The sequence below is a fragment of the Klebsiella sp. 1SOBk10mer genome, assembly GCF_046602535.1.
In the GTDB taxonomy this organism is placed as follows: Bacteria; Pseudomonadota; Gammaproteobacteria; order Enterobacterales; family Enterobacteriaceae; genus Klebsiella; species Klebsiella quasipneumoniae.
In genome coordinates this window covers 337453-393986 of sequence record NZ_JBKIUP010000003.1, presented here as the reverse complement: position 1 = coordinate 393986, position 56534 = coordinate 337453, and the positions used below count along the sequence as shown (strand labels likewise).

53 protein-coding genes and 1 pseudogene (2 of these 54 only partly in view) are annotated in these 56534 nt (G+C 59.8%); 32 read left to right on the top strand and 22 right to left on the bottom strand.

The window, feature by feature from the left end:
* The 4 genes from topA to acnA all read left to right on the top strand — a co-directional run.
* On the top strand, positions 1-1094 hold the 3' portion of the coding sequence (gene topA, locus ACLH1I_RS11825) for a type I DNA topoisomerase (RefSeq protein ID WP_043521232.1). 1504 nt of this gene lie to the left of the window's left edge; the window shows 1094 of its 2598 coding nt (coding positions 1505-2598); the start codon falls outside the window, past its left edge; its stop codon occupies positions 1092-1094.
* Between the two features lie 343 nt (positions 1095-1437).
* Positions 1438-2412, top strand: coding sequence for an HTH-type transcriptional regulator CysB (gene cysB / locus ACLH1I_RS11820; protein WP_004203875.1), 975 nt, complete (start codon positions 1438-1440; stop codon positions 2410-2412).
* A gap of 245 nt (positions 2413-2657) precedes the next feature.
* The gene (locus ACLH1I_RS11815) at positions 2658-2825 is read left to right on the top strand and encodes a YmiA family putative membrane protein (RefSeq protein ID WP_017898677.1); all 168 of its coding nucleotides are present in this window, start codon (positions 2658-2660) and stop codon (positions 2823-2825) included.
* 389 nt (positions 2826-3214) lie between these two features.
* Positions 3215-5887: an aconitate hydratase AcnA gene (gene acnA / locus ACLH1I_RS11810; protein WP_151385415.1), complete on the top strand. Its 2673-nt coding sequence runs from the start codon at positions 3215-3217 to the stop codon at positions 5885-5887.
* A gap of 47 nt (positions 5888-5934) precedes the next feature.
* Here the strand turns inward: acnA and ribA are convergent, their stop codons facing one another.
* Positions 5935-6537 carry a GTP cyclohydrolase II gene (ribA, locus tag ACLH1I_RS11805; protein WP_004203877.1) on the bottom strand — a complete coding sequence of 201 codons (603 nt, stop codon included), beginning with the start codon at positions 6535-6537 and terminating at the stop codon, positions 5935-5937.
* Positions 6538-6700: 163 nt separating this feature from the next.
* On the opposite strand from ribA, the gene pgpB reads away from it, so the two are divergent.
* The 5 genes from pgpB (at position 6701) to yciH (ending at position 10342) form a co-directional block, all read left to right on the top strand.
* The gene (pgpB, locus tag ACLH1I_RS11800) at positions 6701-7468 is read left to right on the top strand and encodes a phosphatidylglycerophosphatase B (protein WP_004203878.1); all 768 of its coding nucleotides are present in this window, start codon (positions 6701-6703) and stop codon (positions 7466-7468) included.
* A gap of 135 nt (positions 7469-7603) precedes the next feature.
* Positions 7604-7912: a LapA family protein gene (locus ACLH1I_RS11795; RefSeq protein WP_002901780.1), complete on the top strand. Its 309-nt coding sequence runs from the start codon at positions 7604-7606 to the stop codon at positions 7910-7912.
* A 6-nt stretch (positions 7913-7918) separates the two neighbouring features.
* Positions 7919-9088: a lipopolysaccharide assembly protein LapB gene (lapB, locus tag ACLH1I_RS11790; protein ID WP_004203879.1), complete on the top strand. Its 1170-nt coding sequence runs from the start codon at positions 7919-7921 to the stop codon at positions 9086-9088.
* Between the two features lie 190 nt (positions 9089-9278).
* The gene (gene pyrF / locus ACLH1I_RS11785; RefSeq protein WP_198079775.1) at positions 9279-10016 is read left to right on the top strand and encodes an orotidine-5'-phosphate decarboxylase; all 738 of its coding nucleotides are present in this window, start codon (positions 9279-9281) and stop codon (positions 10014-10016) included.
* Entirely contained in the window at positions 10016-10342 is a 327-nt protein-coding gene (gene yciH / locus ACLH1I_RS11780; RefSeq protein ID WP_004203881.1) for a stress response translation initiation inhibitor YciH, read from the top strand. Before pyrF ends, yciH begins: the two co-directional genes overlap by 1 nt.
* 129 nt (positions 10343-10471) lie before the next feature.
* On the opposite strand, the gene osmB is transcribed toward yciH, so the two are convergent.
* From osmB to ACLH1I_RS11745, 7 genes are all read right to left on the bottom strand, one after another.
* Entirely contained in the window at positions 10472-10690 is a 219-nt protein-coding gene (gene osmB, locus ACLH1I_RS11775) for an osmotically-inducible lipoprotein OsmB (RefSeq protein ID WP_002901783.1), read from the bottom strand.
* Between the two features lie 275 nt (positions 10691-10965).
* A complete protein-coding gene (locus ACLH1I_RS11770; protein WP_004203882.1) occupies positions 10966-11715 on the bottom strand; it encodes a DNA-binding transcriptional regulator YciT in 750 nt (249 codons plus the stop codon).
* 73 nt (positions 11716-11788) lie between these two features.
* A complete protein-coding gene (locus ACLH1I_RS11765) occupies positions 11789-11968 on the bottom strand; it encodes a hypothetical protein (protein WP_004203883.1) in 180 nt (59 codons plus the stop codon).
* A gap of 158 nt (positions 11969-12126) precedes the next feature.
* Positions 12127-14061 carry an exoribonuclease II gene (locus tag ACLH1I_RS11760; protein WP_004203886.1) on the bottom strand — a complete coding sequence of 645 codons (1935 nt, stop codon included), beginning with the start codon at positions 14059-14061 and terminating at the stop codon, positions 12127-12129.
* 81 nt (positions 14062-14142) lie between these two features.
* Complete coding sequence (locus tag ACLH1I_RS11755; RefSeq protein WP_048323912.1) at positions 14143-15300, bottom strand: CMD domain-containing protein; 1158 nt, start codon at positions 15298-15300, stop codon at positions 14143-14145.
* A 188-nt stretch (positions 15301-15488) separates the two neighbouring features.
* The gene (fabI, locus tag ACLH1I_RS11750) at positions 15489-16277 is read right to left on the bottom strand and encodes an enoyl-ACP reductase FabI (RefSeq protein WP_048323914.1); all 789 of its coding nucleotides are present in this window, start codon (positions 16275-16277) and stop codon (positions 15489-15491) included.
* Positions 16278-16475: 198 nt separating this feature from the next.
* Positions 16476-17018, bottom strand: a complete 543-nt coding sequence (locus ACLH1I_RS11745) for a HutD family protein (protein ID WP_004203889.1) — start codon at positions 17016-17018, stop codon at positions 16476-16478.
* Positions 17019-17227: 209 nt separating this feature from the next.
* Between ACLH1I_RS11745 and ACLH1I_RS11740 the strand changes: the two genes are divergently transcribed.
* The 5 genes from ACLH1I_RS11740 to hutH are packed head-to-tail and all read left to right on the top strand — an operon-like array spanning position 17228 to position 21837.
* Entirely contained in the window at positions 17228-18073 is an 846-nt protein-coding gene (locus tag ACLH1I_RS11740; RefSeq protein WP_004203890.1) for a transporter substrate-binding domain-containing protein, read from the top strand.
* Positions 18074-18084: 11 nt separating this feature from the next.
* On the top strand, positions 18085-18804 hold the full coding sequence (locus ACLH1I_RS11735; protein WP_004203892.1) for an ABC transporter permease: 720 nt from the start codon (positions 18085-18087) through the stop codon (positions 18802-18804).
* A gap of 9 nt (positions 18805-18813) precedes the next feature.
* A complete protein-coding gene (locus ACLH1I_RS11730; RefSeq protein WP_004203893.1) occupies positions 18814-19545 on the top strand; it encodes an ABC transporter permease in 732 nt (243 codons plus the stop codon).
* A 1-nt stretch (position 19546) separates the two neighbouring features.
* Entirely contained in the window at positions 19547-20341 is a 795-nt protein-coding gene (locus tag ACLH1I_RS11725) for an ABC transporter ATP-binding protein (protein WP_017900863.1), read from the top strand.
* Complete coding sequence (hutH, locus tag ACLH1I_RS11720; RefSeq protein WP_023318042.1) at positions 20338-21837, top strand: histidine ammonia-lyase; 1500 nt, start codon at positions 20338-20340, stop codon at positions 21835-21837. The genes ACLH1I_RS11725 and hutH overlap by 4 nt, the downstream gene beginning before the upstream one ends.
* 29 nt (positions 21838-21866) lie before the next feature.
* Here hutH and sapF read toward each other — a convergent pair whose 3' ends face one another.
* The 6 genes from sapF to ACLH1I_RS11690 all read right to left on the bottom strand — a co-directional run bounded on the left by sapF (position 21867) and on the right by ACLH1I_RS11690 (position 28395).
* Positions 21867-22676: a putrescine export ABC transporter ATP-binding protein SapF gene (gene sapF / locus ACLH1I_RS11715; RefSeq protein WP_004203898.1), complete on the bottom strand. Its 810-nt coding sequence runs from the start codon at positions 22674-22676 to the stop codon at positions 21867-21869.
* A 1-nt stretch (position 22677) separates the two neighbouring features.
* Positions 22678-23670 carry a putrescine export ABC transporter ATP-binding protein SapD gene (sapD, locus tag ACLH1I_RS11710; RefSeq protein WP_004203899.1) on the bottom strand — a complete coding sequence of 331 codons (993 nt, stop codon included), beginning with the start codon at positions 23668-23670 and terminating at the stop codon, positions 22678-22680.
* Entirely contained in the window at positions 23670-24560 is an 891-nt protein-coding gene (gene sapC / locus ACLH1I_RS11705; protein ID WP_004151901.1) for a putrescine export ABC transporter permease SapC, read from the bottom strand. The genes sapD and sapC overlap by 1 nt, the downstream gene beginning before the upstream one ends.
* Entirely contained in the window at positions 24547-25512 is a 966-nt protein-coding gene (gene sapB / locus ACLH1I_RS11700) for a putrescine export ABC transporter permease SapB (protein WP_017900865.1), read from the bottom strand. The genes sapC and sapB overlap by 14 nt, the downstream gene beginning before the upstream one ends.
* Entirely contained in the window at positions 25509-27152 is a 1644-nt protein-coding gene (gene sapA / locus ACLH1I_RS11695) for an ABC transporter substrate-binding protein SapA (protein WP_032455881.1), read from the bottom strand. The genes sapB and sapA overlap by 4 nt, the downstream gene beginning before the upstream one ends.
* Positions 27153-27486: 334 nt before the next feature.
* A complete protein-coding gene (locus ACLH1I_RS11690; protein WP_074404055.1) occupies positions 27487-28395 on the bottom strand; it encodes an SDR family oxidoreductase in 909 nt (302 codons plus the stop codon).
* Positions 28396-28502: 107 nt separating this feature from the next.
* Between ACLH1I_RS11690 and ACLH1I_RS11685 the strand changes: the two genes are divergently transcribed.
* Positions 28503-29345 (top strand): helix-turn-helix transcriptional regulator, encoded by an 843-nt coding sequence (locus ACLH1I_RS11685; RefSeq protein WP_064187333.1) that lies wholly within the window; start codon positions 28503-28505, stop codon positions 29343-29345.
* Here the strand turns inward: ACLH1I_RS11685 and ACLH1I_RS11680 are convergent.
* Complete coding sequence (locus tag ACLH1I_RS11680) at positions 29312-31633, bottom strand: helix-turn-helix domain-containing protein (RefSeq protein ID WP_032455884.1); 2322 nt, start codon at positions 31631-31633, stop codon at positions 29312-29314. The genes ACLH1I_RS11685 and ACLH1I_RS11680 overlap by 34 nt on opposite strands.
* Before the next feature lie 171 nt (positions 31634-31804).
* Here ACLH1I_RS11680 and ACLH1I_RS11675 point away from each other — a divergent pair, with 171 nt between their 5' ends.
* Both ACLH1I_RS11675 and ACLH1I_RS11670 read left to right on the top strand, forming a co-directional pair.
* The gene (locus ACLH1I_RS11675) at positions 31805-32974 is read left to right on the top strand and encodes a M20 aminoacylase family protein (RefSeq protein WP_064794785.1); all 1170 of its coding nucleotides are present in this window, start codon (positions 31805-31807) and stop codon (positions 32972-32974) included.
* Between the two features lie 25 nt (positions 32975-32999).
* Positions 33000-34391 carry an MFS transporter gene (locus ACLH1I_RS11670; protein ID WP_064177923.1) on the top strand — a complete coding sequence of 464 codons (1392 nt, stop codon included), beginning with the start codon at positions 33000-33002 and terminating at the stop codon, positions 34389-34391.
* On the opposite strand, the gene pspF is transcribed toward ACLH1I_RS11670, so the two are convergent.
* The gene (gene pspF, locus ACLH1I_RS11665) at positions 34382-35371 is read right to left on the bottom strand and encodes a phage shock protein operon transcriptional activator (protein WP_074404056.1); all 990 of its coding nucleotides are present in this window, start codon (positions 35369-35371) and stop codon (positions 34382-34384) included. The two genes, ACLH1I_RS11670 and pspF, sit on opposite strands and share 10 nt — an antisense overlap.
* 152 nt (positions 35372-35523) lie before the next feature.
* Between pspF and pspA the strand changes: the two genes are divergently transcribed.
* The 6 genes from pspA (at position 35524) to ACLH1I_RS11635 (ending at position 39636) form a co-directional block, all read left to right on the top strand.
* Complete coding sequence (gene pspA, locus ACLH1I_RS11660) at positions 35524-36192, top strand: phage shock protein PspA (protein WP_004203910.1); 669 nt, start codon at positions 35524-35526, stop codon at positions 36190-36192.
* 55 nt (positions 36193-36247) lie between these two features.
* Positions 36248-36472 (top strand): envelope stress response membrane protein PspB, encoded by a 225-nt coding sequence (pspB, locus tag ACLH1I_RS11655; protein WP_002901911.1) that lies wholly within the window; start codon positions 36248-36250, stop codon positions 36470-36472.
* Positions 36472-36831, top strand: coding sequence for an envelope stress response membrane protein PspC (pspC, locus tag ACLH1I_RS11650; RefSeq protein ID WP_004203911.1), 360 nt, complete (start codon positions 36472-36474; stop codon positions 36829-36831). The genes pspB and pspC overlap by 1 nt, the downstream gene beginning before the upstream one ends.
* A gap of 28 nt (positions 36832-36859) precedes the next feature.
* On the top strand, positions 36860-37078 hold the full coding sequence (pspD, locus tag ACLH1I_RS11645; RefSeq protein ID WP_002901915.1) for a phage shock protein PspD: 219 nt from the start codon (positions 36860-36862) through the stop codon (positions 37076-37078).
* A gap of 102 nt (positions 37079-37180) precedes the next feature.
* Positions 37181-38578 (top strand): YcjX family protein, encoded by a 1398-nt coding sequence (locus tag ACLH1I_RS11640; protein ID WP_048323921.1) that lies wholly within the window; start codon positions 37181-37183, stop codon positions 38576-38578.
* Positions 38575-39636, top strand: a complete 1062-nt coding sequence (locus ACLH1I_RS11635) for a YcjF family protein (protein WP_017900790.1) — start codon at positions 38575-38577, stop codon at positions 39634-39636. Before ACLH1I_RS11640 ends, ACLH1I_RS11635 begins: the two co-directional genes overlap by 4 nt.
* 99 nt (positions 39637-39735) lie before the next feature.
* Here ACLH1I_RS11635 and ACLH1I_RS11630 read toward each other — a convergent pair whose 3' ends face one another.
* Positions 39736-40605, bottom strand: coding sequence for a LysR substrate-binding domain-containing protein (locus tag ACLH1I_RS11630; protein WP_223171674.1), 870 nt, complete (start codon positions 40603-40605; stop codon positions 39736-39738).
* Positions 40606-40748: 143 nt separating this feature from the next.
* Here ACLH1I_RS11630 and ACLH1I_RS11625 point away from each other — a divergent pair, with 143 nt between their 5' ends.
* From ACLH1I_RS11625 to ACLH1I_RS11615, 3 genes are all read left to right on the top strand, one after another.
* Positions 40749-42062: a 6-phospho-beta-glucosidase gene (locus ACLH1I_RS11625; RefSeq protein ID WP_017900788.1), complete on the top strand. Its 1314-nt coding sequence runs from the start codon at positions 40749-40751 to the stop codon at positions 42060-42062.
* A gap of 172 nt (positions 42063-42234) precedes the next feature.
* Positions 42235-43776 carry a transcriptional regulator TyrR gene (gene tyrR, locus ACLH1I_RS11620; protein ID WP_004203915.1) on the top strand — a complete coding sequence of 514 codons (1542 nt, stop codon included), beginning with the start codon at positions 42235-42237 and terminating at the stop codon, positions 43774-43776.
* A 100-nt stretch (positions 43777-43876) separates the two neighbouring features.
* Complete coding sequence (locus tag ACLH1I_RS11615) at positions 43877-44929, top strand: AbrB family transcriptional regulator (protein ID WP_048323924.1); 1053 nt, start codon at positions 43877-43879, stop codon at positions 44927-44929.
* A gap of 70 nt (positions 44930-44999) precedes the next feature.
* On the opposite strand, the gene tpx is transcribed toward ACLH1I_RS11615, so the two are convergent.
* A complete protein-coding gene (gene tpx, locus ACLH1I_RS11610) occupies positions 45000-45506 on the bottom strand; it encodes a thiol peroxidase (protein WP_004203917.1) in 507 nt (168 codons plus the stop codon).
* Between the two features lie 102 nt (positions 45507-45608).
* Between tpx and ycjG the strand changes: the two genes are divergently transcribed.
* Positions 45609-46574 (top strand): L-Ala-D/L-Glu epimerase, encoded by a 966-nt coding sequence (gene ycjG / locus ACLH1I_RS11605; RefSeq protein WP_043521190.1) that lies wholly within the window; start codon positions 45609-45611, stop codon positions 46572-46574.
* 2 nt (positions 46575-46576) lie between these two features.
* Here the strand turns inward: ycjG and mpaA are convergent, their stop codons facing one another.
* The gene (gene mpaA, locus ACLH1I_RS11600) at positions 46577-47284 is read right to left on the bottom strand and encodes a murein tripeptide amidase MpaA (RefSeq protein WP_004203919.1); all 708 of its coding nucleotides are present in this window, start codon (positions 47282-47284) and stop codon (positions 46577-46579) included.
* Between the two features lie 72 nt (positions 47285-47356).
* Here mpaA and ACLH1I_RS11595 point away from each other — a divergent pair.
* Together ACLH1I_RS11595 and ACLH1I_RS11590 are read left to right on the top strand one after the other, a co-directional pair.
* Positions 47357-47470 (top strand): annotated as a pseudogene (locus ACLH1I_RS11595) (hypothetical protein); the annotation flags it as partial.
* Positions 47471-49087: an ABC transporter substrate-binding protein gene (locus ACLH1I_RS11590; RefSeq protein ID WP_148390370.1), complete on the top strand. Its 1617-nt coding sequence runs from the start codon at positions 47471-47473 to the stop codon at positions 49085-49087. It abuts the pseudogene before it with no gap.
* A gap of 302 nt (positions 49088-49389) precedes the next feature.
* Here ACLH1I_RS11590 and ACLH1I_RS11585 read toward each other — a convergent pair whose 3' ends face one another.
* The gene (locus ACLH1I_RS11585) at positions 49390-50274 is read right to left on the bottom strand and encodes a LysR family transcriptional regulator (protein WP_004203922.1); all 885 of its coding nucleotides are present in this window, start codon (positions 50272-50274) and stop codon (positions 49390-49392) included.
* Positions 50275-50443: 169 nt separating this feature from the next.
* Here ACLH1I_RS11585 and ACLH1I_RS11580 point away from each other — a divergent pair, with 169 nt between their 5' ends.
* The 3 genes from ACLH1I_RS11580 (at position 50444) to ACLH1I_RS11570 (ending at position 53796) form a co-directional block, all read left to right on the top strand.
* Positions 50444-51577 (top strand): alpha/beta hydrolase, encoded by a 1134-nt coding sequence (locus ACLH1I_RS11580; RefSeq protein WP_043521183.1) that lies wholly within the window; start codon positions 50444-50446, stop codon positions 51575-51577.
* A 68-nt stretch (positions 51578-51645) separates the two neighbouring features.
* Positions 51646-52848 (top strand): MFS transporter, encoded by a 1203-nt coding sequence (locus ACLH1I_RS11575; RefSeq protein WP_043521181.1) that lies wholly within the window; start codon positions 51646-51648, stop codon positions 52846-52848.
* Between the two features lie 78 nt (positions 52849-52926).
* Positions 52927-53796, top strand: a complete 870-nt coding sequence (locus tag ACLH1I_RS11570) for an aldo/keto reductase (RefSeq protein WP_049116269.1) — start codon at positions 52927-52929, stop codon at positions 53794-53796.
* A 24-nt stretch (positions 53797-53820) separates the two neighbouring features.
* Here ACLH1I_RS11570 and ACLH1I_RS11565 read toward each other — a convergent pair whose 3' ends face one another.
* Complete coding sequence (locus ACLH1I_RS11565; protein ID WP_411302794.1) at positions 53821-56019, bottom strand: glycoside hydrolase family 2 protein; 2199 nt, start codon at positions 56017-56019, stop codon at positions 53821-53823.
* Positions 56009-56534 carry the 3' portion of a response regulator gene (locus ACLH1I_RS11560; RefSeq protein ID WP_151628548.1) on the bottom strand. The gene runs 2168 nt beyond the window's last position, so the window shows 526 of its 2694 coding nt (coding positions 2169-2694); its start codon lies beyond the right edge, outside the window; its stop codon occupies positions 56009-56011. Before ACLH1I_RS11560 ends, ACLH1I_RS11565 begins: the two co-directional genes overlap by 11 nt.

The following is a 56534-nucleotide window of genomic DNA, read 5'->3' as shown; positions in this document are numbered from 1 at the left end:
CCACCATTCAGGATCGTGGTTACGTGCGAGTGGAAAACCGTCGTTTCTACGCGGAGAAAATGGGCGAGATCGTCACCGACCGACTGGAAGAGAACTTCCGCGATTTAATGAACTACGACTTCACCGCGCAGATGGAAGATCGTCTCGATCAGGTGGCTAACCACCAGGCCGAGTGGAAAGAAGTGCTGAACCACTTCTTTGGCGATTTTACCGCCCAGCTGGAGACGGCGGAGAAAGATCCGGAAGAGGGCGGCATGCAGCCGAACCCGATGGTGCTCACCAGTATCGACTGTCCGACCTGCGGCCGTAAAATGGGCATCCGTACCGCCAGCACCGGCGTGTTCCTCGGCTGTTCGGGCTATGCCCTGTCGCCGAAAGAGCGCTGCAAAACCACCATTAACCTGGTGCCGGAAAACGAAGTCCTCAACGTGCTGGAAGGCGATGACGCCGAAACTAACGCGCTGCGCGCCAAACGCCGCTGCCAGAAGTGCGGTACGGCGATGGACAGCTACCTTATCGATCCCAAGCGTAAACTGCACGTCTGCGGTAACAACCCGACCTGCGATGGCTATGAGATTGAAGAGGGCGAGTTCCGCATCAAGGGCTATGACGGTCCGGTAGTGGAGTGCGAGAAGTGCGGCTCCGAGATGCACCTGAAGATGGGGCGTTTTGGGAAGTACATGGCTTGTACCAACGACGAGTGTAAGAATACGCGTAAGATCCTGCGCAATGGCGAAGTGGCGCCGCCGAAGGAAGATCCGGTGCCGCTCCCGGAGCTGCCGTGCGAGAAGTCTGACGCCTATTTCGTGCTGCGTGACGGGGCCGCGGGCGTCTTCCTGGCGGCAAACACCTTCCCGAAATCACGGGAAACGCGTGCGCCGCTGGTGGAAGAGCTGTACCGCTTCCGCGACCGTCTGCCGGAAAAACTGCGTTATCTCGCCGATGCGCCGCAGCAGGATCCGGAAGGCAATAAAACGCTGGTGCGCTTTAGCCGTAAAACGAAGCAGCAGTATGTGGCGTCCGAAAAAGAGGGCAAAGCGACCGGCTGGTCAGCCTTCTTTATCGACGGCAAATGGACGGAAGCTAAAAAGTAACTGACCATTATCAGGCAGGAAAAGGGCGCTTTTCCTGCTCTGGCGGCCGGCAGGGGCCATGGATGCCTCTGCCGTGTCGTTTTCCTTTCTCTCCGCGCTTTCCGCCCCCTTATAACCACCTATATTATTTTTCGTTACCGGCTATACACTGTTGGTATAAATGATATAGTGGTTATAGTTAATACCTTTTTTATTATTAAAACGTCTTATACATCATCGCTTTCAGGATGCGTTGCGGCGCCACTATGGCCAACTGCCGGGAGGCCTGGCCTTCACAGGCGACAAGTTGCCTGAACGTAAAGTGTATTAAGCGGCTTCATTTTACGCGCAAACGGATATCAGCATGAAACTACAACAGCTTCGCTACATCGTTGAGGTGGTTAACCATAACCTGAATGTTTCATCCACCGCCGAAGGGCTTTATACCTCCCAGCCAGGCATCAGTAAGCAGGTGCGTATGCTGGAAGATGAGCTCGGCATCCAGATCTTTGCCCGCAGCGGCAAGCATTTGACTCAGGTGACCCCTGCCGGGCAGGAGATCATCCGTATTGCCCGCGAGGTGTTGTCAAAAGTCGATGCCATCAAATCTGTCGCCGGGGAGCATACCTGGCCGGACAAGGGGTCGCTGTATGTGGCGACCACCCATACCCAAGCGCGCTATGCCTTGCCGGGGGTGATCAAGGGCTTTATTGAACGCTATCCGCGGGTGTCGCTGCATATGCATCAGGGTTCGCCAACCCAGATCGCTGAAGCCGTGTCGAAAGGCAACGCCGACTTCGCTATTGCTACTGAAGCGCTGCATCTGTATGACGATTTGGTGATGCTGCCATGCTATCACTGGAACCGGTCGATCGTGGTGACGCCGGAGCATCCTCTGGCCTCCAGGGGCTCGGTGTCAATAGAAGAGCTGGCGCAGTATCCGCTGGTAACCTATACCTTTGGCTTCACCGGCCGTTCGGAACTGGATACCGCGTTTAACCGTGCGGGCCTGACGCCGCGCATTGTCTTTACCGCCACCGATGCCGATGTCATCAAAACCTATGTTCGCCTGGGACTCGGGGTAGGGGTGATTGCCAGTATGGCGGTGGATCCGGTCTCCGATCCGGACCTGGTGAAGCTGGATGCGAACGGTATCTTCAGCCACAGCACCACTAAAATAGGCTTCCGCCGTAGCACTTTCTTACGAAGCTACATGTATGATTTTATTCAACGTTTTGCACCCCATTTGACCCGGGATGTGGTGGATACCGCGGTGGCCTTGCGGTCGAATGAAGATATTGAAGCGATGTTCAAAGATATAAAACTACCGGAAAAATAACCCTGTAAACAATAATGGCATTCCCTGTGGGGAGTGCCATTAACTAGCATGGTCTTTATTTAACAACTTAAACCTCGAACCAATCACAAAATTAATAATTTCTCGCAACACGTTTGTCATTATGCCCACCGCGATCAAATAACCGGTTAAATATATTCCATCAGACCTAATTTAGCTGGATTAATCTTTTATCCATAATTAAGATTTATCTGTACCTGATGATTTGAGCAATTGGTGGTGACAATATGATAAGTAATCTCGATTACATGAAACTGGCGATGTCATACGAAAATGACAAAACCGAAATCGATCCCGTTCTGCGTAGTCGCGTATGGGGCGTAGTGTTGGTAGGGCTGGCGATGTTCTGGAGTATCATCGCGCTCACCATCTGCAACATCTGGATTGTCAGCTAAAGCTGTAGGTCATCGTTGTAGATACATGTCATTTTTATGACAGTGAAAGGAAACTGTAATATAAAATCAGTGACCGGCAATACAGGGAGAATATATTTTGCCGTGGGATTCATCCAACCTGAAATCAATCACAAGAGCTAATCAGCCAACAGGCAATGATTAGCTCTTTTTTTGTCCTCGCGTACTAATACAATATCGCTTAAACGACTCCTCTGCACTATTTTGGTGCTATTTCCTCTGCGCTCTGATAATTGCCTTTTTATCCCTCTCCGTCCTATCGCATTTAGCAATTTGGGTTGTTATCAAAGTGTTATGCCCAGCATGTGTTATCTTTAATGGAGACCCTGAGGAGAATCGGGGTATGCCATCCCTGAGATAAAGGAGGAGCTATGTCGTCAACCCTACGAGAAGCCAGTAAGGACACGCTGCAGGTCAATGAGAAAACCTGGCATTACTACAGTCTGCCGCTGGCGGAGAAGCAGCTGGGCGATATCAGTCGACTGCCCAAGTCGCTGAAGGTGCTGATGGAGAACCTGTTGCGCTGGCAGGACGGTGACTCGGTAACTGAAGAAGATATTCGTGCCCTTGCCGGTTGGCTGAAAAAGGCCCATGCCGACCGGGAGATCGCCTACCGTCCGGCTCGCGTCCTGATGCAGGACTTTACCGGCGTGCCGGCGGTAGTGGATCTGGCCGCCATGCGCGAGGCGGTGAAACGCCTGGGCGGGGATACCGCGAAGGTGAACCCGCTTTCGCCGGTCGACCTGGTGATCGACCACTCGGTGACCGTCGACCGCTTCGGCGACGACGAGGCCTTCGAAGACAACGTCCGCCTGGAAATGGAGCGGAACCACGAACGCTACGCATTTTTGCGCTGGGGGCAGCAGGCCTTCAGCCGATTCAGCGTGGTGCCGCCGGGCACCGGGATTTGCCACCAGGTCAACCTGGAATATCTCGGACGGGCGGTGTGGAGCGAAGAGGTGAGCGGAAAGTGGATGGCGTGGCCGGATACCCTGGTGGGCACCGACTCCCATACCACCATGATTAACGGGCTCGGCGTGCTGGGCTGGGGCGTGGGCGGGATTGAAGCGGAAGCCGCCATGCTCGGCCAGCCGGTGTCGATGCTGATCCCGGACGTGGTCGGCTTTAAGCTCAGCGGCAAATTGCGCGAAGGTATTACCGCTACTGATCTGGTGCTGACGGTCACCCAGATGCTGCGCCAGCACGGCGTGGTCGGAAAATTTGTCGAGTTCTACGGTGACGGTCTGGATACTTTGCCCCTGGCCGATCGCGCCACCATCGCCAATATGGCGCCAGAGTATGGCGCCACCTGCGGTTTCTTCCCGATCGATGACGTGACGCTCAGCTATATGCGTCTCAGCGGACGTAGCGAAGAACAGGTAGCGCTGGTGGAAGCCTATGCCAAAGCGCAGGGCATGTGGCGCTACCCGGGCGATGAGCCGGTCTTTACCAGTACCCTGGCGCTGGATATGGGCAGCGTTGAAGCGAGCCTCGCCGGGCCGAAGCGGCCGCAGGATCGCGTGGCGCTCGGCGATGTGCCGAAAGCCTTTGCCGCCAGCGGCGAACTGGAGGTTAACCACCTTCAGCGTCAGCGCCAGCCGGTGGCGTATACGCTGAACGGGCATCACTATTCGCTGCCGGATGGCGCGGTGGCCATTGCGGCGATCACTTCCTGTACCAACACCTCCAACCCCAGCGTACTGATGGCCGCTGGCCTGCTGGCGAAAAAAGCCGTCGAACGCGGCCTGCAGCCGCAGCCGTGGGTGAAAGCTTCCCTGGCCCCTGGCTCGAAAGTGGTGTCAGATTATCTGGCCCATGCTGGCCTGACGCCTTACCTCGACCAGCTCGGCTTCAATCTGGTGGGGTATGGCTGTACCACCTGTATCGGTAACTCCGGTCCGCTGCCGGAACCGATTGAAGAAGCAATCAAAAAAGGCGACCTCACCGTCGGGGCGGTGCTCTCCGGTAACCGTAACTTCGAAGGGCGTATCCACCCGCTGGTGAAAACCAACTGGCTGGCCTCGCCGCCGCTGGTGGTCGCTTACGCGCTGGCGGGGAACATGAACATCGATCTCACCCGCGAGCCGCTGGGGCAGGGCAGCGACGGTGAGCCGGTCTATCTGAAAGATATCTGGCCGAGCGGGGAGGAGATTGCCCGGGCGGTGGAACAGGTCTCCACGGAGATGTTCCGCAAAGAGTACGCGGAAGTGTTTTCCGGCACTGAGGAGTGGAAGGCGATCAAGGTGGAGGCGTCAGATACCTACGACTGGCAGGAAGATTCGACCTACATTCGCCTGTCGCCGTTCTTTGACGAGATGGGCGTCGAGCCGCTGCTGGTGGAGGATATTCACGGCGCGCGGATCCTCGCCATGCTGGGCGATTCAGTGACCACTGACCACATTTCGCCGGCAGGAAGCATCAAAGCCGATAGTCCGGCAGGCCGCTATCTGCAGGAGCATGGGGTTGCCCGGCGCGACTTTAACTCCTACGGCTCCCGTCGCGGTAACCATGAGGTGATGATGCGCGGCACCTTCGCCAATATCCGCATCCGCAACGAAATGGTGCCGGGGGTGGAAGGGGGGATGACCCGCCATCTGCCGGACCGCGAACCGGTGGCGATATACGATGCGGCGATGCTGTATAAAGCCGAGGGGATACCGCTGGCGGTGATTGCCGGTAAGGAGTATGGCTCGGGTTCCAGCCGCGACTGGGCGGCGAAGGGGCCGCGCCTGCTGGGGATCCGGGTAGTGATCGCCGAGTCCTTCGAACGTATTCACCGCTCCAACCTGATCGGGATGGGTATTCTGCCGCTGGAGTTCCCGCAGGGCGTCACCCGTAAAACGCTACAGTTGACCGGTGAAGAGCGGATTGATGTCAGTAATCTGCAGTCGCTACAGCCTGGCGCCACGGTGCCGGTGACCCTCACCCGCGCTGACGGCTCGCAGGAGGTGATCGCCTGCCGGTGCCGTATCGACACGGCGACCGAGCTCACCTACTACCGCAACGACGGCATCTTGCACTACGTCATCCGCAATATGCTGTAAAACGAAGGGCCAGCATCGCTGGCCCTCTCTTTACTCTGTCGCCGGTATTATTCCGCCGGCTTGCTGTTGAGCAGGTGGCCCATCTTGGCGGCTTTAGTGTCGAGATAATGGGCGTTTTTCGGGTTGCGTCCGACGATCAGCGGCACGCGCTCCACAATGTTAATCCCGGCTTCGCTGAGGATTTCCACTTTTTTCGGGTTATTGGTTAACAGTCGCACCTGCTCTACGTTGAGCAGTTTGAACATATCGGCGCACAGGGTGAAGTCGCGCTCATCGGCGGCGAAGCCAAGCTGATGGTTCGCTTCGACAGTGTCATACCCCTGATCCTGCAGCGCGTAGGCGCGGATCTTATTCAATAAACCAATGTTGCGACCTTCCTGACGATGATAGAGCAGGATCCCCCGGCCTTCTTCGGCGATATGCGACAGGGCCGCCTCCAGCTGAAAGCCGCAATCACAGCGCAGGCTAAACAGGGCATCGCCCGTCAGACACTCTGAATGAACGCGGGCGAGCACCGGCGCCTGCCCTGAGATATCGCCGTACACCAGCGCGACATGATCCTGTCCGGTTGCCAGTTCTTCAAAACCCACCATCAGGAAATCGCCCCAGGGGGTTGGCAGTTTGGCTTCTGCCACACGTTTAAGCTGCATGTGATTCTCCAGATTCTGTCAGCACCTGAATGTGCTTTCTGTTTACCGCTATTTTGCCACAACGCCGGGACGTTCTCCTAATCGCGAACGGTTAGCCGCGCGGAAAGCGCACAAACGATCTACTTTCCGCTATGATGTTCATCTACAAGGAGAAGGAGAGAAAATGCTGTTGATTGCCCGACGAACCGCTCTTGCGGCGGCGCTGCTGCTGGTCATGCCCCTCACGGTCTGGCTGTCTGGTTGGCTGTGGCAGCCAGGACTACCGGTGGCATGGCTGAAAAGCCTCTGGTGGGTGACGGAAACGGTGACCCAGCCGTGGGGAATCATCACCCATGTTGTGCTGTGCGCCTGGTTTCTCTGGTGCCTGCGCTTTCGCCTGCGCGCGGCGCTGATCCTGTTCCTCATTCTTGCCGCCGCCATCCTGGTGGGACAGGGGGCCAAATCCTGGGTCAAGGCGCGGGTTCAGGAGCCGAGACCGTTTGTCATCTGGCTGGAAAACACAAGGCAGGTGCCGGTGACGCAATTCTACGCGTTAAAGCGCAAAGAACGCGCTAAACTGGTGCATGAGCAGCTGGCGCAGGCGCAGGACATCCCGCCGTTTTTACGCAAACACTGGCAGAAAGAGACCGGGTTTGCCTTCCCGTCAGGCCATACGATGTTCGCCGCCAGCTGGGCGCTGCTCGCTGCCGGGCTGTTGTGGCCGCGTCGGCGCTGGGGCACGATCGCGGTGCTGCTGGCGTGGGCGACGGCAGTGATGGGCAGTCGCCTGGCGCTCGGCATGCACTGGCCGCTGGATCTTATTGTCGCCACGCTGATTTCCTGGGTGCTGGTCACGGTGGCCTGCTGGCTGACGCAGCGTCTTTGCGGGCCGCTCTCGCCGCCGGGGGAAGAGGCGCAGGATATTAAAAAACGGATGCCTGAAGCGGAATAATGTTGATTTTAGCGGCATCCGACCGCATATCCTGTAGAGTTGCCGTGCTTTTTCGTTCCACCGCTGCGGCGAAAATGATACTTTATAGGGCTGAAAGCGGGCTTTTTTCGCGCAACCCACAGAACGGGAAGTCATGTGAAATATTTACTCATTTTCTTACTGGTGTTAGCAATCTTCGTCATTTCAGTGACGCTGGGGGCGCAGAATGACCAACAGGTCACTTTCAACTATTTGCTCGCTCAGGGTGAATTCCGCATTTCGACGCTGCTGGCGGTGCTGTTTGCCGCAGGCTTTGCCATCGGCTGGCTGATCTGCGGCCTGTTCTGGCTGCGGGTGCGCGTCTCGCTGGCGCGCGCGGAGCGGAAAATTAAGCGCCTTGAGCACCAGATTGCCCCTGTCAGCCCGGCGGCTGTCGACGCAGGCGTGCCTGCGGTGAAGGAATAACCTCTTATGCTGGAGTTGTTGTTTCTGCTTTTACCCGTTGCCGCCGCCTACGGCTGGTACATGGGGCGCAGAAGTGCACAACAGTCCAAACAGGACGACGCGAGCCGCCTGTCACGGGATTACGTGGCGGGGGTGAACTTCCTGCTTAGCAACCAGCAGGATAAAGCCGTCGATCTGTTCCTTGATATGCTGAAAGAGGATACCGGCACCGTTGAGGCCCACCTGACGCTCGGCAACCTGTTCCGCTCGCGCGGTGAGGTAGACCGCGCGATCCGTATCCACCAGAGTCTGATGGAAAGCGCATCGTTAACCTACGATCAGCGCCTGTTGGCCGTCCAGCAGCTGGGGCGCGACTATATGGCCGCCGGGCTGTATGACCGTGCGGAAGACATGTTCAAACAGCTGGTGGATGAGACTGATTTTCGCCTCGGCGCGCTGCAGCAACTGCTGCAGATCTACCAGGCGACCAGCGACTGGCAGTCGGCGATTGAGGTGGCTGAGCGGCTGGTGAAGCTTGGCAAAGAGAAGCATCGTGGCGAAATCGCCAACTTCTGGTGCGAACTGGCCCTGCAGCAGATGGCGGCCAACGATCTGGATAAGGCGATGGCGCTGTTGAAGAAAGGCGCCGCCGCGGACCGCAACAGCGCCCGGGTGTCGATCATGATGGGTCGGGTGTGGATGGAGAAGGGCGACTACGCCAAAGCGGTGGAAAGCCTCGAGCGGGTTATCGATCAGGATAAAGAGCTGGTGGGTGAGACGCTGGAGATGCTGCAGACCTGCTATCAGCAGCTCGGCAAAGCCGATGAATGGGAAGTTTTCCTGCGCCGCTGCGTGGAGGAGAACGCCGGGGCGACCGCCGAACTGATGCTGGCGCAGATCCTTGAGCAGCGGGAAGGGGTCGAAGCGGCGCAAAACTACGTCACCCGGCAGCTGGAACGCCATCCCACCATGCGCGTCTTCCATAAGCTGATGGACTACCATCTCAATGAAGCGGAAGAAGGACGGGCGAAAGAAAGTCTTGGGGTGCTGCGAAACATGGTCGGCGAACAGGTGCGTAGCAAACCGCGCTACCGTTGCCAGAAATGCGGCTTTACCGCTCATACTCTCTACTGGCATTGTCCGTCCTGCCGCTCCTGGGCGACCATCAAACCTATTCGCGGCCTCGACGGCCAGTAAGGTCAAAAAAACAGACGCTTTAGTTACAACATACTTATCATTTCTTTCCCGTCGCCGCCTGCAGCCCCGGCATCGCCGTCGTCCGCGCAGGGCAAAACAGCAGCCTGTTATTTTGTTAGCTTCACAGGTAGAATGCTGCCCGTTTACCTTTTTTGCGCCCTCTGGCGCCCATCAACACTAAGGTCTGGTCATGACGTCAACAGCTATCCCATCTTCCCGCGCTGTCACTTCCTCTCCCGTTGTGGTTGCGCTTGACTATGATAATCGCGATAAAGCGCTGGCATTTGTCGACCGCATCGACCCGCGCGACTGCCGCCTGAAGGTGGGCAAAGAGATGTTCACCCTGCTGGGACCGCAGTTTGTCCGCGATCTGCATCAGCGTGGGTTTGAGGTGTTCCTGGACCTTAAGTTTCACGATATTCCCAACACCACCGCCCGCGCGGTGGCGGCGGCGGCCGAGCTTGGCGTATGGATGGTGAATGTCCATGCCTCCGGCGGCGCGCGGATGATGACCGCGGCACGCGAAGCGCTGCTGCCTTTTGGTCAAGACGCGCCGCTGCTCATCGCCGTCACCGTCCTTACCAGCATGGAGTCCAGCGATCTGCAGGATCTGGGCATTACCTTATCTCCGGCTGATTACGCGGCGAAGCTGGCGGCGCTGACCCAACGCTGCGGCTTCGACGGGGTGGTGTGTTCAGCTCAGGAGGCGGTACGCTTTAAGCATGAGCTGGGACAGGCGTTTAAGCTGGTCACCCCGGGTATCCGTCCGCAGGGCAGCGACGCTGGCGATCAGCGGCGGATCATGACGCCTGAGCAGGCTCAGGCGTCAGGGGTGGACTATATGGTCATTGGCCGCCCGGTTACCCAGTCGATCGATCCTGCCGCGACGCTGCGGGCGATCAACGATTCTCTGCGCAAGGGGGCATAATGAGCGATTCCAACAGCCGCCTGGTCTACTCCACCGAAACCGGGCGTATCGACGAGGCGAAACCGGCGCCGGTGCGCCCGAAAGGCGACGGCATAGTGCGGATCCAGCGCCAGACCAGCGGCCGCAAGGGCAAGGGCGTCTGTCTGATTAGCGGGATTGATGCCGACGATGCGGCACTCACTGCCCTGGCGGCGGAGCTGAAGAAGAAATGCGGCTGCGGCGGCGCGGTGAAAGAGGGTGTGATTGAGATCCAGGGCGACAAACGGGATTTACTTAAGGCGCTGCTAGAGGCGAAAGGGATGAAAGTGAAGTTAGCCGGCGGCTAATCGTTTTTTCAACCCTAATTAATGGCCAGGTGAAATAACAAGGCCGCGGTGAATGCCGCGGCCTTGAATGATTTAACGTGCGTAAGTCAATTCGTATGAATTATTCTTTTATTTCGTCAGGTAATTATATTATTTGCCGACCTGGTGACCAATAATACCACCGACTGCTGCGCCACCCAGGGTACCGAGTGCGCTACCGTCAGTTAACACCGCACCGCCGATGGCGCCGGCGCCTGCACCGATTGCAGTGTTACGATCGCGTTTAGACATGTTAGAGCAAGCGCTCAGAGACATTGCTACAGTGACAGCCAGAACAACAGCAGCCATTTTTTTGCTCGTTGAAGTCATCATTTTTTTCTCCTGAATAATCTATTCATGGATTACAGCGCTCCTTTAAGCATAGCCTGATAAAGCAGCTTTAGGGCAATTCCATGAAGTTAGGGTGCGCAGGTATCACGAAAATCACGCAGGTGATAGTCACTTCCTGTTATATCGCTAATAATAATTCTACTTTTTTTTAAATTTATCGTCAGGTAAAAAATCTTAATTACCGGCTCGGAATACTCTCAGAGCGTAATTTCGCCCCGTTCGGCGCGGTGGCAGGGCACGGGGCGGGTGGAATATCAGATGTACGGCACAATATCGACGGTCAGGCCGCTGCGCAACAACTGCTCACGGCAGTCGTTCGGCAGACGATCGTCGGTGATAACGCGATTAAAGCGGCCGGCTGGGCCAAGCGGATAGGGGTGCACCGCGCTGAATTTTGAGCTGTCGCTGAGGATAATCGCTTCGCAGTGCTTCTCCAGAACGGCGTTAACCACGTCCGCACGCATCATATCGCGGCCGGTAAAGCCGGTTTCCGCCTGCCAGCCATCGATCCCGATGAAGGCCTTACTGAAATGCACCTGTTGAATGAACTGGCGGGTCAGTGGGCCAACCATACTTTCACTGCGTTTCTGGTAAATCCCGCCCAGCAGGATCACCTCTCCCGGCGTCTCTTTCAGCAGATGGGCGATATAGCTGCTGACGGTGATGATGGTGATATCGCCGCGTTCAGCCAGGGTGCGCGCCAGCAGGGCGTTGCTGCTGCCGTTTTCGATAAATACCGTTTCGCCGGCATTCACCAGCGCCGCGGCGCGGCTGGCCAGTTCACGCTTAATGGCGAAATGGGTCATCATGCGGGTTTCGACATCTTCACTGTCCAATGGGACGGCGTAGCCATGGGTGCGGCGCAGATAGCTCTGCTTCTCCAGCAGGTTTAGATCCTGACGGATGGTAACCTCTGAGACACCGGTCATTTTCGCCAGATCGGCGACGCTCATGCGGCCTTTATCGATGACCACTTGCAAAATACTTTGTTGTCGGGCGTTCATAGCAACATCACTGTTAGGGGGCTATACGGCGAGCAACCGGTCAGCATCGCCGGTTGCGGCATGTGGGCGATAATCAGATTTCCCAGGGCGCTTTGGGTGGTTTGTTTTGCTCGGCGTCGTCTGCCGCCAGCGCCAGCAGTTCCGCTTTGAGGATTTCCAGATTATGGATCGCAGAGTGGTAATCACCGGCAACCAGAATATCCAGCACGGTATCGATACGTTGGGCGAGCAGGTGGGCATTCACATCTGACATGGCATTATCCTGGTAACAAAAACGAATGAAATCAATGATGCTAAAAATGGGTGAAAAAGAGAAGCGAAAAAAACGCACAACCTTAATCGTTGCGACGGAAATGACGGGACAGGGAGGAAAGAAGGAGCGGTTCCCGAAGGAACCGCTGTGAAGAGACGTCAGGCTGCCGGACGAGCAATGATGCTACGCGTTTCCATGCGGACTTCAGCGATAGTGACATCGATAACATCGGTCACTTTGTAGACCACTTCTCCCTTGATCTGCACGGTGCCGTTTTCCTGGCTGCAGACCAGTTCGTCGCGCACGGCGTGGAGGAACGGGGCCGGAATAAAGGCGACCGCGCCATTGTCCACCAGACGTACGCGCATTCCACCGCGGCTGATGTCGATGATCTCCGCCGCAAAGCGGGTGTCGGTACCGGCTTTATCGTTGAGGAAACGGGCATACAGCCAGTCGGCGACATCGCGTTCGGCCATGCGGTTGAGACGACGGCGCTCCGCCATCTGCACGGTGGCTTCATCCTGTGGGCGCGCAATGGTTTCGCCTTTGATGATGGCCTTCAGCAGACGGTGGTTGATCATGTCGCCATACTTACGGATCGGCGAGGTCCAGGTGGCGTAGGCCTCAAGACCAAGACCAAAGTGGGGGCCCGGCTCGGTGCTGATTTCAGCAAACGACTGGAAACGACGTATGCGGCTGTCGAGGAAACCGGTCGGCTGAGCGTCCAGTTCGCGGCGCAGCTTGCAGAAACCTTCCAGGGTGAGCACTTCCGTCGGATCAACGTGTACGTCGTGGGTCTTCAGCAGGGCCGCCAGCTGTTCGGTATTCGCCGGGTCGAAGCCGGTGTGGACGTTATAAACGCCGAAGCCAAGCTTGTCGCGCAGCACGCGGGCGGCACAGATGTTGGCGGCGATCATCGACTCTTCGACAATACGGTTGGCAATACGACGCGGCTCCGCGACGATGTCCAGCACTTCGCCTTTTTCGCCGAGGACGAAACGGTAATCCGGGCGGTCTTTAAACACCAGCGCGTGGGTCTGACGCCATTCGCTGCGGCGCTGACACACGTCCTTCAGCAGCGTAATTTGCTGCGCGATCGCCTCGCTGCCCGGCTGCCAGCTGCCGCGGCCTTCCAGCCAGTCAGAGACATCGTCATAGGCCAGTTTGGCTTTTGATTCGATGGTAGCGGCAAAGAACTCGATATTGTCTTCGATGGTGCCATCGGCCGCCAGAGTCATCCGGCAGGCCAGCACCGGGCGCACTTCATTGGCACGCAGGGAACACAGGTCGTCTGACAGTTCGCGCGGCAGCATCGGGATGTTGAAGCCCGGCAGATAGTTGGTAAAGGCGCGTACTTTTGCGGCGTTATCCAGCTTGCTGCCTTCGGCAATCCACGCGGTCGGGTCAGCGATCGCCACCGTCAGCAACAGTTTGCCGTCGGCGCCAGATTCGACATACAGCGCATCGTCCATATCTTCGGTACTGGCGCTGTCAATGGTGACGAAGTCGAGGGCGGTCAAATCGCGGCGAGTCAGCCCTTCGTCAAGCATCTCGGTGGCGACGCCGTCCGGTGCCTCTTTCTCAAGATTATGGCGCGCCAGCGTCACCCACCACGGGACGAAGTGATCGTCGCTGAAGGTGATGAACTGGGTCAGCTCCGCGTAAAATCCGCGGTCGCCTTTTAATGGATGACGGCGCATTTCTGCGACGGCCCAGTCACCCTGTTTGAAATCATGCTCAACGCCACGGGCGGCGCGGCAGGGAATGGCGTCTTTCAGCAGCGGATGGTCAGGAACGATAGCGAGGCGATCGTCTTTCTTCTGGACTTTACCGACGAAACGGGTCAGGAAGGGCTCAACCAGCGATTCCGGTTCGGCGCTTTCGCGTTCTTTTTCAGAATGGATCACCGCAACGATACGGTCGCCATGCATCACTTTTTTCATCTGCGGCGGCGGAATGAAGTAGCTCTTCTGAGCGTCCACTTCGAGGAAGCCAAAGCCCTTTTCCGTGCCCTTAACGACCCCTTCCGCGCGCGGCGTCTGGGAATGCAGTTGCTGTTTAAGCTGCGCTAGCAGCGGGTTATCCTGAAACATAATTAGGTATTTTCGTGGCTAAAAGAGCGGCTGACATTTTTACGCGATTATGCCTGTCGCAGCAAGCGCTGTTTCAGCAATTTACGTCTGCTGACGCACATAGCCGAGGGCGATTTTCAGACGATTCATCCAGCCGCATAGTCCGCTCCAGGTTAACAGATCGATCGCCTGTTCCGCCGAGAGTCCATATTCGCCGAGGGGTGTTAACTGGGCGGCGCTAAACCGGTCCGGGGAGCGGGTTAACAACTGTACCGCGGTAACGAGCGCGCGCGACCGCGGATGCTGCCCAAGCCAGCGATGGAGAGCCTGATCGCCCTCGCGCAAATGGCTGCCGAACGCTTCATCACCGTGCCAGTGGGAGTGCCAGGCGTCAAAACAGGTGGCGCTGCCATTGGTGCGCGCGGTGAGTAAGGCGACCTGCGGGCCAAAGGTACCGTTGCCGCTGAGCTGGCGTAACAGCGTCTCCAGAGGCGCCATCAGCTGCGGGTCGCAGGCCAGCAACGGAGCCAGCGGGCCCAGGCCGGGCAGTGACTGCCAGCTGGCGATACGCCGCTGGCGCTCGTCATCGGCATACTGCAGATCGGGATCCTCAATGTCGGTTACCCACTCTCCAGGTGGGTTGACGAACAGGTCGGCGGGCGCCTCCTCTTGCTGCGGCATTCCGGGGATCCAGCGCACCGGGAAGCCCTGGGCCGCCTGCAGCACGGCAATCGCCCGCGCCTGGAAGCCGACGAAACCGATAATCTGGTTGATCAGGATAATATCCCGACTGGTCAGGCCCACTTCGTCCAGCTGGCTGCGGGAAAGGGCGTTAATGACGGAGGGTGAACCGGCGAGCTGACGAGCGTATTGGGTGATCTGCGCCAGACGACGGTTGCTCTCGCGCGAAGAGTCGGGCCCCGGCAGGGGCGCCAGGCGGGCGGCATAGTGGTTACACAGCCGCTGGACGCCGTAGACCTGGGCGACGGTGAGCGCAGTGCTCAGGCGATCGTAGGCGGTAAAGGTTTGCAGGCGGCTCACCGCCACCTGGTCGGGAAACAGCCGCTCGGCCAGCTGGCGCGCGGGGCGTAGCCAGCCTGCGTGGGCGTGTAGCCAGGCGTCCGGCAGCGTCAGGTCCAGCAAAAAGCGGTCTTCAACATGGGCGGCTTCAGGGACGAGCGGCAGGACATCCACCGGGCAGATTGTTGACTGGGTTTCGTGATACCAGTGGTTTTTGCCATTCACGCGGCGTGGCTCCATGGGCTTTCCTTGTTCGGTATGTGGCGAACCGCCGTTCCGCGGATCGTTTATGCAGAACTATCCTGGCGTAACCCGGAAGCAGGAGAAAATATTGATACGTGCTAACAAATAGCCGATTGGAATAACAGGGGGTGCACAAGGCCTCGGAAGGGAGAGCCCTCCTCACCGGGGCGAGGAGGGTAAGGAACTTATTTCAGTTCCAGCTCGTTCATGGCGGCGATGCTGAACCCGCCATCAACGTGAACGACTTCACCGGAGATACCCGCAGACAGGTTGGAGCACAGGAAGGCTGCGCTGTTACCCACGTCTTCAATGGTGACGGTGCGACGGATCGGGGTGACCGCTTCGCAGTGCGCCAGCATTTTACGGAAATCTTTGATACCGGACGCGGCCAGGGTACGGATCGGACCGGCGGAGATAGCGTTGACGCGAACGCCTTCCGGACCCATCGCGTTCGCCATATAGCGCACGTTAGCTTCCAGAGAGGCTTTCGCCAGACCCATGACGTTGTAGTTCGGGATCGCGCGCTCGGCGCCCAGGTAGGAGAGCGTCAGCAGAGCAGAGCCCGGGTTCAGCATTGTGCGGCAGGCTTTGGCCATCGCCACGAAGCTGTAGGCGCTGATGTCGTGCGCGATTTTGAAACCTTCGCGGGTGACCGCGTTGACGTAGTCGCCGTCTAACTGGTCAGCCGGGGCATAACCGATAGAGTGGACGAAACCATCGAATTTTGGCCAGACTTTTTCCAGCTCGGCGAACAGCGCGGTGATGCTCTCGTCTTCAGCAACGTCGCACGGCAGCACAATGTCAGAACCCAGCGCGGCAGCAAACTCTTCAACGCGACCTTTCAGTTTTTCATTCTGATAGGTGAATGCCAGTTCCGCGCCTTCGCGGTGCATTGCCTGCGCAATACCGTAGGCGATGGACAGTTTGCTGGCGACGCCAGTGATCAAAATGCGCTTACCGGAAAGAAAACCCATAGCTTTAATCCTTATCGTTATTGCTTATTTTTACTTTAACAATCATAACGTTAACATTGTTATTTCAAAATAACTCAAATTTAGCCAGGAATTATATCCCACTGACGACCCCTTGTGTCACGATATTTTTCAGCCGGCCCGCGCCGCGCGGGGCAAAAGCCGATCGTGATGGCTCAAGTATACCCTTTTCTCAGCTGATTATTTGAGCGCAATCGTTGCCAGCAGGAGGCGCCCATCGGCACCGAGAGGCCGCAGCTCGCCCGGGGCGTTGCCGCGCCAGCAGAGACCGCTGCCGGCGGCGCAGCGCCGCCCGGCCAGATCCCACTCCCCCTGCAGCACATAAGCGACGCCTTCGGTGGCCGCTCGCTGCCGGTCGCTCACCACTTCAACCTTCGCTGAGGCTCGACCCCGCTGGGTCATGACATTGAAGTCCAGTCCAGGCTCAACGATCCCGACGCTGGACAGCACGCACTCGCCGGGGAATGCCCACGGCTGCCAGAGCGCCAGCGGATGGTCGATCTCCTCCCCGCGCAGCCGTAGCGGTCGCCCCGCCAGCAAGACGATCGTCCGGTCGACCCCGGGGAAGGGGGAGAAAGGGCCATCGGCCTGCAGGGTGGCAATGCTCGCGCGCCAGAGAAAAGGGGCATCTACGGAAGGAACGGCGATAATTTCGCGCGTGGCGCCGGCACCGTTCTTCCACGGCGTGACGGGTAAAGTAGCGTAATCAAAATACGTGATCATAGTTTGCTCGGCGGAAATCTGGAGTGGATAGTATTTGTTACACGCTTGTCTCAATGTGCTTACAAATTATTTACAACAGGGCTCACAAATCCATCATTGAGCGCGTGTGCGGGTTTGTCAATGCTTGTATATACATGAGCAGTCATCTGCGAATTATCTTATCGCCGTGACCAGAGCCATCATGACAAAACGCGATCGGGAGAATGAAAATGCAACAGCGTATTACTTTCCGCCAGGCCTGCCTGGTCACCCTGTTTTCGGGGCTACTGCTGTCTGGTGGCTCAACATACGCTAAAGAGTGGAAATCGATCACCATCGCTACGGAAGGCGGCTATGAGCCCTGGAATCTGACGCTTCCCGGAGGGAAACTCAGCGGCTTCGAGCCCGAGCTAATGGCGAATTTATGCCAGCGAATGCAGATCGAATGCAAACTGGTGGTGCAGAACTGGGATGGCATGATTGCCGGACTTAACGCCGGAAAATATGACGTGATCATGGATGCTATCGTCGTCACCCCAGAGCGTTCGAAGGTAGTGGCCTTTACCCAGGCATACGCTGCCACGCCGGCCTCTTTCATTGCGGTAAAAGGGTCGCTGCTACCGCCGTCCCCGGCGGTCAAACTTCATGATGATGAGAAAGAGATTCAGGCGGCGATTGCGCCTCTGCGCGCGGCGTTGAAAGGGAAAACCATCGGCATCGCTTCCGGTACCGTCTACACCCCGTTTATTGATAAGTATTTCAAGGATATCGCTGACGTCCGGGAATATAACAACTCAGCGGATGCGATCCTCGACCTGCAGGCTGAGCGCATCGATGCGGTGTTTGATGATATTACCTTTGCCAACACCACCCTGTCGCGTCCGGAGAATAGCAATCTGGCATTGAGCGGTCCGCTGATGAGCGGCCCAATCTGGGGAGGCGGTGAGGCGATGGGTGTGCGCCTTACCGATACCGATCTCAAAGCGAAACTGGATAGCGCCATTCAGGCGGCGCTGGCCGATGGGACGGTAAAAAAACTGAGTGAGAAATGGTTTAAAAGCGACGTGACTCCCTGAGCGAGGCAACCATGTTAAATCTTCTGAGTTTGGGTGAAAACGGGTGGGGGACGCTGATCCTCAGCGCAACGCTGACCACGTTGCTGCTGTCGCTTGCAGCGCTGGCCGTCGGTGCGGGCGTGGGCGGCGTCATCGCCGCCGCGAAATTGTCCCGGCACGCGCCAGCGCGCTGGTTCGGCGCCGCCTGGTCGGTGGTATTCCGCGGTATCCCTGAATTACTGGTGATCTATCTGTTCTATTTTGGCGGCTCAGGGATGATTTCATGGCTGGGTCGCCTGTTTGGCGCAGACGGCTTTATTGAGGTGCCGCCATTTCTGATTGGCGCCCTGGCGATTGGTTTGATCTCCTCCTCGTATCAGGCGGAAGTCTACCGTGCTGCTCGCCTGGCGTTGATGCCCGGTGAAGTGGAGGCAGCTACCGCCATTGGCATGCCGCGCTGGCGGATCCTGCAGCGCATCCTGCTGCCGCAGATTGTCCGTTATTCGCTGCCGGGGTTGTCCAACGTCTGGCAGATGAGCCTCAAAGATTCGGCGCTGGTATCAGTGACCGGGATGGTTGAATTGATGCGCGCCAGCCAGATTGCCGCTGGCTCTACCCGCGATTATTTCCTGTTCTATCTCATCGGCGGCGGTTGCTATTTGATCCTGACGCTGCTCTCTAACCGCGCGTTTACCCGGGCGGAGAGCCATCTGAACCGCGCCTGGCTGCGTCGCAGCGCCGCGCAGGCGTAAGGAGCCCGTATGATTATCGATTTTGCCTTCCTCGGTGAGACGTTGTTGAAACTCGGCGCGGCGCTGCCGGTGACGCTGGGGCTCTTTATCTGCTCTTTTATGCTTGGCGGCGTGCTGGCCCTTGGCGTTCTGGCGCTGCGAATGAGCCGCTGGCCGCTGGCAAGCGGCTTCGCCAAAGGCTATATCCTGATCTTTCGCGGCTCGCCATTGCTGATCCAGTTGTTTCTCATTTATTACGGGCTGGGTCAGTTTGGGGTGATCCGCCACAGTTTCCTGTGGCCGCTGCTGCGCGAACCCTTCATCTGCGCCGTGCTGGCGCTGGCGCTCTGTACGGCGGCCTATACCGCGGAAATTCTGCGCGGCGGGTTGCTGGCGATACCGCCGGGTCAGATTGAAGCCGGCCAGGCTTGCGGTATGTCGCGCTGGCTGCTGCTGCGGCGGATCATTGCCCCGGTGATGCTGCGCTATGCGCTGCCAGCCTACTCCACGGAGGCCATTTTGTTGGTCAAGTCGACGGCGCTGGCAAGCCTGGTGACCGTCTGGGACGTCACGGGGGTGGCCCAACAGATTATTCAGCGTACCTACCGGACGATGGAGGTATTTCTCTGCGCGGCGGCCATCTACCTGCTGCTCAATTTCATCATTGTGCAGTTGTACGCCCTGCTTGAACGGCGTTTAACCCCGCATACCCGGCCAAATCCGGCGACCGTGTCGCTCAAGCCGATAACCAAAGGAGAGTAAGATGCTCGATTCACGTCCGGTGACCTTATCGGTCAGCGATATTCATAAGTCCTTTGGCTCCCTGGATGTTCTGAAGGGGATCACCATCCAGGCGCAGCAGGGCGATGTTATTTCGATCCTTGGCGCCAGCGGCTCCGGTAAAAGTACGCTGCTGCGCTGCATTAACCTGCTGGAAACGCCCGATGCCGGAGTGGTCAGCGTCGGCGGGGAGACGATTGAAATGAAACACCACGCTCGCGGGCATCGGCTGGCGGCGAATCCCCGGCAGATAGAACGCCTGCGCTCGCGGCTGGGGATGGTCTTCCAAAGTTTTAACCTGTGGTCGCATATGACGGTTCTGCAGAATGTCATTGAGGGGCCGCATTATGTGCTCAAACGCGATAAACGGACCTGCATTGAACAGGCCGAGCAGCTGCTGGAGCGGGTGGGGATGTTGAACCGAAAGGATTTTTATCCGGCGCAGCTCTCCGGCGGCCAGCAGCAGCGCGTGGCGATAGCCCGCGCGCTGGCGATGGAGCCGGACGTCATGCTCTTTGATGAACCCACCTCAGCGCTGGATCCTGAACTGGTCGGCGAGGTGCTAAAGGTGATGCGCAGCCTGGCGGAGGAGGGACGGACGATGCTGGTGGTCACCCACGAGCTGGGATTCGCCCGCCATGTCTCCAACCGGGTGGTCTTTATGCACCAGGGGACGATTGACTGCGACGGCGCGCCTGAGGCGCTGTTTGGCAGCCAGGGATCCGCGCGCTTTAAGCAATTTATCTCCAGCCATCAACAGCCAGGACAGGTCGTATGAAAATGATCCAGTGGGGCGATGCGCCGATACGCTGGCAGGAGGTGGCTTGCGTCGCCCGGGGCGAGGCGACCTTGAGCCTCAGCGACAGCGCCTGGGCGCGTATCGCGCAAGGACGGGCGATCGTCCAGCATATCGTTAAAGCCGGCCAGGTAGCCTATGGGATCAATACCGGGCTGGGGGCGCTGTGCAATATTACGCTGCCGGAAGCGCAGCTGCACCAGCTGTCGCGCAATACGTTGCTCAGCCATGCCTGCGGGGTGGGACCGTTGCTGGAGGTCGCCCCAACCCGGGCAATTATGTGCGCCGCGGTGGCCAATTTCAGCCACGGTAAATCCGGGATCTCCGCCGGGATAGTGCAGCAGCTGTTGGCGTTTTTGCAGCATGGCGTCACCCCTCAGGTGCCCTCCCAGGGGTCAGTTGGCTATTTAACGCATATGGCGCATATTGGCCTGGCCCTGATGGGGGTTGGCGATGTGCTGTGGCAGGGGCGAACGTGGCCTGCGGCAGAGGTCCTGTCGCAGCTGAATCTGCAGCCCATCGCGCCGGGAGCGAAAGAGGGGCTGAGTCTGGTCAACGGTACGCCGTGCATGACCGGTCTGGCCTGTCTGGCGTTAGACGACGCCGAGCGCTTAATGGACTGGGCCGATGTAACCGGCGCGATGAGCTTTGAAGCGCTGCGCGGCCAGCTTGTGGCATTCGATGCCGAGATCCTGGCGCTGAAAGCCAGCCCCGGTATCCAGACCAGCGGCCAGCGGCTGCGTGAGCTGCTGGCGGACAGCCCTCTGCTGGCCGAAAGTCAAGGACTTCGCACCCAGGATGCGCTAAGCCTTCGCTCGATGCCTCAGGTGCATGGCGCTTGCCGCGATCAGTTTAGCCACGCGCAGACGCAGATAAATATCGAACTCAACGCCTGTACCGATAATCCGCTGATCCTGGGGACCGTTGAGCAGTGGCGGGTGGTCTCCCAGGCGCATCCGCACGGCGAATCAGTGGCAATGGCCTGCGATTTGCTGGCCATTGCCATGGCAGAGCTGGGCGCTATCGCTGAACGACGCCTTGACCGGCTGGTGAATCCTCTGGTGAGCGGGCTGCCGGCGTTCCTGGTCGCCCGACCGGGCGTGAATTCAGGGATGATGATTGCCCAGTACGTCGCCGCGTCGTTGTGCGCGGAAAACAAGCAGCTGGCGCAGCCGGCGGTGCTGGATAATTTTGTTACCTCGGCGTTGCAGGAGGATCATTTAAGTCTGGGCACCAGCGCTGCGCTGAAACTGCAGCGCCTGCTGGGCAACCTCTATCAGATCCTCGGCATCGAATATTTACTCGCCGCCCAGGGGCTCGATTTTCACGAGCCGCAGAAGCTGGCCGCGGGCACGCGCCGGGCGCGAGACCTGCTGCGCGAAAGCGTGCCTGGCTGGGAGGACGATCGTTGGCTGGCGCCGGACATTGCCAGCGCGGTGGCCATCCTTAAGCGAACCGCTGGCCACGCGCCGGCGTGAGGTCAGCGGGCGAGGTGAATGAGACGACGCTATTTGCCGTCTTTGCGCCAGGCGTCGGCGGTGAGAGCCTCACCGAAATGGCCGGCAATCAGACGTCGGGTCAGGTCGTGCAGCGGTGAGGCCAGCACATCGGCGGTGCTGCCGCGCTCAACCACTTCCCCGTTATGCATCACCAGCACCTGATCGCTGATGTGCTTCATCATGCCCAGGTGCTGGGTGACATAGATGTAGGAGATGCCCTGTTTCTCCTGCAGCTCCAGCATCAGGTTGATGAGCTGGGAGCGCATCGACATATCCAGCGAGGCCAGCGCCTCATCGCAGACGATGACCTTCGGGCGCAGGATCAGCGCCCGGGCGAGGCCAAGACGCTGCTTCTGACCCGGGGCCAGCATATGGGGATAGTAGCTGACGTGGTCCGGCAGCAGGCCGACCATGCGCAGGGTGTCGATGATCTGCTTCTGTCGCGCTTCGGCGTCGAGATCGGTATTCAGCCGCAGCGGAAAATCGAGGATCTGCGAGATGCGCTGGCGCGGGTTTAGCGACGTCGACGGATCCTGAAAGATCATGCGAATTTTCTGGCTGCGGTAGGAGTAATCTCCGAAGGTCAACGGATGGTCGTCGATCAGCACCTCGCCGCTGGTGGGCTCCACCATACCCGCCAGCATCTTCGCGAGGGTGGATTTTCCGGAGCCATTCTCGCCGATAATCGCCAGCGTCTGCCGTTCGCGCAGGGTAAAACTCAGCGGCTTAACCGCCTCCACCGTCTGGCGGTGAAACCAGCCGGTGCGGTAGCGAAAGGTCTTACTGAGTTGGCGCACTTCCAGCAATGTTTCGACCATTTCACTCTTTCTCCATGTTCAGCGGGAAATGACAGGCGTACAGGTGATTGCGCACTCCGGTAAGACGCGGCGTTTCAATACACTCGCGCTGGGCGTACGGGCAGCGGGGCCCCAGCCGGCAGCCGATGGGCAGCTGCTCCAGCAGCGGGATCGCCCCCGGCAGGGTGTTGAGGCGGCTTTTATGCGGCATGGCGCTGCCAAAATCCGGGATAGCGCGGATTAACGCCTGGGTGTAGGGGTGATGCGGCAGGGTGATCAGCTCTTCGCTGGGCCCGCTCTCCACCGTCTGCCCGCAGTACATGACGTTGATTTTATCCGCCCATTTGCTGAGCATCTGCAGGTCGTGGCTGATCAGCAAAATGGTGGTGTTGTTGTTCTGGTTGAGCCGCGTCAGCAGGCGGATAATCTGCGCCTGAGTCGTTGGCTCCATGGCGTTGGTCGGCTCATCGGCGATCAGCAGGCGCGGCTGGTTGGCCAGGGCGATGGCAATCATCACCTTCTGGCACTCGCCTTCGGTCAGCTGATAGGGGAAGCTGCGCATGGCGTCTTTGTGATCTTTAATCCCGACGCGGTGCAACAGCTCGATGGCCCGCCGCTTGCGCCAGCCCAGTCGCTGCCACCAGCGCCCTTTGTAAGTCCAGCCGGGAATACTCTGGATCAGCTGCTGGCCGATGCGCTCAGAGGGATCGAGGCACGACTGCGGCTCCTGGAATATCATCGACACGTTGTGGCCGATCAGTTTTCGGCGCTCGCGGTTCGACAGCCGCAGCAGGTCGATGTCGTCGAAGCGCATGCGGTCGGCCGTGACCCGCCAGTTGTCCTTTGTCACGCCGCAGATAGCTTTGGCGATCAGGCTCTTCCCGGAGCCGGATTCCCCGACCAGGCCACGGATTTCGCCTTCGGTCAGGGTCAGGCTGACGCGATCGACGGCTTTCACCCAGCCTTCGTTGGTTTTAAATTCGATGGTTAAGTGACGAATATCGAGTAACGGCATTATTCTACCCCGGCAATGATCGCCCGGCGAATACCGTCGCCCAGCAGGTTGACCAGCAGTACGCTGAGCATAATCGCGGCCCCGGGCAGCATCACGGTCCACGGCGCAACATAGATAAGCTCCAGCGCATCGCCCAGCATCGCCCCCCATTCCGGCGAAGGCAGCTGAGCGCCGAGGTCAAGAAAGCCCAGCGCGGCGATATCCAGAATAGCCATCGACAGGGCGCGGGTGATCTCGGTCACCAGGCCGGAGGCGATATTGGGCAGAATGGCGAACAACAGAATATTCAGCGTCGACGCCCCGTCGAGGCGGGCGGCGATGATGTACTCTTTCTCCAGCTCATCGTGGACCATGCTGTAGACGGAACGCACCATCCGCGGCAGCAGCGCCAGCCAGACGGCAAACATCGCATGGCTGAGGTGCGGCCCGGCAAAGGCGACGACGATGATGGCCAGCAGCAGGGAGGGGATGGAGAGCAGGGTATCGAGGATATGGTTCATCACCGCCGAGCGCAGGCCGTGGGTCGACCCGGCAATGACGCCCAGCACCAGGCCAAACAGCGTGGCGCCGAGGGTGACGACAAAAGCGCCGCCGACGGTCGGCGCCGCGCCGCTCAGCAGCCGGCTGAGCACATCGCGCCCCAGGTCATCGGTCCCGAGGAAGAAAGAGACTTCGCCATAGCGCGACCACGATGGCGGCAGCAGCTGGTAGCCGAGGAACTGCTGGTCGATGCCGTAGGGGGCGAACCAGCCGCCGAAGACGCAGAGCAGCAGCAGCCCCGCGCAGCCGTACAGGCCGATCATCGCCGTGGTGTCGCCATAGAATTTACGCCATACGGTGCGCAGCGCGCCGGGCGGACGCTTTTCCAGATAAACGCTATCGTAGGGCATACCATTCCTTATGTTTCAGTGGGTTAGCCATGGCACCGAGAATATCGGAAATCACGTTGACAATAATCACCAGCGCGCCAATCACCATTACTCCGGCGGAGATCGCCGCGTAGTCCTGCTGACGAATGGCGTTGATCAGCCAGCGGCCCAGTCCGGGCCAGCTGAACACCATCTCGGTGATCATCGCCAGGGTGAGCATGGTGGAAAACTGCAGGCCGAGGCGCGGGATCACCGGCGGCAGGGCGTTGTGCAGCACGTGGCGCAGTAGAATTTTGCGTCGCGACACGCCGCGGGTGGCGGCCGCCTTGACGTAGTTGGTGTCATAGACCTCGCTGGTGCTAATGCGCATCAGGCGGATCACTTCGGTAGTAGGGGCTACCGCCAGGGTCAGCACCGGCAGCACCATATGCCGGGCGGCGCTGACGATCATCTCATGGCGCCACGGTGAGTCCGAAAGCCAGGCGTCGATCAGCGCGAAACCGGTGACGTTTTTCACCTCATACAGCAGGTCGAAGCGGCCGGAGACCGGAAGCCAGCCGAGGGTCAGGGAGAAGAAGAGGGTCAGGAGCAGCGCGAGCCAGAAGACCGGGATCGAAAAACCGACCAGCGCAACGGCGCTGATCAGGGTATCGGGCCATTTGTTGCGCATCACGCCGGCAATCATCCCCACCGGAATGCCAATCAGCAGGGCAAAGCCGAAGGCGAGGATGCACAGCTCCATGGTCGCCGGGAACACCTCGCGCAACTGCTCGGAAATCAGCTGGCCGTTGATGCTGGAGACGCCAAAATCCCAGTGTAGTACCCCTTCAAACCAGAACAGCCACGCATTCCACAGGGTCGCGCCCTGCAGCGGGGCATGGGGGGTGAAGTAGCTCAGGCTGAAGCCGACAAAGGTCAGAAAAAAGAGGGTGACCAACAGCAGCAGCAGACGGCGCAGGGTAAAAATAATCATGGTTTTTTCACCTCTTCGGTTTTCTCCCGCGATACGCCAGCGAAGGAAGCGTTACCGAAGGGGCTAAGCACCAGACCTTTCATATCATAGCGATAGGCCTGCAACCGCAGCGACGAGGCCAGCGGCAGGACCGGCAGTTCACGGGCGAGGATGCGCTGGGCCTCTTTGTAAGCGTCCATCCGCGAGGAGAGCTGTTGCGAGAGCAGCGCTTTTTGCAGCACGTCATCAAATTCCCGGTTACACCAGTGGGCAAAGTTGGTTTGCGAGGCGATCGCCGCGCAGCTCAGCAGCGGCCGGAAAAAACTGTCCGGATCGTTACTGTCCGTCGCCCAGCCGGAGAGCGTCAGGTCATGGTTCATGTCCATCAGCCGCGCCTCCTGGAAGCGCCCCTCCACCGGCATGATGATTACTTTGACGCCAATCTGCGCCATATCTGCCTGGATCAGCTCGGCTGTTTTCAACGGGCTGGGGTTCCACGCCTGCGAGCTGGTGGGAACCCACAGCTTGAGGGTGAGATTTTCCAGCCCCAGCGCCTTCAGACGAGCACGAGCCTCCTGGGGATTATATTCGGTAATCTTAGCGTCGTTATCGTAGGCCCAGGAGGCGCGCGGCAGCATCGACGCCGCCGTCTCCGCGGTGCCGTAGTAGATGGATTGCATCAGGCGCTGGTTGTTGATGGCCAGCGCCAGCGCGTGGCGTACCTCCGGGTTGTCCAGCGGCGGCTTGGCGGTGTTGAAGGCCAGCCAGGCAATGTTCATCCCCGGACGCAGCGTCAGGCGCAGGCGCGGGTCGTCACGCAGGATCGTCAACTGGCTGGCGGCCGGCCAGGCCAGCACGTCGCATTCGCCGGTCAGCAGTTTTGACAGGCGGCCGGTACCGCCGGAGCCGAGGTCGACCACCACCTGCGGCATCAACGGTTTGCCGCGCCAGTAGCCGGGGTGGCGCTGAAGGCGAACATACTGTCCGGAGCGGTACTCGGACAACTGGAACGGGCCGGTGCCCACCGGCTGGCGATCGAGCTGTTCCTGACGATCGTCCTGCGTTAAGCGGGCGGCATATTCGGCGGAGGTAATCGACGCATAGTGGGTGGCAAGATGCCAGAGGAATGAGGCATCCGGCCGCTTGAGGCGAAATTCCACGGTCTGATTATCGAGCTTGCGGACGCTTTCCACGCTGTCGGCAAACTGCAGGCTGTCGAAGTAGGGGAAGCTGCTGCCGTTGACGTTGTGCCAAGGGTGATCGCGGTTAAAGATGCGGCCAAAGGTAAAGATCACGTCATCGGCGTTGAAATCCCGCGTCGGGGAGAACCATGCCGTGCGTTGAAACGGGACGTGGCGGCGCAGGTGAAAACGGTAGGTGGCGCCGTTATCAAGGACTTCCCAGCTCTCCGCCAGCTCGGGGACCAGCCGATAGGTATAAGGGTCGACGTCAAGCAGGCGATCGTAGATCTGCGCAGCCAGCGTATCGACGATCAGTCCGCTGCTCACTTTCTGCGGATTAAAGGTATTCACCTGGCCGCTGACGCAATAGACGAAACCGCTGTCGCGAATATCGGCGCGGTCGGGGAGCGCAGGGGCGGCAAAAGCCTGCCCACACAGCAGGGAAACCGCTGCCAGGAGAGATGACAATTTCAGGCGCATATTTTCTGTTTGATTATAGAGTTGAACTCTATCTTATTAAGATTCATAGACATTCACCACCGCCTTCAACAAGCCTGAGGGATAATGCGGTTACCGGGGGCGTATAGTATTCAGTCAATTGATTAAAATAGTCGCGGAACCGAGTCTGTATAATGAAACATGGTAACTTTTTATCGCCGATATCGCCAGTCAGCTCTGTTTGGCCGCGGTTGACCGGACGGTGGAAGCGACGCTAACGCCGAGGATAAATTCAGTATAGCGGGGAGAAAGCAGATGGTCCGACGGGCGGCTAACCCTACCCGTCGGGTGTAATAAAGGAGCGGAACGTCTTTGCTTATTGTGACAACGTCACTTTTTGGTAATCCATATTCCGTAAGTCCTCCAGCAGCCCGGGGCCGACCGGCTGCCACTGCAATCGCTCGCGGGTCCATGCCGAGCTGGCGCGCAGCTCAAGGGTGGTAAAGGGGGCAAACCAGCCGAACCAGGCGTCGGCCTGCGTCTCATCCAACTGGGTCAGCGGCAGATTTAAACCCCGGGCGATGACTGCGGCGATCTCTCGTAACGCGATCCCCTCTTCAGCCACCGCATGGTAGCGTTCGCCCGCAGCGCCCTGCAGCAGGGCGCTGACGTACAGGCGCGCGACGTCATCGACATGGGCGGCGGACCAGCGGTTGTTCCCCTCGCCGCGCAAGGCCACCGCGCCGCTGGCGACCGCGCGCTCGATATAGCAGGTCAGCAGCCCCTGGCGCACGGTGTCATGCACCTGCGGCAGGCGAACCACCCGGACGTCCACTCCCGCCTCCAGCAGCTGCTGGCCGGCGAGCTCTGAAGCGGTGCGCGGGCTGGGGTGCGCTGCGTTAAAGCACGACTCGCGGGCCGGGGCGCCGCTCCCGTCGTCGCCCATCAGCGTGCCGGAGGTGATGACCAGCGGCCGCTCGCTGCCGCGCAGCGCCTGGCCCATGGTCAGGATCGCCTGGCGGTCTTTCTCGCAGTTGGCGGCAAAGCGGCTGAAGTCGTGGTCGAAAGCGGTATGGATCACCGCGTCGGCGCGCTCGACGCCCGCCAGCAGCGAATCGGGGGCATCCAGCGTGCCGCGATGCACCTCGACGCCTGCCGCTTCCAGGGCCTGCGCCGTAGCGTCGCTGCGCGCGAGGCCGATAACCTGATGACCCGACGCCTGCAGCGCCGGAAGAATACGCGAGCCGATAAATCCGCTCGCGCCGGTAAGAAATATACGCATCATGAACCTCCTGAACGGGTTTACAGGCGTATCCTACCCACGATGTCATACTATAAAAGTAGAGACATTATCGGGGTATAAATTCTAACAGGCAGACTCACAGGCAGATGATGAACACTTTTGACAATCATGCTTTAGGTGATTTTCTCCGCGCCAGGCGTCAGCGTCTCGACCCGGCGACGTTTGGCTTCCCGGCGGGACGCCGGCGCACGCCGGGCCTGCGTCGTGAAGAGGTCGCCCAGCTGGCCAGCATCAGCCCGACCTGGTATACCTGGCTTGAACAGGGCCGCGGCGGGGCGCCTTCCCGCGAGGTGCTGGAGCGGATCGCCCGCGGTCTGCGGCTGACCACCCCGGAGCGCGAACATCTGTTTATTCTCGCCTTCGGCCATCCGCCGCAGACCCGTTTGACGGTCACGGATGATATGACGCCGCGGCTGCAGCGGGTGCTTGACGCCTTCACCATTCCGGCGATTATCCGTACCGCCAGCTGGGACGTGATCGCCTGGAACACGGCGGCGGCCAGGGTGCTGACCGACTACGGCCAGCTGCCGCTGGCGGAGCGCAACGTGCTGCGCCGCCTGTTTACCCGGCCTGAGGCCCGCTGCACCCTGGAGGACTGGCAGACGGTTGGGCAGCTTATCGTTAACGCCTTTCGCGCCGACGTCACGCGAATGGGCGCCACGAAAGAAACTGACCAGTTGATCGCGGAGCTCAGCCAGCAAAGCGTCGAGTTCGCCCGTTTCTGGCAAAGCCATGACGTCGCCGGCCACGGCGAAGGCTATAAGCGCATTAACCACCCGCAGATGGGCCCGCTCGATCTGGAGTTCACCTCTTTTGCCGTGGAAGGCCGCCCCGATCTGTCGCTGCTGGTTTTCAACCCGGCGACGACGGAGAGCCAGCGCAAAATTCACGGTTTGCTTCAGGCGTCAGGATCCTCGCCGGGGGAGAGCTGAGGGGTAAATTCGTACAGCGCCAGTGCGTTGCTCTCCAGCGAGTCGACCCGCAGCCAGTGGCCATCGAGCCGGGCCTCCTCCACGCTGAGCGCCGGACGAGCCTGATGCATCAGCCATTGATAATCTTCGGCGTCGGGGCCGCTGCGGCTGCGAAAGGCGTCCACCAGCGGGAACAGCGCGCCGTGGTGCTGATCGAACAGGTGCTGTTTGACGCGCCAGCGGCCCTTGAGCCCCTGCAGCCGCACACTGTACGGCTGGCTGAAGCGTTGAATAAAAGCCGCTTCGCTGGAGAGCCAGGGGTTGTAGACCACCGTATTGCGCAGCAGTAGCTGGTAGTGCCCCTGATGATGGAGCAGCAGCAGGTTTTTGTCGTGGAACAGGATCTCGCCGCGCAGCCGTCGCCAGAGCCACAGCACCCAGTAAACCGGGCGCGGCAGCCCGTGCAGATAGTGCAGCGCCAGGCTTGAGGTATCCAGCTTGCCGTTGGCGCGGGCTTCGCCCTGAAGGCCGGAATTTAACCAGAAGCCCGCCAGCCAGACCTGGTCAGCGACCCCCAGCAGATTATCCATCAACAGCGCGCCGCGAAAAAAGCGCCCGTTAGTGTCCCGCGTATCGCCGGTCAGCGTATTCCACGAGAGCAGCCATAGCGGCAGGTTGAGCTGCCGTTGACGCAGGGCGCTGTGGATCTGCCGCAGCTTATGCGCCGGATAGTGCTCGCTGGAGGCCAGACTGCTGCTGTCCGCCTGGGCCAGATCGAGCTGTTCGTTGGCATCCGCCTGGCAGGCGAGAAAATCGGCTTCCGCCAGCAGCGGCGAGTGGAACAGGGGATCGTCCCCGGGTGCGCTGGCGGCAAAGCGGTGCCAGATCCCCAGCTGCGGCTGGGGCAGAAGACGGTGAAGAACCTCGCGCTGCTGCCGCCAGGCGGCCTGGCGAGCCGCTTCGCTCGCCTGCGGCGACCAGTGCCAGACAAAGCGCCAACTGCTGAGCGTCGCCGGCGGAAAATGGTTGGCAGCGAGTTGCAGGAAGCGCTGCAGCAGGTCGCTGCGAGTGGTGACCCCGGTATGCAGGATCACCTGCCAGCCCATCACCGCCAGCCAGCTGAAGATCTGCTGCAGGTTGTACCAGCAGGCGTAGCCAGCCATCTGCGGATCGTCCCAGCCGGTGCCGAACAGGCGGCTGCTGAGAAAGGCGTCGTTGATATCGATGGCATACACAGGCAGGACGCGGTGCAACTGCTCCAGCTCGCGGCGCACGTCCTCCCGCAGCAGATCGTCCAGCTCGCGCACGGTCACCACCATCCGGGTATGGCGCAGCACTGCGGCGCGCGCCGGTCGCTGGTGCAGGTTGATCTCCCGGGTTTGCGGCGGATTGATCAGCAGCGGCTGGCTCTCCCTGTCGGGTGGTTCCGGCTCATTAAGGCGGGCGTAGAGCCGGTCCACGGCCACCGGCTGCCAGCGATCTCCCTGCGGCGGGCGCGGTCGGCCAGGCTCCCGGGGGGACTGCTCGCGATACTGGCGCGGCGTCACGCCATGGTGGCGCTTAAACAGATCGCTCATCATTCGCGTGCTGGCGAACCCCTGTTCGCGGGCAATTTGCTGAACGGGTTTGCGGGTGGTTAACAGCTGGTCGGCGGCGTGGCGCAGGCGCAGCGCGGTGAGGTACTGAACAAAACTGACCCCAACCTCCTTGTGAAACAGGCGTGACAGCCAGGCCTCGGAGACAAACTCTGCGGCCGCCACCTCCTGTAAAGAGAGACGGCGCTGATAGTTGGCGTCGATCCGCGCCACCACGCTGGCTATCCTCCGGCTCCATTTTTCTGAATCGCGCCGCGGCGTGGAGACGATGGGCTGGCTGAAGCGCGTGGCCAGCAGCAGCGCTATCTCGCTCAACCAGCGGTTGGCCTCCAGCCGGTAATGGCCGGGATGATTGACCAGGCCGCTCACCAGCAGCTGGCGCATCAGGCGGCGCAGGCCGTCATCGGCATCCCGGGTGCGCGGCGATATCTGGTAGTCGACGGCAAAAAAAGTGGTGTCGAGGCGGGCCAGCCAGCTGGCGGCGAGGGTCAGGATCATCACCGCGTTGCCCCCGGCGCTGCGCAGGCTCCAGCGACGGTTGCGGTTAACGATCGCCAGCTCGTCGACGGCAAGCTGCTGCGGTGCACCTTCCGCCTCCGTTAGATTTACGCTCCCTTCCAGCACCCACAGCAGCGTCAGCAAATCGCTTTCCGGCTGGCTCAGCTGACGCACATCGCGCACGGTGACGCTAAAGTCGCCTGAATGCTGCTCCACATGGCTCTCCTCTGTCGACAAAAAGCAACCGGTTGTTTTTTGTCATAACCGATATGTATGAAAAACACTCATTGATTTCTCGTCAATATAAAACAAAAAACCGCGCCTGAAAGCTGTTTCACCCGCATAAACTCGAAAGTGTCGTGCAAACACAACACAGGAATAAAAAAAATGACACATCCGTTGCTTGAAGCCTTGCAGGTCAACGAGGCGCAATTTATTGCCTTACGTCGCCGGTTCCACCAGCAGCCGGAGATCGGCTTTGAAGAGCATCAGACCAGCAGCGAGGTCGCCCGACTGCTTGGCGAGTGGGGATACGAGGTTCACCGCGGCCTGGCGGGCACCGGAGTGGTGGGCACGCTGCGCGTCGGCCACGGAAAAAAACGCCTCGGCCTGCGGGCCGATATGGATGCGCTGCCGATGCAGGAGCGGAGCGGGAAGCCGTGGGCAAGCCAGGTCGAAGGGCGCTTTCACGGCTGCGGCCATGACGGGCACACCACTACGCTGCTCTACGCGGCTGAATATCTGGCGCGCACACGCCAGTTTAACGGGACGCTGCAGCTGATTTTCCAGCCTGCGGAAGAGTTACTGTACGGTGGGCGGGTAATGGTCGAGGACGGTCTGTTTGACCAGTTTCCCTGCGACGCCATCTTCGGCCTGCACAATATGCCGGGTCAGCCGCTGGGTAAAATCGGCCTGCGCGACGGGGCGATGATGGCCTCCTCCGATACGCTGCATATTGAAGTGAAGGGCGTTGGCGGCCACGGCGCGGTGCCGGAGCATACGGTGGATGCCACGCTGGTGGCCTGCCATATTACCCTCGCGCTGCAGTCCATCGTCTCGCGCAATATCACCCCGTTTGAGCCGGCGGTGGTGACCGTCGGCAGCATCCAGGCCGGACATGCGCCCAATATCATTAACGATCACGTGCTGATGAAGCTCACGGTGCGCACCCTCAATGAGCAGGTACGTGAAACCGTGCTGCAGCGGATCCATGACATTGCCGTGGCCCAGGCGGAGAGCTTCAACGCCACGGCCACGCTGACCCACGTCAACGGCAGCCCGGTATTGCGTAACGATCCGGCGGCAAACGCTATGGTGCGGGAGGTGGCGACAGTGCTGTTTGGCGCAGAGCAGGTGGGCGAGGTGAAGCCGTTTATGGGCAGTGAAGATTTCGCTTTCATGCTGGAGCAGCACCCCCACGGCAGTTATTTCACTATCGGCGCTGGCGACGAGCCGGATCGCTGCATGGTGCATAACCCGGGCTATGACTTCAACGACGCGCTGTTGCTGACCGGCGCGGCGCTGTGGTGCGGCCTGACGGAACACTATCTGCGTTAATCACCGGAAACGGGAGGGCCATGCAATGAGCACTGTCACCGTAAGCGACACCCCCTTTGTCGGCAGCGATCGTCTGCTGGTAGGGATTGTGCTGAGCGTTTTAACCTTCTGGCTGTTTGCCCAGTCGGTGATTAACGTCGTGCCGGCGATGAAAAGCAGTCTTGATATTTCCCTTGAGACCCTAACCCTGGCCGTCAGCCTCAGCGCGCTGTTCAGCGGCTGTTTCGTGGTGGCCAGCGGCGGTCTGGCGGACAAGTTTGGCCGCATGCGGATGACCACCCTCGGACTGGGGCTGAGCATCATCGGCAGCGCCATGCTGGTACTGGCCCAGGGGCCGGGGCTGTTCCTCGCCGGCCGGGTGCTGCAGGGACTGTCGGCGGCGTGCATTATGCCGGCGACGCTGGCGCTGATTAAGACCTGGTACCAGGGACGCGCGCGTCAGCGGGCGGTCAGCTTCTGGGTCATCGGCTCGTGGGGCGGCAGCGGCCTGTGCTCTTTCGTTGGCGGAGCTATCGCCACCGGCCTGGGCTGGCGCTGGATCTTCGTCTTCTCCATTGCCGTCGCTCTGCTGGCGCTGTTTTTGCTGCGCGGCACGCCGGAGAGCCGCAGCGCCAGCGCCAGCCAGCATAAGCTGGACGTTGGCGGCCTGCTGAGCCTGATCGTCGGGTTGGTGCTGGTGAACCTGTTTATCAGCAAAGGCCACGGCTGGGGTTGGGCCAGTCCGCTGTCGTTGAGCATGCTGGCGGGGGCGCTGATCGCTGGCGCGGTGTTTATTCGCAGCGGGCTGCGCAAAGGCGAGGCGGCGCTGATCGATTTTGCGCTGTTTCGCAACCGGGCCTACGGTGCGGCGGTGCTGTCGAACTTTCTGCTCAACGGGGCGATTGGCACCATGATGATCGCCAGCATCTGGCTACAGCAAGGGCACCACCTGACGCCGCTGGAGAGCGGAATGATGACCCTCGGCTATCTGGTCACCGTCCTGGCGATGATCCGGGTCGGCGAGAAGCTGCTGCAGCGCTATGGCGCCCGGCTGCCGATGATGGCCGGCCCGGTGCTGACCGCCATCGCCATCGGCCTGATATCCTGCACCTTCCTCGATAAGGCGCTGTATATCGGCGTGGTATTCGCCAGCAACGTGCTGTTCGGCCTCGGCCTGGGCTGCTACGCCACGCCGTCAACGGATACGGCGGTGGCCAACGCGCCGGAGAACAAAATTGGCGTCGCCTCGGGGATCTACAAGATGGGCAGCTCGCTGGGCGGGGCGATGGGCATTGCCGTGACAGCGTCACTTTTCGCGCTGTTTTTGCCGCTGGGCATGGCCCATGCCGCCCAGTATGCCCTGTGGTTCAACGCCGCCTTATGCCTGGGGGCGATGGCGGTTAGCGCGCTGCTGCTGCCGCGTACCTCTCACAGCTGATGCTTTTTCAGCAGCGCGCGGAGCTGGTGATAGGTTAACCCCAGCAGCTCCGCCGCCTGCTTCTGATGATACTTCGCCTGCTGCAGACTCCGCTGCAGCAGGCGTTTTTCCTGCTGTAGCTGAAAATCGCGTAGATCCAGCGGCAGGGCGGGCAGTTCGTCCCCGGACGCGGCCTCCGGCACGGAGGCGGCGGTCTGACGGAAAGGGTTGAGGATAATGGCGTCCAGCTCGTGCTCGCTGTCGCCATGGCGATAGACCGAGCGCTCGACGACGTTCTTCAGTTCACGAATATTCCCCGGCCAGTGGTAGCCGAGCAGCGTTGTGGTGGCACGTTCGCTGAAGCCGGGAAACAGCGGCAGACCGAGCTCGCGGCACATCTGAATGGCAAACTGGTTGGCGAGCAGCATGATATCGCTCTGCCGTTCGCGCAGCGGCGGGAGCTGCACCACGTCGAATGCCAGACGGTCGAGCAGGTCGGCGCGAAAGTGGCCTTCCTCCACCATGCGCGGCAGGTCAGCGTTGGTGGCGCACACCAACCGGACGTTGACCTGCAGCGGCTGGCTGCCGCCCACGCGCTCCAGCTCGCCATATTCAATCACTCTCAACAGCTTCTCCTGCACCAGCATCGGGGCCGTCGCCAGCTCATCGAGAAACAGCGTCCCGCCATCGGCGCGCTCGAAGCGCCCGGGATGGCGCTTGCTGGCGCCGGTGAAGGCCCCGGCTTCGTGGCCGAACAGTTCCGAATCGAGCAGATTGTCGTTCAGCGCCGCGCAGTTCAGCGAGATAAACGGCCCCTGCCAGCGGGAGGAGAGGTAGTGCAGACGGTTGGCGATAAGCTCTTTCCCGGTACCGCGCTCGCCGATGACCAGCACCGGCTTATCCAGCGGAGCCAGTCGGGAAACCTGTTCCAGCACCTCGAGAAAGCTGTTGGCCTCGCCCAGCAGATTATCCTTGTACTGCGCCATGATGAATTTCGCCATTAAATAGTGGGATTAACCAGGTGAATGTAGCAATGCCCTGCGCAATTCGCAACCACTCTGTTTAAAATCAATAAGATAAAAAGTTGGCACGCCATTTGTATTAGCTAACCCACAGGTGAATGCCTGCAACCAGAACTATGAGGACTGAAATTATGGGTATTTTTTCTCGTTTTGCCGACATCGTGAACGCCAACATCAACTCCCTGCTGGAGAAAGCTGAGGACCCGCAAAAGCTGGTGCGTCTGATGATCCAGGAGATGGAAGACACGCTGGTTGAGGTACGTTCCACGTCGGCCCGCGCGCTGGCCGAAAAGAAACAGCTGACCCGTCGTATTGAGCAGGCGGTCGCCCAGCAGGCGGAATGGCAGGAAAAGGCCGAGCTGGCCCTGCGCAAAGAGAAAGAGGATCTGGCCCGGGCGGCGCTGATCGAAAAACAGAAGCTGACCGACCTTATTGCTCAGTTGGACCACGAAGTGCAGCTGGTGGATGAAACGCTGGCGCGGATGAAGAAAGAGATTGGCGAGCTGGAGAACAAACTCAGCGAAACCCGCGCTCGTCAGCAGGCGCTGGCGCTGCGTCATCAGGCGGCGAGTTCGTCGCGCGATGTGCGTCGCCAGCTGGACAGCGGTAAACTGGATGAGGCGATGGCGCGCTTTGAATCCTTTGAGCGTCGCATCGATCAGATGGAAGCGGAAGCGGAGAGCCACCGCTTTGGCAAGCAGCAGACGCTGGATCAGCAGTTTGCCGAACTGAAAGCGGACGATGAAATCAGCGAGCAGCTGGCGGCGTTGAAAGCCAAAATGAATCAGTCCAACCAGTAAGTACGATTGCGCGGCGCGGCGTTGCGCCGCGGCTCACCCCCTGTAAGGAGTACACATGAGCATGCTTTTTCTCGCCATTCCGCTGACGCTGTTTGTGCTGTTTGTTCTGCCGGTCTGGCTATGGCTGCACTACAACAATCGCGGCGCCAACGGCAGTCTGACGCAAAATGAGCAGCAACGGCTGCTGCAGTTGACCGATGACGCGAAGCGGATGCGCGAGCGCATTCAGGCGCTGGAAGCGATCCTGGATGCCGAACATCCGAACTGGAGAGACAAATAATGGCTGGACTGGATCTGAATAAAAAACTGTGGCGTATTCCGCAGCGCGGGATGGTCAAGGGCGTCTGCGCGGGCATTGCTCAGCATCTTGACGTCCCGGTGAAGCTGGTGCGCCTGATTACCGTGCTGGCGATGATTTTTGGCCTCTTTTTCTTCGTCCTGGTGGCCTACATCATTCTGACCTTCGCCCTGGACCCGATGCCGGACAGTGAGCTGTACGGCCATAAAGCGCCGAGCAATGGCGATCTGTTGGCCGCCGTGGATGCCGAACTGGCCTCCGGCGAACAGCGTCTGCGTGAGATGGAACGGTACGTCACCTCCGACACCTTCACGCTGCGCAGCCGCTTTCGTCAGCTGTAAACCCTGTTGTTAACGAGTGAGGCAACGCATGAATAGCAAATGGCAACGCGCCGGGCAGCAGGTGAAGCCCGGTCTGAAAATCGTCGGTAAGCTGGCGCTGCTGACCGCGCTGCGTTATGGCCCGGCGGGCGTTGCCGGCTGGGCGGTCAAATCGGTCGCGCGGCGGCCGCTGAAAATGCTGCTGGCGGTGGCGCTGGAGCCGCTGCTCAGCCGGCTGGCCAACCGCGTCACGCGCGGGATGAAATAACGCCGCCGTGGGGAAGGCGCAAAAGGATTAACGTTGTCCTGCTTATTCCCGGCGGATAGCTTATGATGACGAGACACACCTTCAGGGCATAACGGACTGGCGATGAAGCGACTGAAAACTGAATTGAATGCGCTGGTCAACCGCGGGGTTGACCGGCATTTACGCCTGGCGGTGACCGGCCTGAGCCGCAGCGGCAAAACGGCGTTTATCACCGCGCTGGTCAACCAACTGCTAAATATTCACACCGGCGCCCGCCTGCCGCTGCTGAGCGCCGCGCGCGAAGAGCGACTGCTTGGGGTCAAGCGCGTGCCGCAGCGGGACTTCGGCATTCCGCGATTCACCTACGATGAAGGGCTGGCCCAGCTGTACGGCCAGCCGCCCATGTGGCCAACCCCGACGCGCGGCGTGAGCGAGATCCGTCTCGCGCTGCGCTACCGTTCCAATGACTCCCTGCTGCGCCACTTTAAAGACACCTCCACGCTGTATCTGGAGATTGTCGACTATCCGGGGGAGTGGCTGCTCGATTTACCGATGCTGGCGCAGGATTATCTGAGCTGGTCGCGGCAGATGACCGGACTCCTGCAGGGACAGCGTGCAGAGTGGTCGGCCCGCTGGCGGCAGCTCTGCGCCGGGCTGGATCCGCTGGCTCCTGCCGACGAGGCCCGTCTGGCCTACATCGCCGCCGCCTGGACGGACTATCTGCACGCCTGTAAGCGTGAAGGGTTGCACTTTATCCAGCCCGGGCGCTTTGTCCTGCCCGGCGAAATGGCCGGCGCGCCGGCGCTACAGTTCTTCCCATGGCCAGACGTCGACGCCGTCGGCGAAGCCAAGCTGGCGCAAGCTGATAAACACAGCAACGCCGGCATGCTGCGCGAACGCTATAAGTACTACTGCGAAAAGGTAGTGAAGGGGTTCTACAAAGAGCACTTCCTGCGCTTCGACCGGCAGATTGTGCTGGTGGACTGCCTGCAGCCGCTCAACAGCGGGCCGCAGGCGTTTAACGATATGCGCCTGGCGCTGACCCAGCTGATGCAAAGTTTCCATTACGGGCAGCGCACCTTATTTCGCCGGCTGTTTTCGCCGGTCATCGACAAGCTGCTGTTCGCCGCCACCAAAGCCGACCACGTCACGGTGGATCAGCACAGCAATATGGTGTCGCTCCTGCAGCAGTTGATCCAGGATGCATGGCAGAATGCCGCCTTCGAGGGGATCAGTATGGATTGCCTGGGGCTGGCGTCCATTCAGGCGACCCAGAGCGGGCTGATTGAGCTGAACGGCGAGAAAATTCCCGCCCTGCGCGGCAATCGGCTGAGCGACGGCCAGCCGTTGACCATCTATCCCGGCGAGGTGCCGGCGCGCCTGCCGGGCCAGGCCTTCTGGCAGCAGCAGGGCTTTCAGTTTGAAAACTTTCGTCCGCAGGTCATGGATGTCGATCGGCCCTTGCCGCACATTCGCCTCGACGCGGCGCTGGAATTTTTGATTGGAGATAAACTGCGATGAGCGAACCGTTAAAACCGCGGATTGATTTTGATGGCCCGCTGCAGGCGGAAAAAACGCCGCCGCTGAAAAGCGCTCGCGCCTTCGACCGACTGGAAGCCGATAACTTCGCGCCGGCGCGTCTGGTGACCGGCGAAGAGGAAGAGGGGGCGGCAGAGGCGGTGGTGGAGTCAGTGCTGCGGCCGAAACGCAGTCTGTGGCGGCGGATGGTCAGCGCTGGCCTGGCGATCTTCGGCGTCAGCGTCGTGGCGCAAGGGGTGCAGTGGACCGCCAACGCCTGGCAGACCCAGGACTGGATTGCGCTGGGCGGCTGCGTCGCCGGGGCGCTGATCGTCGGCGCCGGCGTCGGATCGGTGGCCACCGAGTGGCGCCGCCTGTGGCGACTGCGCCAGCGCGCCCACGAACGCGATGAAGCCCGCGATATGCTGCACAGTCACGCGGTCGGTAAAGGGAAAGCCTTTTGTGAGAAGCTGGCGCAGCAGGCCGGGCTGGATCAGTCGCATCCGGCGCTGCAGCGCTGGTATGCCGCCATCCACGAAACGCAAAGCGACCGGGAAGTGGTCAGCCTCTATGCCCAACTGGTGCAGCCGGTGCTTGATGCTCAGGCGCGGCGGGAAATCAGCCGTTCGGCGGCGGAGTCGACGCTGATGATCGCCGTCAGCCCGCTGGCGCTGGTGGATATGGCGTTTATCGCCTGGCGCAATCTGCGGTTGATCAACCGGATTGCCACCCTGTACGGCATTGAGCTCGGGTATTACAGCCGCCTGCGCCTGTTTCGCCTGGTGCTGCTGAATATCGCTTTCGCCGGCGCCAGCGAACTGGTGCGTGAGGTGGGCATGGACTGGATGTCGCAGGATCTGGCGGCCCGGTTGTCGGCGCGCGCCGCGCAGGGCATCGGCGCCGGCCTGCTCACCGCCCGCCTCGGGATCAAGGCAATGGAGCTGTGCCGCCCGCTGCCGTGGCTCGCCGATGATAAACCGCGGCTCGGCGATTTTCGTCGTGAGCTGATTGGCCAGCTGAAAGAAACCCTGCAGAAAAGCAAAACCAGTCCGGAGAAGTAACCTCCGCTCAGAGACATTGCCGGGCGGCGGCTTCGCCTTGCCCGGCCTGCGAGGTCGAGTCCAGGCTTGCGCACCTGCCGCGCCGCGGGCAATGTCCGGTCATACGCATTCCGCCGCCAGCCACTCGCTGAAGGCGCGAAAGCGCGGGCGCGAGCGGTTCTCCTGCGGACAAATCAGATCATAGCCAAAGGGCGAGGGCGCTTCATTTTCAGACAAAGCCACCAGCCTGCCGGCGTCGAGCAGCGGCTGGATCAGCGTTTTACGCCCCATCACCACGCCGAGTCCATTGAGCGCCATCTCGATGGCCAGCGAGTGGTTATTCACCGCGTAATACCGGCCGTCAAAAGGTAACGCCTGTCCGCTGTGCTGGCACCACAGGCGCCATTCCGCAAATTGATCCTGTACGTCGGTGGATTCGCACGCATGGATCCAGACGAGCGCCGCCGGGTCGCCGCCGCTCAGCGGACGATACTGCTGGCGATAACGCGGGGAGCAGACCGGGAGCAAACTTTCCGCCATCAGCCGCTGTTGATAAAGATCGGGGTAGCGCGTGGCGCCGTAGTAAATTGCCAGATCCACCCGCTCCTCGTTAAAATCCATCACCCCGGCGCGGACGCGAAACTGTAGATTTAGTCCCGGCCACTGGGCCTGGAAGCGGGGCAGACGCGGCATCAGCCAAAGATGGGCCAGGGTCGGCGCAATACCAATATGCAGCGTGCCGCGCAGATCCTGTTCGCGAATATCCTCAATTTCATCGTTAATCGCCCGCAGCGAATGGCTCAACGTCGTCAGCAGGCGTTTGCCTTCCTCCGTCAGCGCCAGTTTACGCGTCATGCGAATAAACAGGCGAAATCCGATATGCATCTCCAGCTTGCGGATCCGATGGCTGACCGCCCCCTGGGTCAGGTTCATTTCATGCGCGGCGAGGGTAAAACTCAAATGGCGGGCGGTCACCTCAAAGGTCTGCAGCAGCGCAAGGATGCTTTGTTGTTCAAGCACAGGTTGTCTCCCTTATGCATTAATTTGCTTCTTGCATAGGCCGATTTAATTCGTTTGTTACGCCAGTTTGGCCGGTTTTAAATAGTTATATCGTAACTAAACCGAGGTATACCATGTCAGGACTCAAAATTGTGGTGATTGGCGGCGGCTCCAGCTACACCCCGGAACTGATTGAAGGTTTGCTTAACCGCTATCACGAGATGCCGGTCGCTTCGCTATGGTTGGTGGACATTGAAGAGGGCAGAGAGAAAGTCGAGATCATCGCCGGACTGGCGCGGCGAATGATCGCCAAAGCCGGGCTGACCATCGAGGTGGTGGCTACCCTGGATCGGGAAAGCGCCCTGCGCGATGCCGATTTCGTCTGCTCGCAGTTTCGCGCCGGCTGCCTTGACGCCCGCATCAGCGATGAACGTATTTCCCTCAAGTATGGCCTGATCGGCCAGGAGACCAACGGCCTTGGGGGCTTCGCCAATGCCTGCCGTACCATTCCCATCGCCCTGGCGATTGCTGCCGATATGGAACGACTCTGCCCTGACGCCTGGCTGCTGAACTTTACCAACCCGTCGGGGATGGTGACCGAAGCGATCCTGCGCCACAGTCGCATCAAAGCCGTCGGCCTGTGTAATGTGCCGGTGATTATGCAAAAAGGGGTGACCACCCTGCTGCAATGCGCTGACGAAAAGGAGGTAGTGATGCAGGTCGCCGGCCTGAACCACTTTATCTTCGTGCGCCAGATCCTGCACAAAGGAAAAGAGTGGCTGCCGGAGGTCATCGCCGAGATCAATGCCGGTCGGGATCCGCTGGTGCCGCGCAACATTCCGCCGTTCCGTTGGCCGTCGCATCTCCTGCAGGGCTTAGGCATGATCCCCTGCGCCTATCTGCGTTATTACTACATGAAGGACGATCTGCTGCGTCAGGAGCTGGCGGAGGCGGGCGGCGAAGGGACCCGTGGCGAAGTGGTTAAGCAACTGGAAAAAACCTTGTTTGAACAGTACAGCGACCCGCACCTCGCGGTTAAACCGAAGGCGCTGGAGGGCCGTGGCGGTCAGTACTATTCCGAGGCGGCCTGCGAGCTGATGAATGCCATCTACAACGACAAGCGCATTATCATGCACGTCAACACGCGCAACAACGGCGCCATCAATGGCCTGCCGGATGACTGTGCGGTGGAGGTCAGCTCGCTGATCACCGCTTCCGGTCCGCTGCCCCTCAACGTGGCGCCGTTCCCTGACGATACCCTGCGTTTGCTGCAGCTGATGAAATCTTTCGAACAGCTGACCATCGAGGCCGCCATCACCGGCAACCGCCATACGGCGTGGCGCGCGCTGGTGCTGAATCCGCTGATTGTCAGCGGCGAGAAGCTCGAACAAGCGTTGGATGACGTGATCGCCCATAACCGCCAGTGGCTGCCTGCCTTCCATGCTTAACCCCCAATTAACCGGCCGGATGGCCGGTTAATTGACCACTGACCGCCTGACTTTACGGCGCAACGCCCATTTTTCCGCCATGCTGTCAATAATTGTTGACAGTTAGCTTCCCGAAAGTCCATTCCTGGCCTATTATTCTCCGGTCATTGGCACTTTTAGGGTGAACACTCCCATGCGTCTTGAAGTCTTTTGTGAAGACCGCCTCGGTCTGACTCGTGAATTGCTCGATTTGCTGGTGCTGCGCGGCATTGATCTGCGTGGTATCGATATTGACCCTATTGGCCGTATCTACCTCAATTTTGCCGAACTGGAGTTCGCCACCTTCAGCAGCCTGATGGCGGAGATCCGCCGTATCGCCGGCGTGACAGACGTGCGCACCGTGCCGTGGATGCCATCTGAGCGTGAACATCTTGCGCTCAGCGCGCTGCTGGTGGCGATGCCGGAGCCGGTGCTGTCGCTGGATACCAAAGGCAGGGTCGAACTGGCCAACCCCGCCAGCTGCCTGCTGTTTGGCCAAAGCCAGGCGAAGTTGCGCAACCATCCGGTGGCCCAGCTGATCGCCGATTTCAACGTCCAGCGCTGGCTGGAAAGTAGCCCGCAGGAGACGCATGCGGAGCATGTGGTGGTGAACGGGCAGAATTACCTGCTGGAAGTGACCCCGGTCTATCTGGAAGGGGAGCATAACGAGCGAGTGCTGACCGGCGCCGTGGCGATGCTGCGCTCAACCGTGCGCATGGGACGGCAGCTGCAGACCATGACCAGCCAGGACACCAGCGCCTTCAGTCAGATCCTCGCGGTGGGGCCGAAAATGCGCCACGTGGTGGAGCAAGCGCGCAAGCTGGCGATGCTCAGCGCGCCGCTGTTGATTGTCGGCGATACGGGCACCGGCAAAGATCTGCTGGCGCATGCCTGCCATCTGGCCAGCCCGCGGGCGGGCAAACCCTACCTGGCGCTTAACTGTGGCTCCATTCCCGAGGACGCGGTCGAGAGCGAACTGTTCGGCGACGCCCTGCAGGGCAAAAAAGGCTTCTTCGAGCAGGCCAACGGCGGTTCGGTGTTGCTGGATGAAATTGGCGAGATGTCGCCGCGAATGCAGACCAAGCTGCTGCGCTTTCTCAACGACGGCACCTTCCGCCGCGTCGGCGAGGATCATGAAGTACACGTCGATGTGCGGGTGATCTGCGCGACGCAGAAAAACCTGGTCGAGCTGGTGCAGAAAGGGCTGTTCCGCGAAGATCTCTACTATCGCCTCAACGTCCTGACCCTGTATCTGCCGCCGCTGCGCGACTGCCCGCAGGACATTATGCCGCTGACGGAGCTGTTTGTTGCCCGCTTTGCTGATGAGCAGGGGATCCCGCGGCCGAAGCTCTCCGCCGACCTGAGTACGGTGCTTACCCGATACAGCTGGCCCGGCAACGTTCGTCAGCTGAAGAATGCTGTCTATCGTGCGCTAACCCAGCTGGAAGGATTCGAACTGCGTCCGCAGGACATTCTGCTGCCGGACCACGACGTCGCCTCGCTGCCGGTGGGCGAGGAGGCCATGGAAGGGTCGCTGGACGACATTACCCGCCGTTTTGAGCGCTCGGTGCTAACCCAGCTCTATCGCAGCTACCCCAGCACCCGTAAGCTGGCGAAGCGGCTGGGGGTGTCGCATACCGCCATCGCTAATAAGCTGCGTGAATATGGCCTGAGTCAGAAAAAGGGCGACGAATAATCCCGCCAGGCCGGCGACCTATGTCGCCGGCATTCGGCCTGCAAAGCGGGCCAAACCTGTATATACTGGTTTTTTAATTCTTTTTCCGGGGTGGTGCATCTTGGCGTCGCGTCGCGCGATCGGGCAGTGGCTGATATTGCTGCTGCTCTCCGTTCTCTTTTCCTCGCTGCTGTTACGCCTTCATTTGCCGGCAGCGCTGCTGCTGGGGCCGCTGATCGCCGGTCTCATTTTGAGCCTGCGCGGGGTGAAGCTGAGCATCCCTCGCCCCTGTTATCTGGCGGCGCAGGCCATTGTTGGCTGCATGATCGCCAGGGCGATTAATCCCTCTGTTTTTGGCGTACTGTTCGCTAACTGGGCGCTGGTGCTGGCGATCCTGTTGACCACCCTGGCGATCAGCGGCCTCACCGGCTGGCTGTTGGTTCGCTATAGCGCGCTGCCGGGCGCCACCGGCGCCTGGGGAAGCTCTCCCGGCGGGGCGTCGGCAATGGTAGTGATGGCCCAGGAGTACGGGGCAGATGTGCGGCTGGTGGCGCTGATGCAGTATCTACGGGTGCTGTTTGTCGTCGGCGCGGCGGCGCTGGTGGTGCGCTATGCCCTGGGCAGCGAGGCGCAGGCAATGAGCCAGGCCATCGTCTGGTTTGCGCCGTTGACCCTCAATTTTCCTATCACGCTGTTGCTGACGGCGGCGGCCTGTTGGCTGGGCGTCCGGCTGCGTATCCCTTCCGGAGCCATGCTGCTGCCGATGCTGTTCGGCGCGCTGGTCCAGGGCGGCGGCTGGGTGATGCTGGAGCTGCCGGAGTGGTTGCTGGCGATGGCCTACGCGGTGCTGGGCTGGACGGTGGGCCTGCAGTTTAACAAAGCGGTTTTTCTACTGGCTCTGAAGACGCTGCCGCAGATTATCGCCTCCATCCTCGGGCTGATCCTGATGTGCGCCCTGATGGCCCTTGCCCTGACTCATATTTTGCCGATGGACTTTATGACCGCCTATCTGGCCACCAGCCCCGGCGGGCTGGACACCGTGGCGATTATCGCCGCTGGTACCCGGGCGGATATGTCGTTCATCATGGCGCTGCAGACGCTGCGGCTGTTTACCATTTTGCTGACCGGTCCGGCGATGGCGCGGACGATTTCCCGCTATGCGCCGCGGCAATAAAAAGCCCCCGCAGAGCGGGGGCTGAGCAAAGCGGATGTCCGCAGGCGCGCTGCGCCAGGGCAGTCTGTTATCAGGCTTTCAGGGCGGCCAGCGCGGCGTCGTAGTCTGGCTCTTCGGTGATTTCGTTCACCAGCTGGCTGTAGACGACCTGATCGTTTTCATCGATAACGACCACGGCGCGAGCGGCCAGGCCAGCCAGCGGACCGGCAGAGATAGCGACGCCGTAGTCAGCGAGGAACGATGCGCCGCGCAGCGTGGAAAGGGTCACCACGTTGCTCAGGCCTTCGGCGCCGCAGAAGCGAGACTGGGCGAACGGCAGGTCAGCGGAAATGCACAGCACCACGGTGTTGTCCAGTTCAGCGGCCAGCTGGTTGAATTTACGCACTGATGCGGCGCACACGCCGGTATCAATGCTCGGGAAAATATTCAGTACTTTACGTTTGCCGGCGTACTGGCTCAGCGCGACGTCAGAGAGATCTTTGGCGACCAGCGTAAACGGCTGCGCTTTAGCGCCTGCCTGCGGAATGGTGCCCTGAACAGAAACGGGGTTGCCCTGGAAATGCACGGTTTGTGACATGGTTATCTTCCTGTTTACATATAGTTAACGTCGCGAGTAGTGTATGACATCCGCCAGCTACACGGCAAACCCTATTTAACATTGACCAGAGAGGACAAGGGAATGCGTAACGTGCGAGTGTATGAGGAAGCCTGGCCGCTCCACACCCCCTTTGTGATCGCCCGCGGCAGCCGCAGCGAAGCAAAAGTGGTGGTGGTGGAACTGGAAGAGGACGGTGTGAAAGGCGTGGGCGAATGCACGCCTTATCCACGCTATGGCGAAAGCATCGCGTCGGTCATGGCCCAGGTGATGGCTATCGGCGAGCAGCTGGAGGCGGGACTTACCCGCGAACAGCTGCAGCGGCTGCTGCCCGCAGGCGCCGCGCGCAATGCCATTGACTGCGCCCTGTGGGATCTGCAGGCGCGGCGCGAAGGCAAAACCTTGCCCCAACTGCTGGGAGTGACGTTGCCCGAGCGGGTGATCACCGCCCAGACGGTGGTCATTGGCACGGCGGATCAGATGGCGGCCAGCGCCGCGGCGCTGTGGCAGAAGGGTGCTCAACTGTTGAAGGTGAAGCTCGACGACCGGCTTATCAGCGAGCGGTTAATCGCTATTCGCCAGGCGGCGCCGCAGGCCACGTTGATTGTCGATGCCAATGAATCCTGGCACAGCGAGGGGCTGGCGGCGCGCTGCCAGCTGCTGGCGGACCTCGGCGTGGCGATGCTTGAGCAGCCGCTCCCCGCCGACGCCGATGCGGCGCTGGAAAACTTCGTTCATCCGTTACCGATTTGCGCCGACGAGAGCTGCCATACCCGGGAGAGCCTGCCGAGGCTGCGCGGGCGCTATGAGATGATCAATATCAAACTGGACAAAACCGGCGGCCTGACCGAAGCGCTGGCCCTGGCCGGGGAGGCGGAACGGCAGGGCTTTGAACGGATGCTGGGCTGTATGCTCTGCACCTCGCGCGGGATCGCCGCCGCGCTCCCCCTGGCGCCGCTGGCGCGCTTCGCCGACCTCGACGGCCCGACATGGCTGGCGGTGGACGTTGAGCCGGCGCTGCGGTTCAGCACCGGCGTGCTTCATCTTTAAGTTTAAGCCTGCCAGCGCAGCAGGTCGGTCATCGCCGGCAGGTAACGCTCCGTTGCCTCGTCGGCGGAGACCGGCGGAAACTCGGCGGTGATGCAGGGGAGCCCGATATCGGCGCACCAGCTGCCAAAGGAACCTGGGGTGTCGTAGCCCACGCTGCCCACCAGCGGCAGTGAGAAGGCGTCCGCCAGCCAGTGTCCCAGCGGGCTGTGTCCCGGGTCTTCGATGCAGGCCAGCGGATCGTGAAAGGAGACCACCCACGCCGGATGGATCTGATGGATCAACTGACACAGGGCCTGGGTCTCCCGCTCCGAACCAGGCTGCTCGCCGGTCAACAGCACCACGTCTCGTTCCGCCGCCGCGCTGTTCCAGCGGTACACCGTTTCCCCTTGTCTCCAGTTAGCGGCCGGAAAGTTACGGTTGAGGTCCACGCCGCGGGCGTTAGCGCGTAGCCCGAGCTGACAGCCGTCAGGATTGACCGTCAGGACCACGTGGTGGCGGCGCAGCTCCGCCTTCAGGGTGCGCAGGGCGCAGGAGAGGGTCACAATCGACGAATTCTCATCGCCGTGGGTGCCGGCAATAATCAGGCCGCTGCGGCTGTCGGCCATCGGCGCAGGAAACCACAGCAGCGGCGCGCCCAGTTCCGAGCTGCCGTACTGCCGGGTTCCCGGCGGAAAGTCGCCGCGCTGCGGGCGAGGACGTGAAATAGACATAGGGCTTCCTGTGTGTCGTTATTATTCAGTGTTGGCGAAAAGCGTGTTGGAATCAAACCCATTCCCGGAGGCGTGAAATCCGACGGCACATCAATTTTCTATCATATGTCGTTTGCAATTTCAGGTGATGAAACAAATAATTATCGCTCTGTTGGCGGTGTTTTTTCTCATTTTAAAGGGGATCTTATGAAGTATCCTGTCGCTTTGACATGCGGCGCGCTGTGGTTAGCCAGCGTATCTTCTCTGGCCTGGGCGGCGGACGTACCGCCGGGCACGGTACTGGCGGAAAAACAGCAGTTGGTGCGCCATATCAAAGATGAACCCGCCTCGTTAGATCCCGCCAAAGCGGTGGGCCTGCCGGAAATCCAGGTGATCCGCGATCTGTTTGAAGGTTTAGTCAATCAGGATGCGAAAGGCAACCTGGTGCCGGGGGTGGCGACCCGCTGGCAGAGCAATGATAACCGCGTCTGGACCTTTACCCTGCGCGATAACGCCCGCTGGTCCGACGGTACGCCGGTCACCGCCGAGGATTTCGTCTATAGCTGGCGGCGTCTGGTGGATCCGAAAACCACTTCGCCGTTCGCCTGGTTCGCGGCGCTGGCGGGGATCGCCAACGCGCAGAACATCATCGACGGCAAAGCCGCGCCGGAAACCCTGGGGGTCACCGCCGTCGACGCCCACACCCTGCGGGTGCAGCTGGATAAGCCGCTGCCATGGTTCAGCAACCTGACCGCCAGCTTTGCCTTCTATCCGGTGCAAAAAGCCAATGTCGACAGCGGCGCGAACTGGACGCGGCCCGGCAGCCTGGTGGGCAACGGCGCCTATGTTCTGAAAGATCGCGTCGTGAATGAAAAGCTGGTGCTGGTGCCGAACACCCACTACTGGGATAACGCCAAAACGGTGATCCAGCAGGTCACCTTTGTGCCGATCAACCAGGAGTCCGCCGCCACCAAACGCTATCTGGCCGGCGATATCGATATCACCGAATCTTTCCCGAAAAATATGTACCAGAAGCTGCTGAAGGATATTCCGGGGCAGGTGTATACCCCGCCGCAGCTGGGCACCTACTATTACGCCTTTAATACCCAAAAAGGGCCGACGGCGGACGAGCGGGTGCGACTGGCGCTGAGTATGACCATCGATCGCCGGGTGATGGCGGAGAAGGTGCTGGGGACCGGGGAAAAACCGGCCTGGCGCTTTACCCCGGACGTAACGGCGGGCTTCACGCCGCAGCCGTCGCAGTTTGAGAGCATGAGTCAGGCCGAGCTTAACGCTCAGGCGAAAGCCCTGTTGGCTGCCGCCGGCTATGGCCCGAATCGCCCGCTGAAGCTGACGCTGCTGTATAACACCTCTGAGAACCACCAGAAGATTGCCATCGCGGTGGCGTCGATGTGGAAGAAGAACCTCGGCGTGGAAGTGAAGCTGCAGAATCAGGAGTGGAAAACCTATATCGACAGCCGCAACACCGGCAATTTCGATGTGATCCGCGCCTCGTGGGTAGGGGATTACAACGAGCCGTCCACCTTCCTGTCGCTGCTGACTTCCACCCACAGCGGAAATATCTCCCGCTTTAACGATCCGGCATACGATAAAATCCTCGCGCAGGCGGCGGTGGAAAATTCAGCCAAAGCGCGTAACGACGATTACAACGCGGCGGAGAAGATCATTATGACCAAAGCGCCAATTGCGCCGATCTACCAGTACACCAACGGTCGGCTGATTAAGCCGTGGCTGAAAGGCTACCCGATCACCAACCCGGAAGATGTGGCCTACAGCCGTACCATGTATATCGTTAAACACTGATGCGTACTGGCCTCCTGCTCAGGGCAGGTAGCCATTGCTGAACCCAGAGCTGGCGCGGATTGCGGCGCCAGTTATTTATTAATAAGTAAATCAGCCAATTGAGAATTTGGTGCTTTAAGCTTTGCCAGATCTTAAAAATTAATATCGTCTTCATATAATTAAAAACCAGAACTAAATAATTTTTCATGTTCGAAATATATAAAAAGGCTGTCCTTTTCATATTATATATTCAGTAACTGGTCGCACCGAAGATCGACTTAAGTGAAAATACCAGTTTTCTGTAAGCCTGAAGGCGACCTCTACTACATTCGCAATGTATCAATGACCGCTCTCAGCGCGGGCGACACATTTCGGTGCGGGTAATAGAGAAATGAACCTTCCAGACGCTGGCTATAGCGCTGGAGCACCCGGATAAGCGTACCGCGTTGCAGATCATCTGTGACCAGCTCCTCCGGGACATAAGCCAGTCCCAGCCCCAGCCGCGCCGCTTTGGCCTCCATATAGCTGTCGGCGAAAGCCCACTGTCCCTGAGGCGGGTGGGTAATTTTTTTGCCTTCCACGTTAAGTTCCCAGGCGTACAGGCTGCCGTCGCCGAACTGATAGGCGATGCAGGGATGACCGGTTAAATCGGCAGGGGTTTGCGGAAAGCCGTAGCGACGAAAATGCTCCGGGGTTCCGACAACCGCCATCTCCATATCGGGCGAAATACGTACCGCAATCATGCCACTCCCCACTTCCGGGCCCAGACGCACGCCCGCATCGAAACGCTCCGCAATAATATCGACGAACCGGCTTTCGGTGATCAGTTCCAGGCGGATATCGGGATAGCGTTGTTTAAATATCGCCAGCTTAGGCAGCAGAACTTTATCAATAGCGTGCTGGCTGGCATTGATGCGAACCGTACCGGACGGTGTTTGCCGATAATGGGCCAGCGTGGCGAGTCCCATATCTAAGGCGTCGAAACCGGATTCGACATTGTGATAGAGCTGCTCACCCGCCTGAGTGAGCGACAACCGGCGGGTGGTGCGCACCAGAAGCTGAACGCCCAGCCGCTCTTCGAGTTCGCGAACCGCACGGCTGATCCCGGACTGCGCCAGACCCAGTCGTTGCGCTGCGGCGGTAAAACTGCCTTCCCGCACCACCTGCATAAACAGGTAGAGGTCATTATAGTTTTCCCGTTTCGCCATCTTCCGCCTCGTAACAATCGCGCTATTTAGAACTAAATGGTATTAATCTTAGCATTTTTTAGCCTCTAATAAGCACTTTTATTGCTAGCTACAATAAGCGCATGACAACAAAGCCCAGCAGCGTTGTCCTCTGGAGACTGGTTTTCACACGTTTATTTAGGGGGATTTAATGACGGTTTTCAGCAAAAAAATGACAGCCACGATACCCGCCATGCTGCTTTGCGCCTTATTAAGTGGAGCCACAACGATGAGTTATGCTGATACAACTAACCCGAACGCACCTGTTTCATTGATTGAACAATGGGATAAAACATTCCCGGAGAGCGCAAAAGTGGATCACCGTAAGGTGACCTTTCAGAACCGCTACGGGATTACCTTAGTTGGAGATCTCTACCTGCCGAAGGATCGCGGTGAACGCAAACTGGCAGCTATTGCTGTGAGCGGTCCCTTCGGCGCGGTAAAAGAGCAGTCCAGCGGCCTGTATGCCCAGACGCTGGCCGAACAGGGGTTTGTCACCCTGGCGTTTGACCCATCCTATACGGGCGAAAGCGGTGGCTACCCACGCAACGTGGCCTCACCGGATATCAATACCGAGGATTTCAGTGCCGCGGTGGACTTTCTGGGCCTGCAAAAAGAGGTGGATCGCAACCGTATCGGTTTGCTCGGCATTTGCGGCTGGGGTGGTATGGCCCTAAACGACGCGGCGATGGATACACGCGTCAAAGCGGTGGCGACCAGCGTCATGTATGACATGAGCCGCGCGATGGGTCATGGGGTAGGCGATGGCAAAGACCGCTACACGACAGCCGACCGCCGAGCGGTACTGCAGTACTTGAACGCGCAGCGCTGGAAGGATGCGGCAAACGGCACTTTCGCCCCAGGTGGGCATGACATATATGTTGATGATAAAGGCAACGTCAGCGCTGCCGCTCGTATTTTGCCGGAAACCTTGCCCGCCAACCCCAACCCGGTGCTGAAAGAGTTCTTCGATTATTACCGTATGCCGCGAGGTTTCCATGCGCGTTCGGTTAATTCAACCGGGGCATGGAATGCGACGATGCCGCTGTCGTTTATGAATATGCCGCTGCTGAGTTACGCCAGCGAAGTGACTATTCCGACGCTTATTGTGACCGGCGAACAAGCCCATTCACGCTATTTTGCCGAAGATGCTTTCAAGGCGATCGGCAGCAAAGAGAAAGCGCTGGTGATTGTCCCTGGGGCAAACCATGTCGACCTCTATGACAACGCCGCGGGCAAAATTCCCTTTGCTACGTTCGCGCAGTTTTTCGAAACCAACCTGTAATCGCTCTCCTGTGCCGGAGACATCCCCAAAGCCGCCTGCTGGCGGCTTTGTTTTGTCGGAGATAAATAATGTCTGGATTACATAACACCCGCGCATACTGGAGCGGCGTCCTGGCGATGACGCTCTGCGTATTTGTGCTCATTGCCTCAGAGTTTATGCCGGTCAGTCTGTTGACACCCATCGCGGGTGATTTACACATTACCGAGGGATTAGCAGGCCAGGGGATCGCGCTTTCCGGCGCGCTGGCGGTACTGACCAGCCTGACGATTTCCCGTCTTACCGGGTCGCTGGACCGTAAATGGCTGCTGCTGGGGCTCACGGCGCTGATGGCGGCCTCAGGATTGATGATTGCCCAGGCGTCCAGTTTTCCGGTTTATATGCTGGGCAGGGCGCTCATCGGGATCGTCATTGGCGGATTCTGGTCATTGTCGGCAGCAACGGCCATTCGGCTGGTGCCGCAACGCCAGGTTCCCCGCGCGCTGGCCATTTTTAACGGTGGTAACGCATTGGCCACGGTCGTCGCGGCCCCGCTGGGCAGCTACCTGGGGGCCACCGTCGGCTGGCGCGGCGCCTTTTTATGTCTCGTCCCGCTGGCGATGGTAGCCTTCATCTGGCAATGCGTTAGCCTGCCATCGATGAAAAGTCAGCGCGCACCAGAGCGGCAGGGAACCGTGCTGCGTCTGTTCCGTCGCTCGACGGTATCCCTTGGATTGTTGGCCTGCGGGCTGTTCTTTATGGGGCAGTTTACCTTATTTACCTATGTGCGACCGTTTCTGGAGATAGTGACTCGAGTCAAGCCTTCTGGCCTCTCCCTGATATTACTGGCGATTGGCGCCGCCGGTTTTGTCGGCACGCTGCTTATTACGACCGTTCTGAACGCCCGGTTTTATCCGACACTGGTGGCTATCCCTTTGTTAATGGCCGCGATTGCCGGAACGCTTCTGCTGGCCGGGCACCACACAGGTTCAGTCGCCGTACTGTTAAGCCTGTGGGGCCTGCTGGCGACGGCAGCGCCCACCGGCTGGTGGACATGGATTGCGCGGACACTGCCCGAGGATGCGGAGGCGGGCGGTGGTCTGATGGTCGCCGTGATCCAACTATCGATTGCCCTCGGGTCAACGGCAGGAGGCCTGGTGTTTGATAGTCTGGGATGGCGCAGCACTTTTGCTCTGAGCGGTCTGTTACTTTTGGGCGCGGCAGGGGGGAGCTTCCTGCTTTCTGTCAAACACAGGAGATATCAGCGCACTGCGATTAATGAGCTGGATGCATAAGTCAAATCACAAATGACGGGGTAATCGCGGCGATGTTTCTGGTCTATCATGAAATTTTTAACAAACTGAGACTGCACCGTGGAATATTGTGTATTAAGTAACAACCGTAAAATGCCGATGCTGGGTTTTGGCGTTTTTAAGGTGACCGATAAAGCAGAGTGTAAGCGGGCGGTGCTGAACGCTATTCGTACCGGCTATCGCCTTATCGATACCGCTGCCGTCTACGATAATGAAGATGCGGTGGGGGAGGCCGTTCGCGAAGCCATCGCCGAAGGTCTGTGTACCCGCGAGGCGCTATTTATCACCTCCAAACTGTGGGTTCAGGACATGGCCAACGCCCGGATGGCGAAAGCCGGTATCGCCGCGTCCTTAAAAAAATCCGGGCTGGAATACTTCGATCTTTATCTGTTGCATCAGGCGATGGGCGATTATTTCAGCGCCTGGCGCGCGCTGGAGGAGGCTTATGAGGCCGGTATCCTGAAAGCGATTGGCGTGTCCAATTTCTACGCCCATGTGTTAGCGAACTTCTGCGAAACCGTCAGAATTAAGCCGATGGTGAACCAGGTCGAACTGCATCCTTATTTCGCCCAGCCCGCGGCGCTGGAAACCATGAAGCACTATCACGTTCAGCCGGAAGCCTGGGCGCCGTTAGGCGGCGGCAGACATAACCCGTATGAAGAGGCAACGCTGCAGGAGATTGCCGATGCCCATCATAAAACCATTGCGCAGGTTATCCTGCGCTGGAACGTGCAGCGTGGCGTCACGGTCATTCCAAAATCCACCCGCCAGGAGCGTATTGAAGAGAACTTTGCCATCTGGGATTTCTCGCTCACCGCGCGCGAAATGGCGCAAATCAGCGCTCTGGATTTAGGCTATGTCGGCGAAGCGGTAAAGCACTTTAACCCTGAATTCGTTCGCGGTTGTCTGGGGGTGAAAATCCACGACTGATCGCGGCTCAGCGGGAAGCCTCCTTCATTTCGCTGCCTGAGCCGGGGCGACGGGTTCGCTATGCTGGTTAGCCCCCATGCGTTTGCCGCGACGGTTGTCGATGCGGTAGACGATCGTCACGGGCTGCTGGCCGGCGGGGGTGACGGTCAGCTCCCTGACCATCTGGCCGGCGTCGGGCGGCAGGGTCCGCGTGGTTTCCCCCTGAGTCAGTATCCGACCATTTTGCCTGACCTGCCAGGTCAGGCGACAATCCTCGCAGGCTGTCCAGGTATCGTTAATCGCCCGCAGGCGCATCGTCGCCGGGCTACCCTGACGCCAGCTGGCGGTCACCGGCTCGATGGACGGCAGGATCGGCTGATAGGCGCGCTGCAGGGCATAGTAACCCGCCTTTGGCTGGCGCAGATAATCCACCACCCCCCAGTTGATGGAGGGCCATGTCTCGACAAACATAAACTGGAACAGGGCGGTCACCGGCTGATAACGCTGGCGACGATAGCTCTCCGCCGCCAGGGCTACCAGCCTGGCCTGATACGCCTGGGTGTTTTCAATCATCTCCTGAATATTGTTGCCTCGCGGAATCCCGGCGAATTTAAAGGTCTGGAAAGGCTGAAAATTATGGTACTTCCATCGCACCCAGCCGGGATCGTCGGCGGCGGTGGTTTTCGGCCACAGCAGACGGGCCGGGATAATGGTCTTCAGGGTGGAGAGGCGGGGCAGCGCCTGGGCGCCAAACTCGGTAATAATCCCGGTTTTCGCCGGGGCGAGCAGGTCGCGCAGAGTGCCGAAATACCACCCTGCCCAGTAGTGCTCTTCGACAGCGGAAAAGCGATGCACGATGCGGGAGGTGTCTTCCGCCAGCGCATCGCCCACCCGCTGCGTCAGGGTCTGGTTTAAGGTTTTACGCCAGTCGGGGAAGCGTTTCTCCATCCACGGCGAGTTCCACGGTGGCTCGTTGTGACCGCCCCAGACAATAATCGCCGGCGAATTGCCGAACTGGTCCATCATCGCCCGGGTCTGGCGCACGGCGTTATCGGCGAAGGCGGCGCTATCATCATAACCCCACTGCAGCGGGACATCCTGCCAAATCATGAGTCCCATCTCATCGGCCACCTCATACAGCGCGCGGCCCGCCACGTGGCCATGAACGCGGATGGCGTTGGCGTTCATCGCCGTGACCAGTCTGAAATCCCGGAGATACTTTTTCCGCGTCATGGTGCTCAGCCACGGCGAGCCAATATAGTTGCTGCCCTTGATGAACAGCCGTCTGTCATTGATGCGCCAGCCCTGATTATCCGCCAGCGCTTCCACCTTACGTAATCCGGTGCGGGTGACGGCGGTATCCATGATCCCCCGCTTATCCACGAGGGTGGCGCGCACGCGGTACAGGTTCGGTTTACCTGTGCCCACCGGCCACCAGAGCTTTGCCGAGGGCATGGGCAGCGAGACGCGCAGAGTGCCTGCGGTATTCTCCAGGGTGACCGCAAAGGCCTGCTGAAAAGGCGGGCCAGAAAAATTGTCCGGGGTGGCCGTCAGGCGCAGCGTGACGGGGCCGGGCGTCACGGCCCGATAGCGGATTTCGGCACGCAGCATGGGCTTCTCCAGCCCCTGTCGCCAGTCCGGGCGCAGGATCACCTCGTCGATAGTGACGCCGCGGCTCAGATGGAGCTTCACCGGCGCCCAGATCCCCCCGGAGTTGGCATCCTGCCCCTGAACCGACCAGGCGCCGCCCGGACGGGTATCGTGCTGATTGAGGATCCCTTTCATCAGCGTCTTGTGCAGCGGCCAGATCTTTTGCGGGTCTTCATAGGGGCTGTCGACCCGCACGGCGAGCTGATTATGGCGGCGAACGGCCCCGGTGATGTCCACCGGGAAGCGCTGAAAATAGCCTTCGTGCCGGGTCAGCGTCTTGCCGTTGAGCGCCACCTCGGCAAAGTAATCGACGCCGTCAAACACCAGCGTAGCCATGGCGTCCGGCGTCAGGCCATGCAGGGTAAATTGATGGCGATACCACAGGGCGCCCTGATGATCGTATCCGGCGCTGTACCAGTTTGCCGGTACCCGCAGCGTGCGCCAGTCGCCGTCCGAAGCCTGCGCGCCGGCGAAGGCGCTGTCGTTGGCGTCATGCACCCGCCATTGTCCGGCCAGTGACCAGGTCACCGGCGCAGAACCGGCGTGCGCCAGCGGCAGGCAAATGACCAGCAGCAGAAGACGTCTAGCGATCATGGGGAACCTCCTGCGTTCTGCGGCGCAGCCACAGGTGGCAGCCCGCGATCGCCTCGGTCAGCGCGTCGCGCAGGTCGCCCGGCACGCTTTGGTCTGGCGAGGCCGCCTGGCTCTCCAGCCGCTGGAGCACACTGGCAAGGCGTTGAAAACCAAGGGTGGCCGCCTCGCCGCGCAGTTTGTGGGCGGCGCGGCGCCATGTCTCCCGGTCATTGGCGTCAATGGCGTGGTTGAGGGCGGCGGCCGCAGCATTAAGTCCTGCAGCGAAGAGTCCCAGCAACTCCTCGACAAGCTCAGGATCGTCGGCGCACTGTTTCAGAAGGCGGGCTTCGTCCGGCAGGCCTTCCTCTTCCTCCGGCGCGCTATCTTCCGCCGCGCCGACGCGGGCGATGGCTTCCCGTAGCGCCTCCTGGCTCACCGGCTTAGCGATATAGCCGTCAAAACCCATCGCCAGACAGCGTTCTCTATCGCCCTGCATAGCGTGGGCGGTCATGGCAATCGCGGGCTGATGTTGCCTG

What these genes read in the sequence shown, in the direction of transcription:
- ACLH1I_RS11770 (WP_004203882.1), bottom strand. Translation starts at nt 11,715, where the DNA reads ATGAACGCCCGACAACAAAGTATTTTGCAAGTGGTCATCGATAAAGGC.
- ACLH1I_RS11815 (WP_017898677.1), top strand. Translation starts at nt 2,658, where the DNA reads ATGATAAGTAATCTCGATTACATGAAACTGGCGATGTCATACGAAAAT.
- sapB (WP_017900865.1), bottom strand. Translation starts at nt 25,512, where the DNA reads ATGATTATTTTTACCCTGCGCCGTCTGCTGCTGCTGTTGGTCACCCTC.
- ACLH1I_RS11690 (WP_074404055.1), bottom strand. Translation starts at nt 28,395, where the DNA reads ATGATGCGTATATTTCTTACCGGCGCGAGCGGATTTATCGGCTCGCGT.
- lapB (WP_004203879.1), top strand. Translation starts at nt 7,919, where the DNA reads ATGCTGGAGTTGTTGTTTCTGCTTTTACCCGTTGCCGCCGCCTACGGC.
- ACLH1I_RS11625 (WP_017900788.1), top strand. Translation starts at nt 40,749, where the DNA reads ATGTCAGGACTCAAAATTGTGGTGATTGGCGGCGGCTCCAGCTACACC.
- ACLH1I_RS11730 (WP_004203893.1), top strand. Translation starts at nt 18,814, where the DNA reads ATGATTATCGATTTTGCCTTCCTCGGTGAGACGTTGTTGAAACTCGGC.
- ACLH1I_RS11670 (WP_064177923.1), top strand. Translation starts at nt 33,000, where the DNA reads ATGAGCACTGTCACCGTAAGCGACACCCCCTTTGTCGGCAGCGATCGT.
- pspF (WP_074404056.1), bottom strand. Translation starts at nt 35,371, where the DNA reads ATGGCGAAATTCATCATGGCGCAGTACAAGGATAATCTGCTGGGCGAG.
- ACLH1I_RS11765 (WP_004203883.1), bottom strand. Translation starts at nt 11,968, where the DNA reads ATGTCAGATGTGAATGCCCACCTGCTCGCCCAACGTATCGATACCGTG.
- fabI (WP_048323914.1), bottom strand. Translation starts at nt 16,277, where the DNA reads ATGGGTTTTCTTTCCGGTAAGCGCATTTTGATCACTGGCGTCGCCAGC.
- ACLH1I_RS11575 (WP_043521181.1), top strand. Translation starts at nt 51,646, where the DNA reads ATGTCTGGATTACATAACACCCGCGCATACTGGAGCGGCGTCCTGGCG.
- sapA (WP_032455881.1), bottom strand. Translation starts at nt 27,152, where the DNA reads ATGCGCCTGAAATTGTCATCTCTCCTGGCAGCGGTTTCCCTGCTGTGT.
- sapF (WP_004203898.1), bottom strand. Translation starts at nt 22,676, where the DNA reads ATGGTCGAAACATTGCTGGAAGTGCGCCAACTCAGTAAGACCTTTCGC.
- osmB (WP_002901783.1), bottom strand. Translation starts at nt 10,690, where the DNA reads ATGACTTCAACGAGCAAAAAAATGGCTGCTGTTGTTCTGGCTGTCACT.
- ACLH1I_RS11590 (WP_148390370.1), top strand. Translation starts at nt 47,471, where the DNA reads ATGAAGTATCCTGTCGCTTTGACATGCGGCGCGCTGTGGTTAGCCAGC.
- pgpB (WP_004203878.1), top strand. Translation starts at nt 6,701, where the DNA reads ATGCTGTTGATTGCCCGACGAACCGCTCTTGCGGCGGCGCTGCTGCTG.
- ACLH1I_RS11635 (WP_017900790.1), top strand. Translation starts at nt 38,575, where the DNA reads ATGAGCGAACCGTTAAAACCGCGGATTGATTTTGATGGCCCGCTGCAG.
- ACLH1I_RS11580 (WP_043521183.1), top strand. Translation starts at nt 50,444, where the DNA reads ATGACGGTTTTCAGCAAAAAAATGACAGCCACGATACCCGCCATGCTG.
- pspC (WP_004203911.1), top strand. Translation starts at nt 36,472, where the DNA reads ATGGCTGGACTGGATCTGAATAAAAAACTGTGGCGTATTCCGCAGCGC.
- pspB (WP_002901911.1), top strand. Translation starts at nt 36,248, where the DNA reads ATGAGCATGCTTTTTCTCGCCATTCCGCTGACGCTGTTTGTGCTGTTT.
- mpaA (WP_004203919.1), bottom strand. Translation starts at nt 47,284, where the DNA reads ATGTCTATTTCACGTCCTCGCCCGCAGCGCGGCGACTTTCCGCCGGGA.
- pyrF (WP_198079775.1), top strand. Translation starts at nt 9,279, where the DNA reads ATGACGTCAACAGCTATCCCATCTTCCCGCGCTGTCACTTCCTCTCCC.
- ACLH1I_RS11675 (WP_064794785.1), top strand. Translation starts at nt 31,805, where the DNA reads ATGACACATCCGTTGCTTGAAGCCTTGCAGGTCAACGAGGCGCAATTT.
- ycjG (WP_043521190.1), top strand. Translation starts at nt 45,609, where the DNA reads ATGCGTAACGTGCGAGTGTATGAGGAAGCCTGGCCGCTCCACACCCCC.
- ACLH1I_RS11585 (WP_004203922.1), bottom strand. Translation starts at nt 50,274, where the DNA reads ATGGCGAAACGGGAAAACTATAATGACCTCTACCTGTTTATGCAGGTG.
- pspD (WP_002901915.1), top strand. Translation starts at nt 36,860, where the DNA reads ATGAATAGCAAATGGCAACGCGCCGGGCAGCAGGTGAAGCCCGGTCTG.
- sapC (WP_004151901.1), bottom strand. Translation starts at nt 24,560, where the DNA reads ATGCCCTACGATAGCGTTTATCTGGAAAAGCGTCCGCCCGGCGCGCTG.
- tpx (WP_004203917.1), bottom strand. Translation starts at nt 45,506, where the DNA reads ATGTCACAAACCGTGCATTTCCAGGGCAACCCCGTTTCTGTTCAGGGC.
- ACLH1I_RS11725 (WP_017900863.1), top strand. Translation starts at nt 19,547, where the DNA reads ATGCTCGATTCACGTCCGGTGACCTTATCGGTCAGCGATATTCATAAG.
- ACLH1I_RS11685 (WP_064187333.1), top strand. Translation starts at nt 28,503, where the DNA reads ATGAACACTTTTGACAATCATGCTTTAGGTGATTTTCTCCGCGCCAGG.
- hutH (WP_023318042.1), top strand. Translation starts at nt 20,338, where the DNA reads ATGAAAATGATCCAGTGGGGCGATGCGCCGATACGCTGGCAGGAGGTG.
- ACLH1I_RS11640 (WP_048323921.1), top strand. Translation starts at nt 37,181, where the DNA reads ATGAAGCGACTGAAAACTGAATTGAATGCGCTGGTCAACCGCGGGGTT.
- ACLH1I_RS11565 (WP_411302794.1), bottom strand. Translation starts at nt 56,019, where the DNA reads ATGATCGCTAGACGTCTTCTGCTGCTGGTCATTTGCCTGCCGCTGGCG.
- acnA (WP_151385415.1), top strand. Translation starts at nt 3,215, where the DNA reads ATGTCGTCAACCCTACGAGAAGCCAGTAAGGACACGCTGCAGGTCAAT.
- ACLH1I_RS11735 (WP_004203892.1), top strand. Translation starts at nt 18,085, where the DNA reads ATGTTAAATCTTCTGAGTTTGGGTGAAAACGGGTGGGGGACGCTGATC.
- yciH (WP_004203881.1), top strand. Translation starts at nt 10,016, where the DNA reads ATGAGCGATTCCAACAGCCGCCTGGTCTACTCCACCGAAACCGGGCGT.
- tyrR (WP_004203915.1), top strand. Translation starts at nt 42,235, where the DNA reads ATGCGTCTTGAAGTCTTTTGTGAAGACCGCCTCGGTCTGACTCGTGAA.
- ribA (WP_004203877.1), bottom strand. Translation starts at nt 6,537, where the DNA reads ATGCAGCTTAAACGTGTGGCAGAAGCCAAACTGCCAACCCCCTGGGGC.
- pspA (WP_004203910.1), top strand. Translation starts at nt 35,524, where the DNA reads ATGGGTATTTTTTCTCGTTTTGCCGACATCGTGAACGCCAACATCAAC.
- ACLH1I_RS11755 (WP_048323912.1), bottom strand. Translation starts at nt 15,300, where the DNA reads ATGGAGCCACGCCGCGTGAATGGCAAAAACCACTGGTATCACGAAACC.
- ACLH1I_RS11740 (WP_004203890.1), top strand. Translation starts at nt 17,228, where the DNA reads ATGCAACAGCGTATTACTTTCCGCCAGGCCTGCCTGGTCACCCTGTTT.
- sapD (WP_004203899.1), bottom strand. Translation starts at nt 23,670, where the DNA reads ATGCCGTTACTCGATATTCGTCACTTAACCATCGAATTTAAAACCAAC.
- ACLH1I_RS11745 (WP_004203889.1), bottom strand. Translation starts at nt 17,018, where the DNA reads ATGATCACGTATTTTGATTACGCTACTTTACCCGTCACGCCGTGGAAG.
- ACLH1I_RS11760 (WP_004203886.1), bottom strand. Translation starts at nt 14,061, where the DNA reads ATGTTTCAGGATAACCCGCTGCTAGCGCAGCTTAAACAGCAACTGCAT.
- cysB (WP_004203875.1), top strand. Translation starts at nt 1,438, where the DNA reads ATGAAACTACAACAGCTTCGCTACATCGTTGAGGTGGTTAACCATAAC.